The organism is Bacillus sp. NPDC077027 (assembly GCF_050269555.1).
Lineage (GTDB): Bacteria > Bacillota > Bacilli > Bacillales > Bacillaceae > Bacillus.
The window spans coordinates 426,370-484,040 of sequence record NZ_JBNNIO010000002.1 but is presented as its reverse complement, the minus strand read 5'-3'; the positions used below and the strand labels follow the sequence as shown (position 1 = coordinate 484,040).

At 38.2% G+C, this 57,671-nt stretch carries 47 protein-coding genes and 2 pseudogenes (2 of these 49 only partly in view); 39 read left to right on the top strand and 10 right to left on the bottom strand.

Annotated elements, in window-relative coordinates; genetic code table 11:
- Positions 1–764, top strand: partial view of a glycosyltransferase gene (locus tag ACQKEZ_RS08000; RefSeq protein WP_427300517.1) — the 3' portion only. It extends 631 nt beyond the left edge of the window; 764 of the gene's 1,395 nt are visible here — the last part of the coding sequence; its start codon lies beyond the left edge, outside the window; it ends in the stop codon at positions 762–764.
- 32 nt (positions 765–796) lie between these two features.
- On the opposite strand, the gene ACQKEZ_RS07995 is transcribed toward ACQKEZ_RS08000, so the two are convergent.
- The 5 genes from ACQKEZ_RS07995 to kduI all read right to left on the bottom strand — a co-directional run bounded on the left by ACQKEZ_RS07995 (position 797) and on the right by kduI (position 6,257).
- A complete protein-coding gene (locus ACQKEZ_RS07995; protein WP_427299775.1) occupies positions 797–1,936 on the bottom strand; it encodes a Ger(x)C family spore germination protein in 1,140 nt (379 codons plus the stop codon).
- A complete protein-coding gene (locus ACQKEZ_RS07990; protein WP_427299774.1) occupies positions 1,933–3,033 on the bottom strand; it encodes a GerAB/ArcD/ProY family transporter in 1,101 nt (366 codons plus the stop codon). The genes ACQKEZ_RS07995 and ACQKEZ_RS07990 overlap by 4 nt, the downstream gene beginning before the upstream one ends.
- A 3-nt stretch (positions 3,034–3,036) precedes the next feature.
- A complete protein-coding gene (locus ACQKEZ_RS07985) occupies positions 3,037–4,503 on the bottom strand; it encodes a spore germination protein (RefSeq protein ID WP_427299773.1) in 1,467 nt (488 codons plus the stop codon).
- A gap of 147 nt (positions 4,504–4,650) precedes the next feature.
- Entirely contained in the window at positions 4,651–5,424 is a 774-nt protein-coding gene (kduD, locus tag ACQKEZ_RS07980; protein WP_427299772.1) for a 2-dehydro-3-deoxy-D-gluconate 5-dehydrogenase KduD, read from the bottom strand.
- A gap of 5 nt (positions 5,425–5,429) precedes the next feature.
- Positions 5,430–6,257 carry a 5-dehydro-4-deoxy-D-glucuronate isomerase gene (gene kduI / locus ACQKEZ_RS07975; protein WP_427299771.1) on the bottom strand — a complete coding sequence of 276 codons (828 nt, stop codon included), beginning with the start codon at positions 6,255–6,257 and terminating at the stop codon, positions 5,430–5,432.
- Positions 6,258–6,515: 258 nt separating this feature from the next.
- Between kduI and ACQKEZ_RS07970 the strand changes: the two genes are divergently transcribed.
- The 13 genes and pseudogenes from ACQKEZ_RS07970 to ACQKEZ_RS07910 all read left to right on the top strand — a co-directional run bounded on the left by ACQKEZ_RS07970 (position 6,516) and on the right by ACQKEZ_RS07910 (position 21,308).
- A complete protein-coding gene (locus ACQKEZ_RS07970; protein WP_427299770.1) occupies positions 6,516–7,532 on the top strand; it encodes a LacI family DNA-binding transcriptional regulator in 1,017 nt (338 codons plus the stop codon).
- 145 nt (positions 7,533–7,677) lie between these two features.
- Complete coding sequence (locus ACQKEZ_RS07965) at positions 7,678–8,694, top strand: sugar kinase (RefSeq protein ID WP_427299769.1); 1,017 nt, start codon at positions 7,678–7,680, stop codon at positions 8,692–8,694.
- Positions 8,666–9,262, top strand: coding sequence for a bifunctional 4-hydroxy-2-oxoglutarate aldolase/2-dehydro-3-deoxy-phosphogluconate aldolase (locus ACQKEZ_RS07960; protein WP_427299768.1), 597 nt, complete (start codon positions 8,666–8,668; stop codon positions 9,260–9,262). Before ACQKEZ_RS07965 ends, ACQKEZ_RS07960 begins: the two co-directional genes overlap by 29 nt.
- A gap of 39 nt (positions 9,263–9,301) precedes the next feature.
- A pseudogene (locus tag ACQKEZ_RS07955) lies at positions 9,302–9,735 on the top strand (2-keto-3-deoxygluconate permease); the annotation flags it as partial.
- 121 nt (positions 9,736–9,856) lie between these two features.
- Complete coding sequence (locus tag ACQKEZ_RS07950) at positions 9,857–10,312, top strand: GNAT family N-acetyltransferase (protein ID WP_427299767.1); 456 nt, start codon at positions 9,857–9,859, stop codon at positions 10,310–10,312.
- A gap of 66 nt (positions 10,313–10,378) precedes the next feature.
- Positions 10,379–11,380, top strand: a complete 1,002-nt coding sequence (locus ACQKEZ_RS07945) for a sugar-binding protein (protein WP_427300516.1) — start codon at positions 10,379–10,381, stop codon at positions 11,378–11,380.
- Entirely contained in the window at positions 11,377–12,837 is a 1,461-nt protein-coding gene (locus ACQKEZ_RS07940) for a histidine kinase (protein ID WP_427299766.1), read from the top strand. Before ACQKEZ_RS07945 ends, ACQKEZ_RS07940 begins: the two co-directional genes overlap by 4 nt.
- Positions 12,815–14,233: a response regulator transcription factor gene (locus tag ACQKEZ_RS07935; protein ID WP_427299765.1), complete on the top strand. Its 1,419-nt coding sequence runs from the start codon at positions 12,815–12,817 to the stop codon at positions 14,231–14,233. Before ACQKEZ_RS07940 ends, ACQKEZ_RS07935 begins: the two co-directional genes overlap by 23 nt.
- A gap of 101 nt (positions 14,234–14,334) precedes the next feature.
- Positions 14,335–15,600, top strand: coding sequence for an ABC transporter substrate-binding protein (locus ACQKEZ_RS07930; RefSeq protein ID WP_427300514.1), 1,266 nt, complete (start codon positions 14,335–14,337; stop codon positions 15,598–15,600).
- Between the two features lie 64 nt (positions 15,601–15,664).
- Positions 15,665–16,633: a carbohydrate ABC transporter permease gene (locus tag ACQKEZ_RS07925; protein WP_427299764.1), complete on the top strand. Its 969-nt coding sequence runs from the start codon at positions 15,665–15,667 to the stop codon at positions 16,631–16,633.
- The gene (locus ACQKEZ_RS07920) at positions 16,630–17,451 is read left to right on the top strand and encodes a carbohydrate ABC transporter permease (RefSeq protein ID WP_427299763.1); all 822 of its coding nucleotides are present in this window, start codon (positions 16,630–16,632) and stop codon (positions 17,449–17,451) included. The genes ACQKEZ_RS07925 and ACQKEZ_RS07920 overlap by 4 nt, the downstream gene beginning before the upstream one ends.
- A gap of 148 nt (positions 17,452–17,599) precedes the next feature.
- Positions 17,600–18,550, top strand: coding sequence for a mannose-6-phosphate isomerase, class I (gene manA, locus ACQKEZ_RS07915; protein WP_427299762.1), 951 nt, complete (start codon positions 17,600–17,602; stop codon positions 18,548–18,550).
- 130 nt (positions 18,551–18,680) lie between these two features.
- Complete coding sequence (locus ACQKEZ_RS07910) at positions 18,681–21,308, top strand: N-acetylglucosaminidase (protein WP_427299761.1); 2,628 nt, start codon at positions 18,681–18,683, stop codon at positions 21,306–21,308.
- Positions 21,309–21,325: 17 nt separating this feature from the next.
- Here ACQKEZ_RS07910 and ACQKEZ_RS07905 read toward each other — a convergent pair whose 3' ends face one another.
- Positions 21,326–22,510, bottom strand: a complete 1,185-nt coding sequence (locus tag ACQKEZ_RS07905; protein ID WP_427299760.1) for a CDP-glycerol glycerophosphotransferase family protein — start codon at positions 22,508–22,510, stop codon at positions 21,326–21,328.
- A gap of 14 nt (positions 22,511–22,524) precedes the next feature.
- Positions 22,525–23,295: a WecB/TagA/CpsF family glycosyltransferase gene (locus ACQKEZ_RS07900; protein WP_427299759.1), complete on the bottom strand. Its 771-nt coding sequence runs from the start codon at positions 23,293–23,295 to the stop codon at positions 22,525–22,527.
- A gap of 384 nt (positions 23,296–23,679) precedes the next feature.
- Between ACQKEZ_RS07900 and tagD the strand changes: the two genes are divergently transcribed.
- From tagD to ACQKEZ_RS07860, 8 genes and pseudogenes are all read left to right on the top strand, one after another.
- The gene (gene tagD, locus ACQKEZ_RS07895) at positions 23,680–24,069 is read left to right on the top strand and encodes a glycerol-3-phosphate cytidylyltransferase (RefSeq protein ID WP_427299758.1); all 390 of its coding nucleotides are present in this window, start codon (positions 23,680–23,682) and stop codon (positions 24,067–24,069) included.
- Between the two features lie 111 nt (positions 24,070–24,180).
- Complete coding sequence (locus tag ACQKEZ_RS07890; protein WP_427299757.1) at positions 24,181–26,184, top strand: glycosyltransferase; 2,004 nt, start codon at positions 24,181–24,183, stop codon at positions 26,182–26,184.
- A gap of 80 nt (positions 26,185–26,264) precedes the next feature.
- Positions 26,265–27,440 (top strand): annotated as a pseudogene (locus tag ACQKEZ_RS07885) (CDP-glycerol glycerophosphotransferase family protein); the annotation flags it as partial.
- A gap of 409 nt (positions 27,441–27,849) precedes the next feature.
- Positions 27,850–29,055, top strand: a complete 1,206-nt coding sequence (locus ACQKEZ_RS07880) for a glycosyltransferase family 4 protein (RefSeq protein ID WP_427299756.1) — start codon at positions 27,850–27,852, stop codon at positions 29,053–29,055.
- A gap of 2 nt (positions 29,056–29,057) precedes the next feature.
- Positions 29,058–30,338 carry a glycosyltransferase gene (locus ACQKEZ_RS07875; protein WP_427299755.1) on the top strand — a complete coding sequence of 427 codons (1,281 nt, stop codon included), beginning with the start codon at positions 29,058–29,060 and terminating at the stop codon, positions 30,336–30,338.
- 38 nt (positions 30,339–30,376) lie between these two features.
- Positions 30,377–31,654, top strand: a complete 1,278-nt coding sequence (locus tag ACQKEZ_RS07870; RefSeq protein WP_427299754.1) for a nucleotide sugar dehydrogenase — start codon at positions 30,377–30,379, stop codon at positions 31,652–31,654.
- Between the two features lie 54 nt (positions 31,655–31,708).
- A complete protein-coding gene (locus tag ACQKEZ_RS07865) occupies positions 31,709–32,440 on the top strand; it encodes a hypothetical protein (RefSeq protein ID WP_427299753.1) in 732 nt (243 codons plus the stop codon).
- Between the two features lie 5 nt (positions 32,441–32,445).
- The gene (locus tag ACQKEZ_RS07860) at positions 32,446–35,136 is read left to right on the top strand and encodes a glycosyltransferase (protein ID WP_427299752.1); all 2,691 of its coding nucleotides are present in this window, start codon (positions 32,446–32,448) and stop codon (positions 35,134–35,136) included.
- 25 nt (positions 35,137–35,161) lie between these two features.
- Here ACQKEZ_RS07860 and ACQKEZ_RS07855 read toward each other — a convergent pair whose 3' ends face one another.
- Positions 35,162–35,998 (bottom strand): glycosyl transferase family 2, encoded by an 837-nt coding sequence (locus ACQKEZ_RS07855; RefSeq protein WP_427299751.1) that lies wholly within the window; start codon positions 35,996–35,998, stop codon positions 35,162–35,164.
- Between the two features lie 296 nt (positions 35,999–36,294).
- Between ACQKEZ_RS07855 and ACQKEZ_RS07850 the strand changes: the two genes are divergently transcribed.
- A complete protein-coding gene (locus ACQKEZ_RS07850; RefSeq protein WP_427299750.1) occupies positions 36,295–37,134 on the top strand; it encodes an ABC transporter permease in 840 nt (279 codons plus the stop codon).
- 19 nt (positions 37,135–37,153) lie between these two features.
- Positions 37,154–38,755 (top strand): teichoic acids export ABC transporter ATP-binding subunit TagH, encoded by a 1,602-nt coding sequence (gene tagH / locus ACQKEZ_RS07845; protein WP_427299749.1) that lies wholly within the window; start codon positions 37,154–37,156, stop codon positions 38,753–38,755.
- A 27-nt stretch (positions 38,756–38,782) separates the two neighbouring features.
- On the opposite strand, the gene galU is transcribed toward tagH, so the two are convergent.
- The gene (gene galU / locus ACQKEZ_RS07840; RefSeq protein WP_427299748.1) at positions 38,783–39,664 is read right to left on the bottom strand and encodes a UTP--glucose-1-phosphate uridylyltransferase GalU; all 882 of its coding nucleotides are present in this window, start codon (positions 39,662–39,664) and stop codon (positions 38,783–38,785) included.
- A gap of 267 nt (positions 39,665–39,931) precedes the next feature.
- On the opposite strand from galU, the gene wecB reads away from it, so the two are divergent.
- Entirely contained in the window at positions 39,932–41,068 is a 1,137-nt protein-coding gene (wecB, locus tag ACQKEZ_RS07835; protein ID WP_427299747.1) for a non-hydrolyzing UDP-N-acetylglucosamine 2-epimerase, read from the top strand.
- Between the two features lie 45 nt (positions 41,069–41,113).
- Here wecB and ACQKEZ_RS07830 read toward each other — a convergent pair whose 3' ends face one another.
- Complete coding sequence (locus tag ACQKEZ_RS07830; RefSeq protein WP_427299746.1) at positions 41,114–42,031, bottom strand: LytR family transcriptional regulator; 918 nt, start codon at positions 42,029–42,031, stop codon at positions 41,114–41,116.
- Positions 42,032–42,213: 182 nt separating this feature from the next.
- On the opposite strand from ACQKEZ_RS07830, the gene ACQKEZ_RS07825 reads away from it, so the two are divergent.
- The 14 genes from ACQKEZ_RS07825 to ACQKEZ_RS07760 form a co-directional block, all read left to right on the top strand.
- A complete protein-coding gene (locus ACQKEZ_RS07825; protein WP_427299745.1) occupies positions 42,214–42,537 on the top strand; it encodes a LytA in 324 nt (107 codons plus the stop codon).
- 24 nt (positions 42,538–42,561) lie between these two features.
- On the top strand, positions 42,562–44,670 hold the full coding sequence (locus tag ACQKEZ_RS07820; protein WP_427299744.1) for a SpoIID/LytB domain-containing protein: 2,109 nt from the start codon (positions 42,562–42,564) through the stop codon (positions 44,668–44,670).
- A 27-nt stretch (positions 44,671–44,697) separates the two neighbouring features.
- The gene (locus ACQKEZ_RS07815) at positions 44,698–46,188 is read left to right on the top strand and encodes an N-acetylmuramoyl-L-alanine amidase (RefSeq protein ID WP_427299743.1); all 1,491 of its coding nucleotides are present in this window, start codon (positions 44,698–44,700) and stop codon (positions 46,186–46,188) included.
- Positions 46,189–46,362: 174 nt separating this feature from the next.
- A complete protein-coding gene (locus ACQKEZ_RS07810) occupies positions 46,363–46,941 on the top strand; it encodes a hypothetical protein (protein ID WP_427299742.1) in 579 nt (192 codons plus the stop codon).
- Positions 46,942–47,129: 188 nt separating this feature from the next.
- Positions 47,130–47,789 carry a sugar transferase gene (locus tag ACQKEZ_RS07805; protein ID WP_427299741.1) on the top strand — a complete coding sequence of 220 codons (660 nt, stop codon included), beginning with the start codon at positions 47,130–47,132 and terminating at the stop codon, positions 47,787–47,789.
- 17 nt (positions 47,790–47,806) lie between these two features.
- A complete protein-coding gene (gene tuaB, locus ACQKEZ_RS07800; protein ID WP_427299740.1) occupies positions 47,807–49,258 on the top strand; it encodes a teichuronic acid biosynthesis protein TuaB in 1,452 nt (483 codons plus the stop codon).
- On the top strand, positions 49,255–50,424 hold the full coding sequence (tuaC, locus tag ACQKEZ_RS07795) for a teichuronic acid biosynthesis protein TuaC (RefSeq protein ID WP_427299739.1): 1,170 nt from the start codon (positions 49,255–49,257) through the stop codon (positions 50,422–50,424). The genes tuaB and tuaC overlap by 4 nt, the downstream gene beginning before the upstream one ends.
- Before the next feature lie 91 nt (positions 50,425–50,515).
- Complete coding sequence (tuaD, locus tag ACQKEZ_RS07790; RefSeq protein ID WP_427299738.1) at positions 50,516–51,850, top strand: UDP-glucose 6-dehydrogenase TuaD; 1,335 nt, start codon at positions 50,516–50,518, stop codon at positions 51,848–51,850.
- A gap of 16 nt (positions 51,851–51,866) precedes the next feature.
- On the top strand, positions 51,867–52,796 hold the full coding sequence (locus ACQKEZ_RS07785) for an NAD-dependent epimerase/dehydratase family protein (protein WP_427299737.1): 930 nt from the start codon (positions 51,867–51,869) through the stop codon (positions 52,794–52,796).
- Positions 52,797–52,833: 37 nt separating this feature from the next.
- Positions 52,834–54,291 carry a teichuronic acid biosynthesis protein TuaE gene (gene tuaE / locus ACQKEZ_RS07780; protein ID WP_427299736.1) on the top strand — a complete coding sequence of 486 codons (1,458 nt, stop codon included), beginning with the start codon at positions 52,834–52,836 and terminating at the stop codon, positions 54,289–54,291.
- 72 nt (positions 54,292–54,363) lie between these two features.
- On the top strand, positions 54,364–55,041 hold the full coding sequence (locus tag ACQKEZ_RS07775; RefSeq protein WP_427299735.1) for a teichuronic acid biosynthesis protein TuaF: 678 nt from the start codon (positions 54,364–54,366) through the stop codon (positions 55,039–55,041).
- 27 nt (positions 55,042–55,068) lie between these two features.
- Complete coding sequence (gene tuaG, locus ACQKEZ_RS07770; RefSeq protein WP_427299734.1) at positions 55,069–55,824, top strand: teichuronic acid biosynthesis protein TuaG; 756 nt, start codon at positions 55,069–55,071, stop codon at positions 55,822–55,824.
- A 17-nt stretch (positions 55,825–55,841) separates the two neighbouring features.
- A complete protein-coding gene (gene tuaH, locus ACQKEZ_RS07765) occupies positions 55,842–57,038 on the top strand; it encodes a teichuronic acid biosynthesis protein TuaH (RefSeq protein ID WP_427300512.1) in 1,197 nt (398 codons plus the stop codon).
- 134 nt (positions 57,039–57,172) lie between these two features.
- Positions 57,173–57,671 carry the 5' end (the start) of a glycosyltransferase family 4 protein gene (locus ACQKEZ_RS07760; protein ID WP_427299733.1) on the top strand. 569 nt of this gene lie beyond the right edge of the window, so the window shows 499 of its 1,068 coding nt (coding positions 1–499); it begins with the start codon at positions 57,173–57,175; its stop codon lies beyond the right edge, outside the window.

The following is a 57,671-nucleotide window of genomic DNA, read 5'->3' as shown; positions in this document are numbered from 1 at the left end:
ATCATGGGCATGCCACATTCCGCGCAAATCAAGAGACGAACATTTCAACGTTATTCGCCGAAAACCGTGTCCGTTTTCTTGAAAAATGGGGAATCGATTTAAACCTAGTTGCGAACCCTCAGCATCATATTCTAGGATTAGTTCCACACGAGGCGAAGCGAATATTAGATGTAGGCTGCGGGGCTGGTGCGACAGGACTAGAATTGATGCATAGGCAGGGAGCCGCAGTATATGGTGTGGAAGTTGATTCACTCAAAGCAAAGATGGCAAGAGCTTATTATCAAGACGTCATTGAAGGAGATGGAGAGCAAAACACATGGGAGGATAAGGAGGCATTTTTTGATGCCATTTTATTTTCTGATGTACTCGAACATATGAAAGATCCGTGGCAAGCAGTATCTAGGTGGCAAAAATGCTTAAAGCCAGGTGGCTGGATTGTTTGTTGCTTACCCAACGTGACACATGCTGAAGCACTCTTGCCTCTTGTGATGGGAGAGTTTCCTTATCGTGATGCAGGTATTCTAGATCGCACACACTTGCGTTTTTTCACACCGAAGTCACTGCCTGAATTATTTCCAAAAGAATTATTTGAGATGATCAGGCAAGACAATATCGTCGTGAGCGTAGATAAAAAGGTTCAATTATTCTTTGATGAGATCACTCGACTTGGTGAGTCCCTCGGTTTTTCAATCCGCCATATGTCTGATCAGATCAATATTTATCAAATGCTACTGGTCGTTCGCAAAAAGGGTGATTCCTCTTGACGGAAATCACCCTTTTCTATTAGCTGTTTTGCTCACCATTTATAGTTTTTTGTTGCACCTTCCGCCCCGAAATTGAGAATATCAATGTCAATATCATAATCAATGTCAGCTTGTTTGAAGATTTCGTCCCATTGATTACGATGTTTCTCCCAAAAATCAGGATACTTGATGCGTACTTGTCTATTGAAAAAGATCGGATCAACACCTACTTCATTCTGAAGATGATGGAGCGCCTTTTTTATTTTGTTTTCAATGGTTCGTTCAAAAATTTGTTCAAATCGTTGAAGATATCTTTCATCAAACGAATTTTCTGGAGGGTATTGGTCCTCCGATAGTTTCCCCTTTGATCGAACAATGACTTGAAAGGAGATTCGTCCATTTTTTAAAAAGGGCTCCACCTTCGTTTTTGCTTTTTTGACTTCATACGTAATAGGAAATCCCTTATAGGTTGCAGGAACAACCCCACCTGAAATACGATTCATGGCCCAATTCAGTGATTGCACATCGTTAGCAGAAATAAACCCCATCAGTTTGCGGGTTTTTCCGTTCACAATCCCTGCACCATCGTATACTAATTCTTGATTGATCACATCGACACTTTGCACAAGAAAACTGGTGTTCATTTGAAAATAATCAGATGCTCTTCCGATCCGAAGAGGTGTCAGGATTTTGCCATTAAAATTTCGGTTTTTCGAGGTTTCGAATATATGTTCAACTGGTACTTTTTGCTGTGAATTTAGCTTTTGATGAATGACTTTGTCGGCATCATCACGAGAAACGAGCATATAACTGCTTCTTCTTACTTCATCATCTCGTATAAAGTGGTTCAGAGTCCCTTGAATGTCGTTGTGCTCAGCCTGTTTTCTGCCAAATAAAAAAATTTTGAGATGATCACTATAAACGGGTGAGTCTTTTAATGCGACATTACTCACTGCCTCTAGGACGTTTCGTCCTTTAGAGACGACATTCACATATCCAGGAGAACCGACTTCTTGGGAACCACCCATTTTTGGCACGAGATTTTGATAGGTGAGCTTGACCTGCTGATCGTCAGTTTCGTCAATGCCTACCCCGCGAACAAATGAAACTTTTTCAATATCTTTAATATCCCAACAGCCAGCTTCTAAAAAAAGAAGCAAACAGGATATGCCTAATAAAAAAAAACGTTTCATGCAGGACGACCTCCCCATCTTTTGCGAATCATAAGCAACAAGGCTGTTACAAAAGGCACACTTAGGACGAAAAAGAGTGCATATCCAAGTAAGGTTGAATAGTAAAACACTTCATTTATATTTCGTGGAAAAAGGGACAGTGCCGATGTGATGAAAAACAAAACCCAAAGAAGTCCATTTAATTTTTTGGGCTTAAAGACGGTTTCACAGCCTTTGATGGCGAATTGAAAGAATCCAAGCATACAAATGAACTGCTGACATGTCCATATGATGAGTAAGAAAATATCAAAGCGTTCAATAAACACACCTTCAAGTTCTAATGCTTGAATGAGAGAAACCGTTGGCCAGGTGAGTGATTTGGTTTCACCAACAGTCATCGAACCGATGACAACGAACAACGTGAGGGCATATATAAGAGTTGTGATGGCAACGCCGATGGCTGCAGCAAATTTTGCTTTTGATCTTTTTTCTTTATACATGAGTGGGACGACAAACAAAATGACCTCAAACCCTGTGAATTGAATAAACGTTTTCGAAAACAGATTATTAAAATCTCTCAAACCATGCGCCATGATAGGTCGTAAAAAATCAAAGTCAAAAATACGAAAGCTAAAAATCATCAACCCGATATAGATGATCATTGTTAATGGGTAAATGTAAGTCACCAGTTTGACAACTGGAATCATCCCACTTTTTAAATGATAGATGGCAACGAGTAAAAATATCATGACAATGACTGTCATCGGGGTGGCTTGAAGAAGAAAAAATTGAACGACTTCCCCTAGCACACGTGCTTCAAAACCAACGATAGCAAGAAGGTAACCAATGAATAACAGGTTTAATAGCGTTCCAAAGAATGAACCGCCACCCTTCACATTGGAATCATAAATGGTATCAGGCGCATTTTTTTCTGCAAACCATCCTAAGAAAAAGGCGATTCCAGAAAAGATCACGCCTTGTATGAGCACGATGATCCAGCCATCAGGAGATCCTGAACTGGCAGAACTGCGTGGAATAGTTAAGATTCCTGCGCCTATCATTGTAGAGCTACATAAAATCGTGACCTGTAACAATGATAGCTTGTCAGCTCTGTACATCGCTTACTCCCCTTGTCTTTTCAAATTTTTCGTTCGACTGGTTTTTGGTCTTAATTTGAATAGACCCACAGGTAGTCGGATGTACGTATCTTTTAAATCTGAATACGGTGATGACAGGATGGGTGTAAAATATTCAAATCCAAACGTTTTTAACTGCATCAGGTGACACAGCACAAATAAATAGCTCATGATCAAGCCATATAAACCGAAGAATGCTGAACTAAAAATCGTCATAAACCGAAGAATGCGGAGTGGAAAACTGAAATCATAGGAAGGCGCAGTAAAATCAGCAAGTGCTGTTAATGAAACGATAATGACCATGAGGGCGCTGACGATATTTGCTTGCACTGCTGCTTGTCCGATAATCACTCCACCAATTAAACCAATCGTTTGACCGATTGCACGAGGTAACCGAAGACCTGCCTCCCGTAGAAGTTCAATTGTAAACGACATGAGAATCGCCTCTAATACTGGCGGAAAAGGAACATTCTGTCTGCTTCCTGCAATGGCAAGTGCCATCCGTGTCGGCAAAAGCCCTGGATGATAAGAAACTAATGAAATATACAGCCCCGGTAGAAAAATGGTTAAAAGAACAGCCACATAACGAAGAAAGCGTAGAAGTGATGCACTTGTCCAGCGTTGATAGTAATCCTCAGGTGACTGCATGAGAGCCGTAAAAGTCATAGGAAGAATAAGAGCAAAGGGAGTACCATCTAGCATAATGGATACTTTTCCTTCAAGAATAGCCGCAATGACTCGATCTGGACGTTCTGTATTTTGAATTTGAGGAAAAATGGATATATGATTATCCTCGATTAGCTGTTCAATATAACCCGATTCTGGGAGGTCATCTAAGTTAATTTTGTTCATGCGTGAGGTGACATCAGCAACTAGCTTGGGGTCGACAATGTCCCGCACATAAATCAGTGCCGCAGATTTTTTATTTCTAGTACCGACGGTGATTTTCTGGATGACAAGATTTGGATCATTTGCTCGTTCACGAATGAGCGCTGTATTTTTTTCGAGATTTTCAATAAATCCGATGCGAGGACCTCGTACAAGAACCTCTGACTGAGGCTCTTCAACTTCGCGATATTGAAATAGATTGGTCTGTAAGGCAAGCACTTGCCTTGCCCCGTCAATCAATAAAAGGGACTTGCCGTTATACAGCTGTTCGATGACCAAATTCATATCTTCAAGCACATCACTCTTAATGCCAAAGAACTGCTTAGAGAGAGAGGAAAGAGTCGTCTCATGAACTTCTTCAAGGTTTAGTTCCTTTTGCATCGGTGTAATGATTTGCTTCGATAGCATTTCAAAGTCTGTTAAGCCTTCAACATACACGAGACATGCAGGGATTGATTTTTGACCGATTAAGTAAGTATGGAAAACAATATCGTCACTTTTTCCGACAAAGCTACGGATTCTTGCGATGGCTGTATCTAAATCTTGATCGATTCGATTTTTCATAAAACCTCACCCTCATGTGTTTGTTTTGCTTAGCGTGACACACGAAGGGAAGATTTATGCAGGTATAAAAAAAGAGAATCCCTCTATGGAATTCTCCTGAAATATTTCGATTGTCATGCCTTGGTTTGTGCCAGGGACCAAAAGCAGTTATCTTGCTAGCCAGCCACCATCAACTGCTAGAATATGACCATTCATATAATCAGATGCTGGTGAACTAAGGAAAACCGCTGCGCCTGCAAGATCATCAGGTTTACCCCAGCGACCAGCAGGAATTCTTTTTAAAATGTCTTCATTTCGATTCACATCATCTCGAATAGCCTGTGTGTTATTTGTTGCAATATAGCCTGGAGCAATGGCGTTGATTTGAACATTTTGATTTGCCCATTCATTCGCAAATGCTTTTGTTAATCCAGCTACCGCATGCTTACTTGCCGTATATGCAGGTACAAACACACCTCCTTGAAAAGAGAGAAGGGAGGCGATATTCACGATTTTCCCTTGACCTTTCTCAAGCATTTGCTGACCGATTTTCTGTGTCAGAAAAAACAAGCTATTCGTATTAACATTCATGACCGCGTGCCAATTTTCTGCTGAATACTCAGCGGCTTTTTCTCTTCTAATGGTTCCGGCATTATTAATCAAAATATCAATTGAATGCTCCTTTAAAAGAGAATTAATGGCTACATCTGCCGTTTGAGGATTTGAAAAATCAACTTGGTATGAACGAAACGATCGACCTGACGCTTCAACGAGCGCTTTTGTATCCTCAAGAGGGGTGCGATGATACGTACCAATAATATCCGCACCTGATTGAGCAAGTGCGACGGCAATTCCTTGCCCAATCCCTGTGCCTGGGCCGGTGACAAGTGCCGTTTTGCCTTCGAGTGAAAAGAGAGACTCTACATAAGATGTCGTTGTCATTGTCGTTACCTCAATTCATCCATTGGAACAAAATCCATGTCTTTAAACGTGTAATTTTCGCCTGCCATCGCCCAAATGAACGAGTAGTTGGCTGTCCCAGAACCAGAATGAATCGACCAAGCTGGTGAAATGACCGCTTCTTCATTTCCGACAACAAGATGTCTTGTTTCAGAAGGCTCTCCCATGAAGTGGAAGACTTTTGCCTCATCTGCAACATCCAAATAGAGATAAACTTCCATTCGTCGGTCATGAATATGGGCTGGCATCGTATTCCAAGTATTATTTGTTTCAAGCTGGGTAATCCCCATCATTAACTGACAACTTTGAATGCCATCTGCATGTATCACCTGATAAAGATTACGTACATTCGATGCGGCGGCTTCACCTAAATGATTTGGTGTTAGATCTGCAATTGCGGCTTTTTGAGTGGGGTACTGCTTGTGGGCAGTAGCAGAAACTAGATAGAATTTCGCCTGTTTACCTTCTATACTGGTAAACTGTACATCCTTATGACCTAGTCCGATATATAAGAAGTCTTTGTGCTCTAGAACATATTCCTCACCATCCACAGTGACAGCTCCTGATTCACCGACGTTGACAATGCCGATTTCTCGTCTTTCAAGGAAGTAATCTGTCTTTAAGAAATCACCTGCATCCAGTTTGATTTTTCCTGCACTTGGCGTAGCTCCACCAATAACGACACGGTCTTCATGAGAATAAAATAATTTTAATTCCCCTTTAACGAATAAGGACGAGATGTGGAAATGATTGCGAAGTTCCTCTGTCGTAAAGCGTTTGACCTGCTCAGGATGTACAGAATAGCGATTTTCCATTTGAATAATGCCTCCCTTTCAATTTGAAGCTTGAATGAAGTTTTATTTGGTATCGGTTTCAAAGAGAATTCTAGAGGAAAATCCAACCAACGTCAACCGTTATTTTGAAATCGCTTTCTTTTTTGTGGTTAATAGCATGAATGGATGAAAAAAAACAAAAAATCTTCTATCAATTCTCGAAATATGATATGCTCTTTTTAAGTAAATTTGAAATCGGTTTCGAATAAAGACCACACTTATGTATATAGGAGTTCTTGGATGAATGAAAAAAAGCAAACGAAAGTAACGATCAACGAAGTCGCAGCACATGCAGGTGTCTCTAAGTCTACTGTATCCCGTTATATTAATGGGAGAACGAATGAAATCTCATCAGAAAAGGTTAAGAAAATTAAAAAGGCAATAGATGAGTTGCACTATAGGCCAAGTCAGCTTGCTCAAGGACTGAAGGTAAGAAAAAGTAAAGTCATAGGTTTTATCGTTGCGGACATTACCAACCCGTTCTCTGTAGCCACGCTTAGAGGAGTTGAGGAGGTCTGTGATCAGTATGGCTATAGCATTATGGTATGCAACACAGATAACAGTCCTGAAAAAGAACGTGAAATGCTGTTGAAATTGAATGCGCATTACATTGAAGGATTAATTATGAATACGACTGGTCACAACAATGATATTTTGCAGGATTTTATGAGCCGAGGGATATCAATTGTGCTTGTTGATCGTAAATTACCGGAGTTAAAGGTTGATACTGTCACAACAAATAACCGTGAAGTAACAAGTAGACTGCTTCATGTCATGTATGAAAAGGGCTATTCCAAAATTGCCTTCTTTACTGAACCAGTGGCAGGGATTAGTCCCCGTGAAGAAAGAAAAGAAGCATACGAAGCCATTGCTATAAGTAAAAATATCAATAACAAACCTATCGTCATTGAGGTAGACATTAAACAAAAACAACAATTAAAAGGAGAGATTGAGCAATTTTTGCAGTCTGGTACTGCGAAAAAAGCCATTCTTGCTGGAAATGGATTGTTGATGCTAAAGCTCATTAGTGAAATGGTTGATTTAGGAATTTCCATCCCGCATGATGTTGGAATTGCTGGTTTTGACGACACAGAGTGGTATAAACTCATTGGTCCCGGCATTACAACTGTAGCTCAGCCATCACATGAGATGGGAAGAGCGGCAATGCAAAAGGTCATGCTTCGTCTCGAAGGGGATGAGAGTGCCCCTCAAACCATCCAACTGGATGCAGAGATTGTAGAGAGAAGGTCTTTGTAAATAAAGAAGTGTCTGTAAATGACATGACACTTCTTAACCCAATAATCATTGACTGACACGAAGGGAAGAGTTAGAAAAAGCATGTTGAATTGACTCTCTTTTTAGATATTTTTGAAACCGGTACCGAAAAGGAGGAAAGATGTAAATGAAATCTTTGGATGCTGTGACATTTGGTGAATCAATGGCGATGTTTTATGCAAATGAGATCGGTGAGTTGCATGAAGTCAGCACTTTTATGAAAGCGTTAGCAGGTGCTGAAAGTAATGTAGCAGTCGGTTTGGCGAGGTTAGGGTTTGATGTTGGATGGATGAGTAAGGTCGGTGACGATTCGTTTGGTACGTTTATTTTACAAGAACTGCAAAAGGAAGGAGTGAATACTAGTGCCGTCCTACGTGACAATAACGGAGCAAAGACAGGCATCTTGCTAAAATCAAAGGTAGCAAAAGGTGATCCTGATGTGACATATTATCGAAAAGGATCTGCGGCAAGTACACTAAATCCAAGTGATTTCCCAAAGGAATACTTTTTAAAAGCCGGTCACCTTCATATGACAGGTATACCGCCAGCGGTTTCAAATGAAATGAGAGCGTTTTCTTTACATGCAATTCAAATCATGAAAGAAGCTGGTAAAACAATCTCATTTGATCCAAATCTGAGACTTCAGCTTTGGGAAGAGGAAGAAGACATGATCCATACATTAAATCAGCTTGCCTTTCAGTCCGACTGGTTTTTACCAGGATTGACAGAGGGAGAGCGTTTAACAGGTTTAAAAGAACCTGAAGCCATTGCTGATATTTATTTAGAAAAAGGGGTCAAAATGGTTGTCATTAAGCTAGGAGCTGAGGGAGCTTACTACAAGACCCCCACACAGCAAGGCAAAGTCGGAGGCTTCGATGTGCGTCAGGTAATCGACACAGTCGGTGCTGGTGATGGCTTTGCGGTTGGGGTGATTAGTGGCATGCTCGATGGATTGTCATATGAAGAAGCTGTCACAAGAGGTAATGCAATTGGCGCATTAGCTGTTATGTCTCCAGGGGATATGGATGGTCTTCCAACAAGGGATGGACTTCAATCCTTTTTAAAGCAAGCTAAACGATTAAAATGGCGAGAGGATCTAAAGGAGGAATTAGCACATGGAAAAAGCAAAGAGTGCAACAACTAAAGAACAACTGTCAGTATGTAAGCTGATCGCGGTTGTAAGGGCAAAAAGTGAGCAAGAAGGAATTGACACGATTCATCGCCTGATTGCTAAAGGTGTGCGTGCCATTGAAGTGACGTATACGACACCGAACGCTGAACGGATTATAGCTGCCTTTCGTGATCAAAAACATCTCATTGTAGGGGCGGGTACAGTCACGACGATTCAAGAAGCACAATCAGCCATTCAGGCAGGCTCCGCATTTATTGTAAGTCCAGGTTATCTCCCAGCGATTAGTGAGCACTTATCTTTTCACGATACGCTGTATGTCCCAGGTGTTTTAACCCCTAGTGAAATTATGCAGGCAATGTCAGATGGTCATCGCTTGCTTAAGTTATTTCCAAGTGGCTCTTTCGGCTTGTCGTATATGAAAAACCTACGTGGTCCTTTTCCACAAGTCGAGTTCATTCCAACTGGTGGTATTCACCCAAATGATGTGCCGAAGTGGCTTGAAGCTGGGGCTGTCGCAGTGGGTGTTGGTAGTCAGCTTGAAAGCAGCACAGAGGAAGAGTTAAAGGCAGTTCTTTCCTAGGAAGTTTCTATTTTTCATGTAAAGTGATGGGAAAAGCATGATCCAGAACTTAGAGATCTTTTCGGAAACGTTGTGCCAGCGATTATTCCCTTTTTTGCCTTTTCATTAGGAAATAGACTCAGTTTTTCAATGCTGATTCAATCTGGCTTGCTAGGAATCTTCATGGGTGTCATGGTTGTGCTCATATCGGGAGCATCTCTATTTTTGCTAGATCGATTGATCGCAAGGGGAGATGGAGTCGCAGGGTAGCTGCCTCCTCTACAGCAGGTGCGGCAGTCGCAGTACCGTATGCATTAGCTGATGCCAACCCAGCGTTTTTACCAGTAGCAGAAACGGCAACTGCTATCATCGCAACGAGTGTTATGGTTACTGCTGTTTTCACACCACTTGCAACAATCTGGGTCGATAAATGGGTGAATCATAGAAAGCGACGGAAACCATCAAGCTCAAACATCTTCCTCCATAAATCATGACAAATATTTCTAAGTCAACCTGGCCTATGATGGGTCGGGTTTCTTTGGTAGATTTTCTTACGAATCGTACCCATCCTTCTGGTGGCTCAGCGTATACTAAATGGAAAAGGGGGCGCCAGGTTTGTATATCCAAGTAGATGATGTGACAGGTTCAAGCATCCAGCAACTGATCATGGAGCATTTAGCAGACATGGAAAAGCACTCACCACCTGAAAGTATACATGCACTACCGGTTGAAGAGCTTCGTGTGCCAGAGGTGACTGTTTGGAGTGTATGGGACGACAATGATTTACTCGGCTGTGGTGCGATAAAAGAGTTATCAGAGGAACATGGGGAAATTAAATCAATGAGAACGTCTTCTCAACATTTACGGAAGGGTGTTGCAAGACACGTGTTGACTCATCTTTTACAAGAAGCAAAAAAGCGAGGATACAAGCGTATGAGCTTAGAAACCGGTTCTATGTCATCCTTTGATCCTGCAAGGAGGCTATATGAAAGCTTTGACTTTCAGTACTGTCAGCCATTTGGAACATATAGAAAAGATCCAAACAGTCTTTTTATGACGAAGGAATTATAAAGGAAAAGGAGTATGCTTTTAACAGCAGCTCTTTTTTTTATGAATGCGAGGGGGAAGTGATGGATGATGAAATGGATCAAAGTCATTGGTATTGTTTTTTTCGTAGTTGTTTGTTCTGTGGCAACGTTTTTTCTTTTTATACTTGGTCAGGATTTATTCGAAATTGAAAGCGCTCCCGAAAATGCCGCATTAAAAGCATATGACTATCATTTCGTGCTTGTGCCAGAGGAGCTTGATAATGAATATTGGCGGTTGGTACAAAAGGGAGCAGTGGATGCTGCATCCAGCTATCATGTGTATCTTGAATATCTAGGACCAAGACAGGCGGATATAGATGATCATTTAAAAACCATTGATATGGCTATAGCGGGTCATGTGGATGGCATTATGACACAAGGACTGGATGAAAAACGTTACAAGCCTCTTTTCCAAAAAGCAAAAGACAAAGGAATTGATATCGTGACAGTTGATACAGATGTGGAAGGAAGCAAACGAGAGGTTTATGTGGGGACAGATAACTATTATGCTGGTTTTATAGCCGGTCAGGCATTGATTGCAGATACAAAGGGTGAGCAGTATGTTGGAATCGTGATGGGCCGACGTGATGCGGTTCATCAGCAGTTACGGGTAAACGGATTTCGTGATGCTATCATGGCAGAAAAACGAATTCACATCGTTGGAATTGAGGAATCATCTATTACAAAGTCAGGCGCCTCAGGTGCAGCCTATCAATTATTAAGTGAACATGCCAACTTAAATGCATTTTACGGAACAAGTGCATTAGATGGGATTGGGATTATTCAAGCTACACAGCAATACATGACATCGACCGATTCTTATATCATTGCATTTGACACGTTACCTGAAACTTTGCAAGCTCTTGGGCAAGGAAAGATTGATGCAGTTGTCGTGCAACACCCATATCAAATGGGGTATCAAGCGGTAGAAACGCTCGTACGTTTGCAAAAGGGAGAAAAAGAGGAAATGCTACAACACACTGGAACGAGTGTCATTCGGAAGGAAGATTTGCCGTTCATTGAAAAAAGCCAGCAGGAGATACAGCCATGAAAAAAATTAGAAGCAAATTGCTACTAGCGTTTCTTGTTCTCGTCTTACTTGGCAATACAGCCGCCTTTTTTATTTATTGGAGTAGCTCGAATATGACCTCTCAGTACAGTAAAAGTTTCCGTTCATTTTTATTATTAAATGACATTTCTACTGAGGCAAAAACAATGTATGAGAAGGTAAATGCCTACGCAATTGAAAAGGATGTGACATTTGAACAAGCTTATAAGCAATCGAAAGAGATGATGAAGTCTTATGATCAGGCGCTTTCGAACGACAGGGGTCTCCATGCTGATCAACCATTTATTGAAAAATATCAATATATGATGAAAACATTAATGACAGACAGTGATGCAACGATGGCACATGTCAAAGAAGGGAAAATCAAAGAATATGCCACAAGTGTCAAGGAAGTGAGAAATGTTTCTTCATATATACAAGAATTGACCATGTCTTTACTAGATGATGAATTATCCGAGTACCAGCTTCTTTATCAATCATTGCAAAAACGTCATCATACATATGCACTGTTTACTTTATGTCTTTTTACTGTATCAATTGGCATTGCGTTATTCATGGCGTATATGATCGCAGGTGGAATATCCAAACCGATCGTTCACCTATCAAAAAGTGCCAAAGAAGTGTCGGAAGGGAATTTTGACGGAACGGATTTAATCGTCTCGACGAAGGATGAAGTAGCAGTTCTAAATGTGGCTTTCCAACGGATGCGGAAGGATATGAAGACCATGATAGAAGAAATGCAACAAAAAGCTTCCTTGGATCAAAAGTTAAAAGAGATGAAACTGAAAACTTTGCAAAATCAGATCAATCCTCATTTTTTATTTAATACATTAAACATCGTATCACGTATGGCTTATCTTGAATCAGCCGAAGCGACCTCAAGACTGATTCAGTCTGTGTCGACCCTGATGCGTTATACGCTGAATACTCTAAGTCAATCGGTCACACTAGAGCAAGAAGTCAAAGTTGTCAAAGAGTATTTTCATATCCAAGAAACTCGTTTTGCAGATCGAATAGAATGCTTTACTGAAATTGATGAAGCATGCCTAGCCACCGAGATTCCAAGTTTAACCCTCCAGCCGATTGTGGAAAATGCTTTCATTCATGGCGTGGAACCAAAGGAGGAAGGTGGCTGGGTCAAGCTCTCCATTTACCCAGAAAATCAGCATGTTGTCATTGATATTACAGACAATGGTATGGGTATAGAAGAGAACGCCAAAAAGAGATTAATGACTGGCAAAGATGAAGACGATCACTACATATCAGGGAGTGGACATTCTACAGGGATCGGACTGCGAAATGTCATCTCGAGGCTTCATCTATTTTATGGAGAAAATGATGCAATTCAAATCAATTCTCAACCAAACAAAGGTACGACGATTAAACTCAAACTTCCACAGAAGGGGGGCATCACGAATGAAGGTGTTAATTGCAGATGATGAAAAAATTGAACGACTGGCGATGCGTAAGTTTATCACGGAGTGGCTACCAGAATGTAAGATTGCAGGGGAAGCTGAAAATGGCAAAAAAGCGGTTGATCTGGCTATAAATGATCAAGTGGATCTCGTCATAATGGATATTCAAATGCCAGGAATGAACGGGCTCACCGCGATACAGCACATCAAAAAGCAACGCCCGCAAACGAAATTCATTATGCTAACTGCCTACGATACGTTTGACTATGCAAGACAAGCCATGCGGGAAGGAGTCAAACAATATCTAGTCAAACCTGCTGAGAAAGAGGAAACGATTGCTGCAATCCGATCTGTCTTGACAGAAATGATCACTGAGCAAGAAAGATTACAAGAATCAAAGGCTTATAGGCAAAGGAAATGGCTAGAGGCACAGATGAATCAGGTAAAAGGTTACGATGAATGTGATGATGAATTCAACTTATTGTTTTCGGATTTTGAATCGGGAATGGCAATTGCAGTCGGGCAATTAGTAAGTGAGTCATTCATTCAATACATCAAACAAAAGGGAAATGTTCATTTGATTCCATTTCAGTCGAGTTCAAATGTTATGACTTGTTTTCTATACAGTAATCAATCAATAGGACAGTTAAAGGCAGAGATCCTTCAAACCATTCGTTCCTTTTATACTTGTCATGATAGCCCAGATGTCATTGGACTTGGTTCTCCTGTGTCAAGGCCAGCTTTTTTGGCGAAAAGTTTGGCGGAAGCTAAGCTCTCATATCGCAAGCGAAAGGAAAAAGGAGCAGTACAATACGGGTTTTACCATGCCCAAATAGAGAGAATGAATCTGGTGACATTATCAGAGCTTGCCGATCATATCATGCAAGCATTAGAGGAAGGAAAAAGGGAAGAAGCAATTGCTTACTATGATGACTTTCAGATGGAAGGTGCAACACTCTCTCATTTGAAAGAACTGCTTGTTTTACTTAAATCAAGAGTTCGTGTAGAGCTCAACATTTTTTCCATTCGCTCATTATACGAATGTCGGCAAAAGTGTTTATATATGTTAGACATTTATGAAGTAAGGTCGGAAGTGGCAAATAAAATTGAGCGTGCAAAACGTTATATACAAGCTCATTTTTGTGAAAACATGACTTTAGAGAAAACCGCCGCATATGTAAACTTGAGCCCTACTTACTTCACAAAACGTTTTAAAGATGAAACAGGATTGACTTTTATTGAATTTGTGACACACTGTCGGCTTGAAAAAATGAAGAAGTTGCTAAAGGAAACCTCCCTTAGTTTAAAAGAAATAACGTACCAAACCGGATACACAGATCCAAATTACGTCAGTAGGGTGTTCAAGAAAACAGTTGGTCTCTCACCGAAAGAATACCGAAAACAGGTCATAAGAAAATGAAGAATTTCATAAAAAAGTGAAGAAGTTAACGAGAAAAGATCATCCCGACTACCATTATACTAATTATGATAACGCTTACAATAAGAGGTGGGGGATCAATGATGAAATTCAAACTAGGATTCATTTTGCTAACGCTTTGTATGCTGATTGTTTCAGCATGTAGTTCATCTGCAAATTCAGATGCGAAAAAAGAAAGTGCCTCTGGCAAGCTTGAAATCTTTTCTTGGTGGACAGGTGCCGGTGAGGAAGATGGCCTGAAAGCACTGATTCAATTGTTTGAAGAAAAAAATAAAGAGATTCCAATTGAAAACGCAGCAGTTGCTGGTGGTGCTGGTACGAATGCGAAAGCGGTTCTGACAAGCCGCATGCAAGGAAATGATCCGCCTGCCACCTTTCAAGTCCATGGTGGGGCAGAATTGAATGAAAGCTGGGTTGCCGCTGGCAAGATGGAGCCGCTTGATGATCTATATGAAAAGGAAGGCTGGAAAGATCAATTTCCAGAATCACTGATTGATTTAGTGAGTAAAGATGGAAAAATCTATTCGGTGCCAGTGAACATTCATCGTGGCAATGTGCTTTGGTACAACAAAAAGATATTCGAGGACAATGGACTTGAACCGCCAACCAGCTTTGATGAATTTTTCAAAACGGCAGATGCTTTGAAGAAAAAAGGGATTACACCATTGGCTTTAGGGGATAAAGAGCCTTGGGCGGCCACACATTTATTTGAAAGCGTTCTCCTTGGCGTTCTTGGTGCAGATGATTATCAAAAGCTATGGACAGGTGAATTGAAGTTGGATGATGCCAAAGTGAAAAAAGCCGCTAACATCTTTGGGAAAATGCTAACCTATGTCAATGAGGATCATAGTTCTCGTAACTGGCAGGATGCCTCCCAGTTAGTGGCAAAAGGAGAAGCGGCCATGAACGTGATGGGGGACTGGGCGAAGGGTTATTTTGTCAATGACCTTGATCTCAAAGTAAACAAAGACTTCGGTTATGTGGCAACACCTGAAACAGAGGGAAGCTTTATGGTCATTACTGATACCTTTGGATTGCCAAAAGGAGTCAAAAATCCAGAAAACGTGAAGAAATTCCTATCCGTACTAGGTTCAGTTGAAGGGCAAGATGCATTCAACCCACTGAAGGGATCAATCCCCGCTCGGGTAGATGCTGATATGTCTAAATATGATGAGTATGGAAAGTCCGCGATGAAGGCATTTAAAAAGGCAAAGCTTGCACCATCATTGGCACATGGTTCAGCAGCCGAAGAGGGATTCGTGACGAAAGCGAACCAAGCAATTAACATCTTTGTCACGCAGAAGAATGAAGATCAATTTGTTACTTCTCTAAAGGATGCCTTCAAATAAAAAAGACGAAAGAGGCGGCTATACTTAGAGACCGTCTCTTTTTGGAAATAAGGAGTGTGGCAGTATGCGTATCGAAACAGCCAGACAAACAAAAACTGCTCAACCGCCAAAGCGAGTACGCAAAAAATGGGGGGCTGATCAATTTCTAGCCCTTTTGTTTTTAGCACCATCAGTTGTGCTGCTATTTATTTTTGTCTATGGCTTTATCGGTTGGACGGGGTATGTCTCATTATCGAATTGGACCTCACTTGTTCCGGATTTTTCATTCGCTGGTCTTCATCATTATTTCATGTTATTTCAGGATTTTCGCTTTCAGTCAGATATCCGAAATACCCTGTTTTTCACCCTCTTTTTTATTTGTGCAGTCATTGTCTCTGGTCTTTTTTTGGCCATTCTGCTTGATCAAAAAATAAAAGGTGAATCTGTTTTTCGGAATCTATTTTTCTTTCCAATGGCACTTTCCTTTGTTGTGACAGGGGTTGTGTGGCAATGGATTTTAAATCCGTCTACAGGTGTGAATCTGTTTTTAAACACACTTGGCATACAGCCGAAATGGTACACAGATACGAATATTTTAGCTGGGTTCACGTGGGGAAAAATAGAATTTGGCGTACCAGTAGCGATGCTTGCTGTTGTCATTGCAGCAGTATGGCAAATGACAGGTTTTTCTCTTGCTATGTATTTAGCAGGGCTCAGAGGAATCCCAGAAGAGATTCGAGAGGCGGCAAGAATGGATGGTGCAACAGAATGGCAAATCTACAGAAAAATTATCTTCCCGCTTTTAAAGCCCATTACAGCAAGTGTGATCATTATTATGGCGCATATCTCATTAAAAATCTTTGATTTGATTTATGCCATGACTGGGCCTGGGGCAAACTTTGTCACAGATGTCCCCGGCGTGTATATGTTTGAGACAACGTTTAGAGGAAACAATTATGCCGGCGGAGCAGCGGTTGCTATCATGATGCTACTATCTGTCGCCATCTTTATTGTTCCGTATTTACTGTCTAGCCGGAAGGGGGCTTCTTCATGACAGCAAAATGGGTTTTTCGGCCAACACTTTATCTTGTTTTAATCATGTGCAGTCTGTTCTTTCTTATGCCTGTATATGTCATGCTTGTCACAAGTCTGAAGCCACTTGATGAGGTGACATTGCAACAAATGTGGTCGCTGCCGACATCCTTGGATTTCTCAAGCTATCAGACTGCCTTTGAAAAGCTATCACCAAACTTAATGAATTCTTTGTACCTCGTCATCCCGGCAACCCTTTTGTCAGCTATTTTAGGTGCGATGAATGGTTATGTGTTATCAAAGTGGCGCTTCAAAGGATCAGAAATGGTATTTACTTTGATGCTTTTTGGCATGTTTATCCCATATCAAAGTATTTTAATTCCACTGATTCAATTTTTGAGAGATATCGGACTATACAATTCGATTCCTGGGCTTATCCTCGTTCATGTCGTTTATGGTCTCCCGATTACAACACTGATGTTTAGAAACTTTTATGTCAGTATTCCTGATGAAATGATTGAATCTGCTAAGATGGACGGTGCTGGGTTTATAGGAATTTTTAGGCATATGATTTTGCCTTTATCCATTACAGGGTTTGTGGTTGTGGCTATCTGGCAGTTCACAAACGTGTGGAATGAGTTTTTATTTGCTGTGACAATGACAACAGCTGAACATCAGCCTGTGATGGTTGCCTTGCAAAATTTATCTGGCAGTCAAATTGTGCAATGGAATGTGCAAATGGCTGGAGCTATCCTTGCAGCCCTACCAACATTGCTCGTCTATATATTACTCGGAAAATATTTTGTAAAAGGACTGCTTGCTGGCTCTATTAAAGGATAAAAAAGATCAATCTGATATCGTTTTCATGAGGTGCCCTGAAAGGATTGACTTCTTTTTAGATAGCGTCATAATAAAAGTGAGACTTGCTTTTTGAACATCATCATAGGCAAGATTTATCAAAGGGTAGCAAAGGGAGGAGTCATCCTGAATGAAGCAGTCACCAATTTTTTTACTGCCTGAATTGAAGGAGAGAATATGGGGAGGTACAGCCTTAAAGGATCAATTTGGCTATAATATTCCTTCTGATCAAACGGGAGAATGTTGGGCGATTTCAGCTCATCCGAATGGACCGAGCGTTGTCAAAGATGGTCCATATAAAGGGAAAACCTTGATCGAACTATGGGACGAGCATAGAGACTTGTTTGGAGACATAGAAGGCGATAGGTTCCCGCTTTTAACAAAAATCTTAGATGCAAACCAAGACTTATCTGTTCAAGTACATCCAGATGATGATTATGCAAACAGACATGAAAACGGTGAGCTTGGAAAAACAGAATGCTGGTACATCATTGACTGCAAGGAAGATGCAGAAATGATTTATGGACATAATGCGAGAACGAGAACTGAACTTGTGACCATGATGAACAGCGGAGATTGGGAAAACCTTTTACGCCGAGTCAAGATCAAACCTGGTGATTTTTATTATGTTCCAAGTGGTACGATTCATGCATTGTGCGAGGGCACGCTCGTCCTTGAAACGCAGCAGAGCTCTGATACGACGTATCGTGTGTACGATTATGAGCGGAAGGATCAGGACGGCAATGAGCGTGAGCTTCATTTTGCCCAGGCTATTGATGTCACAACTGTTCCTCATGTAGATGGCTATACAGATGAATCAACAGAAACACGCCAAGGGATCACCATCAAAACTTTTGTCGAAGCTGAGTACTTCTCAGTATACAAATGGGAAATTGACGGTAGGGTGGAACTATCTCAAGATCATCCATTTCTACTTTGCAGTGTCATTACAGGACAAGGTACGCTCGTACATGAAGGCGAAACGTATAAGCTAACTAAAGGTGCGAACTTTATCCTGCCGGCTGATACAAACAGCTTTTCTATAGAGGGAACCTGTGATTTGGTTGTCTCGCACATATAAGATCGTTTGAGAGAGTTTCAATATCGGAACTCTCTCTTTTTCTAGCACTCCATCACTTGAAAAAGACTTTCTTTTGTCGATACATAGATTAGTAGTGAATTTAGTAAAAGTGAGAGAGGGACAAGGAATAGTGAAAAAGACAATCATGATGATGTTACTCGCTGCAGCTTTCGGTATGACATTACATTCAGGCGAAACAGCACAAGCAGCCTCCTATGTCGATCAATCCATCTATACCATTGGCACAGCAAAAGTATTTTTGACAGAAGCAGAAGCGAAAAAAGCCGTAGAGACATTAAAAAAAGATAAACAGTGGACAGCTTTATATCAAACATCTGGGAATACATCCACCTATCAATTAACTGCGTCCGGTTTCGAAACAGAAGTAGCAGCAACTACAAGTGCTACTAATCTGAAAAAAGAAGTAGGGATAAGTGGAACCGTATCACCCGTTGGAAAACTACTTCCTTTGCAAAAAGTAGTGTCCAGCCTGATAGATGATGAAAGTAAGGCAAAAACACGATCTGTAGAGCTGGCCAAAGCATCTGGCTTAAATAGCTCTTATACAGCAGTAAATCAAAACCGTATGTCCTATCAAGTAATCTCTGGAACCATTGGCTCAGAAACCAAGGCGAAGTCGATTCAAGCAGAATTGCAAAAGCAAGTAGGGATTAAGAGTACATATCAAAAGCAAGGACAAGCAAGTGCAATCTATCAACTCATTACTGGCAATATTGTTGGACAAAGTAAAGCAAATGCAATCCTGCAAGGATTTCAAAAAGAATCAGGTTTAAAAGCAACGCTTCAAATGGTAGTGGCAGGAAAGCCATATTATCAAGTAGAAACTGTAGCATTAACAGATCAGGCGAAAGCCAAAACGTTATCCACACAATTACAAAATGAAGCAAAAATAAGTGGACAGGTGCAGAAGGTTGGAGTGGCACAAGCGTTCTATAGTATGGAATCTGGCTATTTTAAAAGCAGTAAAGAAGCAAAGTCAGCAATCACGCAAATTAAAAAACAAACAGGTGCAACGGCTGTGTCTCAACGTGTTGGTAAAACCAACAATTATATTGTGAAATTAGCTAACCTGAACCAATCTGTCTATAATAAAACAACGGCATTTTTTAAGAAAAAGAAATGGCGATATACAGCCAAAAAAACGTCTTCTAAACAATCATTTAAGGTCGTAACCCAAGTGCTTGCTGGCGATGACCAGGCGAAAAAAGCCATTGCTTTCTTTAAAAAGAAGAATGTCAAAGCTACGTCTAAAAAAACGGGCAAGACAGCAGACAGTACGTATAAACTGACAGCAGAAAAAGCGACAGATCAAGCAAAAGTAAACAAAGGCGCTGCATATTTAAAGCGACAAAAGATCACAAGTACGATCAAAACGACGCAAGGACAAACGAGTCAATCATACAGTCTGACTACTTCTCCTGTATATGTTCAACAAACTGTTAAGCAGGCACAAGAGATCATCAAGAAAAATGGCGTAGCAAGCAACTTGAAAACAGCAACTGAAACCTTTAAACAATACCGTTTAACAACAGGAGAAACGGTCAATCAAACGAAAATCAATCAAGCATTAAACTACCTGTCAAAACAGAAAATCACTGCATCCGCACAGAAAACGGGTGCGACAGCCTATGCTAAATATCAAATCAAAACAGGTGCGATCAATACAGTAGCACTTCGAGATCAAGGGATTGCCTTTTTCAAAAAAAGCAATAAAGCAGCTACTTATACAACAACAACGAAACCAACATACAAAATTGTTATCACCCAGCAGTTTACAGGACAAACGAACGCCAATGCCGCTATCTCATTTGTGAAAAGTAAATATGGCTGGACAGCAACTACAACAAAAATCAAAAATGGCCCGATGGTTATGCAGACGAATTACAATCTCACCACGACAGAAATGGTGAACAAACAAATGAAGGTGTCACCACAGACAGATGGGGTGGCTTATGTATACGCTACGTATATTAACCAATCAACATCCACAGTGAACACAGACGGTTTGAACGTTCGCTCGACACCCAACTCAAGTAATGCAAACAATATCGTCGGTCAGTTGAATAAAGGAGCAAAAGTCACACAAGTTGGCAAAGAAGGAAACTGGATTAAGATTAACCTTGGTTGGAGAAATGCGAGTTCAGCAGAGGTATTAAAATATGTAGACCCAGCCAATATTGCTGAGGGCACTCAATCTTATTTTCAATTTCTCAAACTCTCTGAAGCTGCGAATCTAAATCCGACTGAAGTCAATTCGAAGATTTTAGCAGGTAAAGGGATTCTTGCCGGAAAAGGACAAGCCTTTATTACAGCGGCAAAAACGTATCAAATCAACGAAATCTATCTTATTTCTCATGCGTTACTCGAAACTGGTAACGGAAATTCGATTTTAGCGAATGGTACGATGTTTAATGGAAAGAAAGTTTATAACATGTATGGCATTGGTGCATACGACAGCAATCCGAATTATCTCGGTGCAAAGTATGCGTATGAACAGCAATGGTTCACGCCAGAAGCAGCCATTATTGGCGGGGCAAAATTCATTGGCAACAGTTATATCAATAACGCGACATACAAACAAGATACCATTTATAAAATGCGCTGGTCTGCAACAGCCACTCATCAATATGCAACAGATATTGGCTGGGCTTACAAGCAGGTGACCCGCATGTATAGTTTGTATAACTTACTTGGTAACTATACGCTGTATTATGATATCCCGGTTTATAATAAATAAAAAAACGTCTGTGCTTCCTAATGAGAAGCCGGACGTTTTTTTTGTATCAGATGATGTTGAATGAATTCAAATAGTTGCTTCGCAGAATGACCTTGTGAATAATGGTTCCATTCCTCAGCGAAAGCTTGAATGCTAGCGATATTCTGTTGATCAAGTGATGACAACTCATCAATTAACATATCTTGTGTCAAACAAGCCTTACCAGGAATGATCTTTTCATAACCGTCCACTAATCCACGCTTTTGGCGATATGTCTCTAAATCATACGTGAAGAAGAGAACTGGTCGATGAAGCAATGCATATTCAAAAACAATGGAAGAATAATCCGTAATGAGCACATCGCATGTGCGGAGTAGATCATGGAGTGGTTCATGTGATACATCAAAAATCCACTCTTGATCTGCTTCTGTCTGCACTAAATGTTTAACTGCTGGATGCAATTTCACAAGAAGAATGTATTCACCATTTAACTGTGTGCGCAACTGCTCACGTTCAAATGGAACCACAACACCACTTCTATCAAAATCCCGATAAGTCGGGGCATACAATAGGATCTTTTTATCTTGAGGAATATGTGATGGAAGCGAGTACTGAGGCTTAGTGTGAAAATAAGCATCAGTCAACGGTATGCCAGTCGAAAGCAACTGTTTGTCTTCTATGCCAAACGACCGTTTGAAGATCTCTCCCATTCGGTCCGAGCCAATCACGACATAATCGAATGAGGCATACACCCGTTTAAATCGCTCGATGTCTCGTTTACTTCGATGGGCATTAGAAGCATCCTCAAGACCGAATTTTTTTAAAGCGCCATTGGCATGCCAAACTTGGATACACGTCGTTGATTTACGGTCTCGTAACACGCTTGTCATCAGAAAATAATTATCTGTTACGACCACCTTGCTTTTAAACAGTGTATAGATCGTTTGGATGAGATGAAAGGGATTTTTTTCATTGAAATAACGAAATGTCATATGAGGCTCGTCCTGTTTCAAAGCGGATGCATGCTTTGTATAAAGAACGGTCAGCTTCATTGGTATCGTCTCTTGCTGCTGCTTATACGCCTCGATGAGTGCCGAGGCGTTTTCTTCAAAAGAGACGAGCAATGTCACATGATTTTGTTCGGATTTGACACGTTGTAGGATAAAACCAAGAAGAGAGACGAATGCGGCATAGCACAATGTAACAATTGAACGTAAATTCATAGCGAATTAATCTCTCATAGCTGCTTTGTCTGATCCTTCGCACGTTCAGGGTAGTAGCTCTTTTTCCCTTTGTTTTCTTTCAAGACCGCAAGTGCATATTTCGGAATGTTTAGCATTCGTTTCCATCTCCATGGGTTCATGACAAGTCTGTAAAGCCATTCCGTATTCGTTTTAATCATCCAACGAGGTGCACGTTTCACTGTCCCACTGAACACATCAAAGCTTCCACCTAAACCAATACATACAGCCTGCGGGAACAAATGACGATATTCATAAATGAAATTCTCTTGGTTCGGGTATCCTAAAGCCACAAACACCATATCCGCTTTTGAACGTGCAATTTGCTTTGCTACAAAACGCTTATCCGCTTCATAACCATCACAGCTCCCCACCAACTCAATATGAGGATATTCCGTATCAATTCGTTGCTTAACCGCTTCAAGTACATCCTTTTTCGCACCATATAAAAAGATTTTCTTAGATTGTTTGTTTGCTAGATCCAGCATCGACATAAATACATCAAAGCCGGCAATTCGTGATTTTAATGGTCGTTGAATGATTCTTGACATCAATACAACCCCAACTCCGTCAGGTAAAACAAAATCTGCAGATGTAATGACCTTATGGTATGTCGGGTTTTTTATCGCAGCATAACCAATCTCAGGGTTTACCGTTGCGATCATGGCTCCACGGCGTTGAGAAATATAATGAGTATTTATATGTGAGATGAAAGTATCTAAGTCTCCATTCACATAAGGAAGTTGGTGAATCATTTCTGTTTGCATACCAGTTTAACCTCCTTCTTCTTTAGATATCTATTATTAAAAGTTCTTTATAATGGCCTCGAAGACTATTACTCATTTTATCACACTTGATTCACGAAACATTAACAATAACTTTACAAACCTTTAAATTTAGTGACATTTTTTAAATCGTTATGAATGTAAATTGTTTAAAAAGCTGATGTGAAAGGATTTTTACTGTTTGATTATATATATGGAAACAGTTGGTCTTTACATCTGCTTAACGTTTTATAGGCATTGTGCTATAATTGAATTCCGAAGAGGCGCTGGAGAATACTGTCGATTATAGAAGAGTTTTATTGAATATAAAGACTGTACAATATGGTACAGACGGATACGGAATGAAAGAAAGGAGTATTATTTGATATGAAGAAGGTCATAACTTATGGTACGTTTGATTTATTACACTGGGGGCACATTAAGCTGCTAGAACGCGCGAAGCAGCTAGGTGACTATTTGGTTGTTGCCATTTCTACGGATGAGTTTAATCTTCAAAAATCGAAAAAGGCTTATCATAGCTACGAGCATAGAAAGCTTATCTTAGAAACAATCCGTTATGTCGATGAAGTGATCCCTGAAAACAACTGGGATCAAAAAGTAAACGACGTAAAAGAGCATGACATTGATGTATTTGTCATGGGAGATGACTGGGAAGGTAAATTTGACTTCCTCAAAGAACACTGTGAAGTCGTTTATCTGAAGAGAACGGAAGGCATCTCAACAACGCAGATTAAAGAGGAAATTGCAGGTCTTTAAAATAAGTAATGAAAAGTACTTCTTATCTTTTGATAGGAAGTGCTTTTTTCGTATAATATACTTATGAGAATAAATTCAGTTAAATGGATTTGACGGTAAGGGGAGTTTTTTTTGTTTCAAAAATGGATGAGTAAAAAAGACAACATTCAATTGAATCAACCGAATCAAAATGAAATACCCGAAATAGATGCTTTTCCTGATATGGACTACTATTTTATCACTGATGGTATTTCAGAAGTGTATAGTGGTTTCGCAAAATCAGTGTTATTGCGCATGGAACGATTTGGAGAACAAAGGGTTCCTACAACGGTTCTAACGTGTAACTTTGATGCTAATTATTATGAAAAAGTGAAAATTATCGCAGGAAATCACAACAATAATCCTAAACAATCAAAAATCATCAATATGTATGAGGACTATATCATCCCCAATAGTGGCAGTAAGAGAACGTACTCAGAGTTTATATTAGGTGAATCAGTCATTGATATGAATCAAACTGTGCTTCCGAAATTAAACAAAACCATTCAAATGTACACATATGATCAGCATTCAAATGTCATTCAATATGTAGATCTATATAATGAAGAACAACAACTGATGAAAAGAGAAGAATATGATCGAAATGGCTCCCTGCGCAAAGTGCAAAGCTTCATTCCTCATACAGGAAATGTGTATTTAGAGGAATTCATCAAAAATCAAAACGAAGTGTTTCTCGAAAAGATTTATTCAGCAGATGCAAAGAAAAATGTAGTGTTAAATATCAATTGGTACACTCAAACGAGCATTCAAAGCTTTCCCAATAAAACCGACTTGCGAAAGAAATGGCTTACAAGTATTCAGCATCAAAACGACCGTCCAAAGCTGTTTCTTGTGGATAGCAGGGAACAGGATAGACATGTGTTTAAAATGGAAAAAAGAAACTCTTCTTATTATGCAGCCTTTATTCATGGGTGCCATTACAATGAAAATAAAAATAAATTGAAACCCACATATCAAGAATTATTTAAGCAAGTAAGAAAACAAAACCTCGATGCAGTCTTTTTCACTACTAAGGAGCAAAAAGAAGATGTCGAGCAATTACTTGGGGAACAGCCTTATTTTTATTTATCGCCACCTATCTTCCAAAGAGAAATAAGTGTCAAACGTGAGAATGTGGATCATCAGAAGGCAATGACTCTATCTAGTTTGGTCGAAGGAAATATAAAAAATGCGATAAAAGCATTTCGTCTTGTCGTGGACGAGCTTCCACAAGTACACTTAGATATTTATGGATCAGGTGAGGAAGAAGCTCAAATCAAAGCTGAAATCAAAGCGCATAGTTTAGAAAATCATGTGTTCCTTAAAGGAAGTATCGTTGATCTTCATCAGGCATATCAAACATCACGTATGCTTATCTCGACTTCTTCTGAAGAAGGGATTCAGCTACCAGTAATCGAATGCATTTATAATGGATGCCCGATTGTTGCTTATGATGTTGATTACAGTATAAGATCATTCATTAAACATGATTTTAACGGGTACGCTATTGAACAGAATGATATTCAATCTTTAGCACAACATATCATTGCGCTATTTCAAAGTGATAAAGAATATGAAAGGCTCTCGGCGAATAGTTTGAACATAGAAGAGAGATTCTCACCTTCGATTTATGATCAAAATTGGAGTACAGCATTAAATCACATGATCGACAGTCGATTGAAAAGGGATCAACTGAGGGCCATCATGGAAAAAAACATCTTTTTCTTATATGATTTGCAGTCTGAGCACCATGTCCTTCATCTCGAATTAAAAACAAAAGAAGAAATAAAAAATGTAGACAATGTTCAAATCGATTTTGCAGGATATGATCGAATGAACGGCAGTGAAATTATTTCACAGACCATTGATGAATCCAACAAGGTAAGCTTTCCAATGGGTCATTTTCAAACAAAGAAAAACCTTGAAGTAAATCAAACAAAATATGTCGATTTTTATATTCGATTTCGAGACGGTGAGGGGCAAGAAATGATTCAGCGACTTGAAGTAAAAGAGGATATATTGACGAATAAGCCATCTAAACTAGACGGGCTATCGTATGAAACGAAGAATGGCTATTACTCTTGGTCAATTAAGTAGGAAATCAAACACACAGCTTAAAAGATAGAATAGTATTCAAAAATATGTGTGAAATAATAGCTAAGGGCAAGTGAAAAATAGTGAAGAAGATATTTAAACTACTCGTAATAATAACGTTTAACATAATATTTAGGCTTGCAAGCATGATGTCAGTAAAAAAGAAAACAGTGATGTTTGAAAGCTTTAATGGCAAACAATATAGCTGTAACCCACGTGCCATTTATGAGTACATGAGAGATCATCATCCAGAATACACTTTGATCTGGAGTGTAAAAAAAGGTCACGAGGCACCTTTTCAAGAAAAGGGTATTGATTATATCAATCGTTTGTCATTTAAATGGATTTTTTCAATGGCAAGAGCAGAGTATTGGGTGGTAAATAGCCGCTTGCCTCTTTGGGTTCCAAAGCCAGCTCATACAACATACTTACAAACATGGCATGGAACCCCGTTGAAACGTCTTGCGATGGATATGGATGAAGTACACATACCAGGCACAAACACGCAAAAGTACAAAGAGGATTTCATGAAGGAAGCATCCAATTGGGACTATTTAATCTCTCCGAATGCATATTCAACTGAAATCTTTACACGTGCGTTCCAATTTCAAAAAACGATGATTGAGTCAGGCTACCCGAGAAACGATTTTCTTCATAATGACAACAATGAAGAGACCGTGCGAGCGCTAAAACAAAAAATGAAACTTCCGCTTGATAAAAAACTCATTTTATATGCGCCAACGTGGAGAGACGATCAGTTTTATAAAATAGGGCAATATAAATTTGACCTAAACCTTGACCTACATGAATTAAAAGCTTCAATTGGTGACGAATATATCATTATTTTGCGTATGCACTATCTTGTAGCTGAAAACTTTGATCTCGGTCCATATGAAGGCTTTGTATACGATTTTTCAAACTACGAGGATATCCGTGACCTATACATGATTTCTGATCTTCTCATCACAGACTATTCCTCCGTCTTTTTCGATTATGCAAACTTGAAACGCCCGATCCTATTTTATGTTCCAGACATTGAAACGTATCGTGACAAATTAAGAGGCTTCTACTTTGACTTTGAAAGAGAAGCACCTGGTCCACTTGTCAAAGAAACGGTCAGCGTGATTGAGTGGGTAAGGGAAACAGAACAAGCCAATTTCACTCTCCCTGAATCTTTTGCGCCATTTTACGATCAATTTTGTTATTTAGAGATCGGTGAATCGTCGAAGCAGGTTGTGAAGACCATATTCTGCAATTAATTTAATACTAAGAAGAAGGCATGATCAAGCCGACATACACTTTCCGTGTGTGTTCGCGCTGATTCATGCCTTTTTCATTTCAAATCAAGAGAAAACGAAAGTGATGGAAGCGCCCATTAAACACTCTATTTATTTAAGATAAGAATGTTTAGAGTTTGTTTATCAGCTTGAATAATAACCATTATTATAGGTCTTTTTATTCAAAAAAAGAAAATAACCCAAATATTTAAAAGAATTTTTTAGTCGAATTTTGTTGAAGGATAGCAGGATTACAGGCTTTGGTCATGAAAAAGAAGTTGTTTTTATCAAGATTAAAAATTATAATTGTTCTTGTATAGTGGAAAAACTGTTAAAACATGATCTAGTTACCAAAAACAAAGGTTGGCAACTGAAAGTGTAGGGGATATGTTTGCCTAAAAAAATTTTATTGATTACGCAGAATTTTTACCCAGAGATAGGGAGTGCAGGTAATAGACTTAAAAACATATATTTGCTGCTTCGAAGAAAAGGGTATGATATTAAGGTTTTAACAACTCATCCAACTTACCCGCAAAGAAATTTCTATAATAGTCGTGATTTTTGGGATGAAGAAGAATTAAATAGAGAAAAAGAGCGAATTACAAGAGTGGAAGTCAAAAACAAAAAATATGCATTTAGTTTCTTAAATAGGCTAATTTATTATTTGGAAATAATGGTTAAAATGATCATATTTATTTTTAAAGATAAAAATAAATATGATCTGATTTATGTTACGACACCTCCAATATTTGTGGCGTTTGCTGGTATCATAGCTAAATATAGGTATAAGACAAAAATGATTTTGGATCTCAGAGATTTATGGCCGGATTCTTTGAAAGGAGTAGGGGTGTTTAAAAACCCAGTTATTATATGGATGTTTAAATTTGCTGAGAAATATATATATACAAAGTCTGATCATATTGTCATTAATAGCGAGGGTTTCCAAGAGCACTTATTAAATCAAAAACAGAAGACAACTTTCATCCCAAACTCAACAAGGAAAGATGAATTACCACAGAATATCAATAGAACTACAAATGACTTTACAGTTGTATTTGCAGGTAACTTAGGTCTCGCTCAAGATGTAGCCACACTAAGAAATATTGCTATCCAATTAAAAGAATACAACATTAAAATGCTCATTTTAGGCTATGGAGTGAATAAACGCAGTCTAGAAGAATTCGTGAATAAGAGAGAACTCAGCCATGTTGAGTTTATTAAACCTGTATCAAGAAAGCAGTGCCTTAACATTATGTCTAAGTGTGATGTTGGGATCGCGACTTTAAATAACTCGCTGATATTTGAAACGGTTCTTCCAGGACGAATTATTGATTACTTAAGTTGCCGATTGCCTGTTGTAGCTTCAGTGTCTGGTTACTCAAAAGAGCTAATTGAACGAGAAGGTGTAGGTTTAGTGGCTCAGACAAAATCTAGCAAAGAGATGGTTTCTCTTATCCTCCAATTATATAATGACCCCACTTTGGTTCAAAAAAAGAAAAAAAACTGTGGGGAATTTATTGAGAGGAATTTTTTATGGGAGAACAATATACTTATTTTGGATCATTTAATAAAAAATACGATAGCTAAAGGTTCATAACTATGAAAAAAAATATATGTATGTTTGTGTGGAATCACTTTACAAATGACGCTAGGGTTATGAGGGAATGTACAGCTTTATCTGAAAAAGGATATGACGTTGATTTAATTTGTATACACGACCCCTCTAAGGCTGATTTGAAAATGCATGAGGTAATCAATGAGCATTTTCATGTCTATCGAGTAAAAAGGTATCCGAAATGGCTCGAAATAGCACAATCACTTTTAAAACTGTTATTAAATAAAAAGTACTTGTTATTAATTGCGTTTGTGGCGTGGGCTATTTGTACGTTTTATTTACCATTCGTTATGATGATCATTACACTACTAAGCTTCGTTATATTGAAGACGAAAATTAAAACGGTGATTGTTAGAGGAAGTATCATAGGTAGAATGATTTTAAAAGGTTATAACAAAAAATATGATTTTTACCATTCGAATGACTTAAATACATTGCCACAAGGATTCATATGTTCAAAAATCAGATTAAAGAAGAAGAAGTTAGTTTATGACTCTCATGAAGTTCAGACAAGTCGTACAGGCTATGATAGTGCAATATATGGAAAGATGGAATCCTATCTTCTGAAATTTGTCGATCAAATGATTGTCGAAAATCATACAAGAGCGAAGTACAATGAAGATCTTTATGGGTTTTATCCAAAGGTGGTACATAACTATCCATTTGTCCAAATTAATAAAGAAGAGAAGATCAATTTGCATGAACTTTTAGCAATTCCAAGAAATGAAAAGATATTGCTATATCAAGGGGGCATTCAAACAGGACGAGGCCTAGAAAACTTAGTTAAAGCTGCCCCGCAATTCATTGATGGAACTCTTGTATTTATTGGAGATGGACGAATCAAGACAGACCTTGTGAAATTAACTGAAGATATGGGACTAACTGATAAGGTGAAGTTTCTACCGAAAGTCCCGTTGGCTGAGCTTCCTAAGTATACGAGAAATGCCTATATGGGATTTCAAGTATTAAATAACGTTTGTTTTAATCATTATTCAGCTTCATCGAATAAATTATTTGAATATATTATGGCAGAGGTTCCTGTTGTTTCATGTGATTTCCCAGAAATAAAAAAAGTGGTATGTGGAGAAGAAGTTGGCATTACTGTCGATTCTCACGACCCTAATTCGATTGCAGATGGTGTAAACAAACTGCTTTTAAACCCAGAATTAAGAAGCCAATTTAGCCAAAATTGTCGACAGGCAAGAAATAAATATAACTGGGACAAGGAAAAAGAAGCACTTCTTGAAATTTACCAAGCACTTTGAAGTATTTACAGTATTGATACTAAAGGAGAGAAAATAAGATGAAACTTTGTACAATTGGATTAGGATATATTGGATTACCGACATCGATTATGTTTGCGAAATATGGCGTAGAAGTGATTGGTGTAGACGTGAAACAAGAAGTAGTCGATTCTCTTAACAGCGGAAGCATTCATATTGAAGAGCCTGGTTTACAAGAAGCTCTAACTGAGGTTGTTCAAACAAAAAAATTCAAAGCATCATTATCCCCTGAAAAAGCAGATACGTTTATTATTGCGGTACCAACACCGAACAAAGATGATGATTATAAATCGTGCGATTTGACATACGTTGTTAGCGCAGTGAAAAATATCCTTCCATATTTGGAAAAAGGCAATGTTGTCATTATTGAATCTACGATTGGCCCAAGAAGTATGGATGATGTTGTAAAACCATTACTTGAAGAGGCTGGGTATTTAATAGGACAAGATCTATTCCTTGTTCATTGCCCAGAACGTGTTCTTCCAGGACAAATTTTACATGAGCTTATCTACAATAATCGTATTGTTGGTGGATTGACTGATGCATGTACAGAAGCGGGAGCTAATGTATACCGTACGTTTGTAAAAGGTGAAATCATTAAAACCAATGCAAAAACAGCAGAAATGTCTAAACTGATGGAAAATACATTTAGAGATGTAAACATTGCTTTAGCAAATGAATTAACTAAAGTATGTAATGAATTAGACATTAATACGTTAGAAGTTATTGAAATGGCCAATAAACATCCTCGTGTAAACTTGCATACACCTGGTCCTGGAGTAGGGGGGCATTGTTTAGCAGTTGATCCTTACTTCATTGTTGCTAGAGCTCCTGAAACGGCTAAGCTAATTAATCTATCAAGATCTATCAATACATCAATGCCTTATTACGTTATTGAAAATGTTGAGAGATTAATGGAAAATGTAAATGGGAAAACAATTACAATCTTTGGACTTACTTATAAAGGAAATGTTGATGATATTCGTGAAAGTCCGGCAATGGAAATTTATGAATTGTTAAAGAATCAAGGTAAATTTGAGGTAAGGGCCTATGACCCGCATGTAGAGAAGGATTTTGTTGTTAAAGATATGGAAGTTGCCGTTGCTCACTCTGATTTAATTCTTATTTTAACTGATCATCAAGAATTTAAAGCAATAGACTTTACAAGATTGCAAGGCATGGAAAATAAACAAATTTTTGATACGAAAAATATTCTTAAGAGTCGATCTGAGGAATTTATGTATGTGAATTTTGGTAATTTGTATACAGCTACTAAGACAGAAAAAGCTCTAGTATAATAAAAGTAATAATCTAGAGTATGTTTTCTTCGTTTTTATAAGAGAGGGGTAACAATGGATATTAACTCAAAGATTTGTAACCCGATGATTGGCGATAATGAGCACCCGATTGATTGGATGTTGACAGTTGCCAAGGGAACAAATATCTATCTGAAGTTTTGGATAGAAGATAAAAAAAAAGATTACCTTACGTTTATTGGTAAAAATATAATAGAAAATCCAAATGTATTGAACGGAAATATTCAAGTAGATACTGTATTACTAGGAAATGCAACTGAGTTTATGTTAGATGCAGACAGATTGGCTAAAGAAACAATCCCTTTCTTAAAAAATGATGGCATCTTGTTATTTTGGATTGATCATGAACAGACATATCTTCAGTTAAAATCTATAACAACATTGCTACTTTTTTTGTATAAAAAAGGTTTTACAGTTGATATCACGGAAAGTTCGTTATGGACAGGCTTTAAAGCTAAATTAGCAAAAGTCGATGATAATGATTTTATAGACGTCCTTTTAAATGTATGGGATAAGACAAGGGTTAGGAATAAGGAACAAGACCAATATCAAACGATGACTTCTCATCTTTTAAAAGAACTAGTGGCTGCCAAAAAAGAAAAACTCTTATGGATTAGCAGTGAAGGTAAATTACTCGAACAAGCTAAAAAAACTGAACAAGAATTAAATCTTATGAAGAGACGTTATCAAGCTCTTTCCTCATCAAAATTAGGAAGGCTAACCTTAGCTTATTGGAGATTTAGGTCTCAGAGAAGAAAGGGAAGGTGAATTTGATGGGGAGATTTCAGAAACAAATATTATTTAATCAAAAGAAAAAAACTTTTGCGAAAAAAGAACTCGCATACTATCGTGCAATGCTGAAAAATTTTGAAGATCAAAAAGATATATCAAAACTTGATGAACTTTTACAAGCAAAACCGAATTTTGTTGTCACACAACCTTCTAACAGCGTTACTAAAGAAGACATCATGACAGTAGAGGAAAAAAGAAGTTATCTTAAATATCTAAAAGAAAATCATAAAAAAGGTTTTTATGAATCTATTCAACCGCAGATTGAACTTTTGCCAGAAAGCAATGGCACAAGATATTATCAAAAACATAAAGTGCGTATTGGAATTATTGCAGATGAATTTTTATATAAAAGTATGGAAGATGCTGCGGAATTCGTCTATATTCACCCTGGAAATTATAAGGACGAGGCAACAAAAATTGATATTTTCTTACTGGCTACTGCTTGGAAGGGATTAGATGGCCAATGGAAAGGCCTTGGAAACCCTAAAATTAAAAAAGTAAGAAATGAAATAACCGATATCATCAAATTATACAAGAGTAAAGATATTCCAATTTTGTTTTATTCTAAAGAGGATCCAGTCAACTATCAACAATATATCGACCTTGCAAAGCAGGCTGACCACATTTTTACTACCTGTGAGGAAGTAGTAGATGATTATAAACAGGATTGTCCAAATGCGAAAACATACAATGTGCTTGAATTTGGTGTGAACCCACTTTACCATAACCCAATCGGTACAAGAATAAATAGAAGAGATGACGTATTGTTTGCAGGTTCATGGTACCATAAATATCCATATAGACAAGAAGACACTAGAGAGTTGTTCGAAGGTGTAATTAATGCAGGGAAAGATCTTACAATTATTGATAGAAACTTTAAGTTGAAGTTAACGAGACATTTTTACCCTAAAGAATATGTCCCTTATGTTGTAGAGTCAACAGACCATGAAACACTTCAAAAAATTCACAAACTATACGATTTTACATTAAATTTAAATTCTGTAAAGTATAGTAAAACGATGTATGCAAACCGAGTGTACGAGCTTCAAGCTACAGGAACTATTGTCATCTCTAACTACAGTATCGGAATTAATAGTAAGTTCCCTAATATCTTCTTGGCAAATACAAAAGAAGAATTGACAACTTATTTAAACACATTATCTAAAGAAGAAATTTACCGTATACAGATGGAAGGCGTACGGACTGTTTTAAGATCAGAAACTGCCTTTGACCGTATACAACAAATGATTGAGACGATAGGTATTCACCAGAATTCAAACCAATCTAGAAATGTACTGGTTGTTGCTGATAAATTAAATGATCGTGTTATCGAGATGTTTAATAAGCAATCTTATCCTCATAAAGCGCTGATTTCAGAATCTGAAATTTCAGAAGAGATTTATGCAAAGTATGATATTATTGCTTGCTTCAATGATCAATATAAATATGGCCAATATTATTTGGAAGACATGATTAATGCTTTTAAGTATACAGATAGCGACTATATTACAAAGGATGCGTATGAAAGAAATGGTGAATTCACCGATGGAATTGAACACAACTTTGTAGAAAAATTAGAAGATCGCTTCAGAACAGTCTTTTGGAGTGAGTCATTTAAATGGGAGGATATTTTAGTTAGTTCAAATGCCGCCCTAAAAAATGGATATAGTGTTGATCCTCTGGAGCTTTCGTTGACTACAAATGAATCAGCAAACGTTGAGTGTGCGGAAGAGTACGATTTATCTGTAATCATTCCTGTTTATAACAATGGGAAACACCTTCTATATAAGTGCTTCCAAAGTTTACAACGAAGCTCGATTTTTAAACGGATGGAAATTATTTTAGTAGACGATGGTTCAACGGATACGGTCACGCCTTACATTGTTCAGTCGCTCGAAGAGAGATTTGATAATGTGAAAGCATTTTTGTATCCAGAGGGGGGGAGTGGTAGCGCATCTAGACCCCGTAACCGAGGGTTAAAGCTTGCTACTGCTAAATGGATTACTTATTTAGATCCTGATAATGAGGCAATTACAGATGGGTATAGAGAGCTGTTAGATAGTTCTAGAGATGAAGATCATGATATGTTCATTGGTAATATGCTGCGACTTTCAGATAAAAAAGTGATGTTTTCTTATTATTCAACGATGATGAGTTTTAATCAGGGAAGAGATACAAGAGAAGCACCTCATGAAGGCTTTTTAAGAGATGTTTCATTTAAAGCAATGAGCATTCAAGCACTTATTGTGAAAAGAGAATTAATCATTGATCATGATATTCAAATGATTGAAGGTGCACTTGGCCAAGATACACTCTTTTTCCAACAACTTCTTATTTATTCTAAATCATTTAAAGTTTTAGATACACCTATCCATATCTACTATGCAATGGTTGAGAACTCATCAGTTAATCGTGTAAATATAAGCTTCTTTGAAAAGTATCTTCTATTGGAAAAAGCTAGAATAGCTTGGTTAGAAAAAGAAGATATATTGGATGCTTATAAAGAAACAAAGTTAGAAGTATATGTTCAAAACTGGTATTTGAAGAAACTTCAGAGTGTTAGGTTAGAAGAAAAAGAAGACGCTGGTCGTATTCTAAAAGAGATTTTAAACCTATATAAGCCTATGAAGTTTCAGAGTGAAAAAATCAAACAGTTTCTTGTAAATTCATAAAATAAGTCAAACGCCTTGTGATCATTCATAAGGCGTTTGAACGGTTTGTAAGAATGGTATTTAAATATTCGAGTGTCGTTTCTTTTGAAAGTGGATTATGTCCTAATTCTTGATCCTGATAGAAATGGTAACGGATCACGTTTGTCCCATTTACTTTGCCACTTAATTCATTTATTTGATGAATAAAAGGAGTTAGGTGGTTGAGAACATCGTGCTGGCAACTAAGATTTTGATAATAAATGATATTTGGAACATAATCAATTGACTTATAATAGTCAATAATAGAAAGTCGAGTGGCATATTTCGTTCGAATTTCTTCTTTAGATAGACCATTGTAGCTTAGTTCAAGTAGTTTATTTACATGGGACATATAATAATTCATCACATTCGTTTGTGGATTATTCACAATAGCAGTAGAAGATTTAAAATAAGCGCTTAAGTATAATGAGATAAAGCCACCACAAGAGGAACCATAAAAATATATATTTTTTTCTTCTATATTGAGCAGGGAAGAAAGTTTTTTTAAAATTTTCGCAATACTTTCAATGTAAAAATGATTTTCTACCCCTTGTCCCCAACCGATATTGAGTGGGCCTAAATACAAAGTGGGATCATTTATATAGATAGTGGAACAGTTGATCTCTTCCGCCCAAGAATGTCTGTGGAAAACAGGTGGTTTTATCTTATCTCGATTAACAGCACCAGATGACATGACTGTCAATTGATCACTTTTGTCCAATAAATTCAAGTAGAATTCAAAAGATACGCCACGTTCCTCTATGTTTAATATGTATGGTTCGTTTAGGATAAGAACATCTCTAGAAATAAGGTCTAATGTTGTATTTATTTTTTGAATAACCATTGTATCCCCCTTCATTTTATAGTTTAACATTATTTTTAATTGTATATTTTGTCAAGTTGTTTTTGATGTTTCGATTTTATGAGTAAAAAGTTTGTTATTTTAAGCGCTGGTTACATGGATGATTGCATATTTTACAAGGGCTGTGACGGTATATATTTTCTCTTAGACATAGATCAAAGGTGCTGATTTCTCCATTTTGTTTTAAGATGAAAAAAAGTACGATTTCTGTTACAATTATGAGCGGTGCTTTTGGAATTGAACGATCTAGCCAATACTTAATTTTAAGGAAGATTAGAATGAATGCATTGTATAAGATTATCAAAGAGCAGTTTAGTTCAACTTCACTGATTTTTAGGCTTGCTGTTTATGAAACAAAATCGAAATATCAGCTGAATTATTTGGGTGTGCTTTGGCAATTTTTAAATCCATTGATTCAAATTATGGCCTATTGGTTTGTATTTGGCTTAGGCCTTAGAGGTGCTGGGAGAACAGCGGAAATGGCTGATGGATCACATGTGAGTATCCCTTTTCTTATTTGGATGTTAGCGGGTCTCATTCCTTGGTTCTTTATTAGCCAGACCATAACCGAAGGTGCAAATAGTGTGTTTAAACGAATTAATTTAGTGTCTAAAATGAACTTTCCAATAAGTGCTTTACCTTCAATCGTTATAACATCTAACTTGTTTAGTTATATATTGATGATGGGCATCTATGTGATCATGTTAATAGCTAACGGGATATATCCTGATATTCATTGGCTTCAATATTTTTACTATTTTATTTGTATGATTACGTTTATGTTTGCTTTTAGTCTCATGAACTCAACGATTAGTGTAATTGTACGAGATTATCAATTTTTACTTCAATCTGTGACAAGATTGCTCATGTTTTTATTGCCAATATTATGGGATATTGGGGACAAGTTCACTGGTAAATACGAATGGGTTGCTACAATTTTAAAGCTAAACCCGTTATATTATATTATCGATGGATTCAGAAAAAGTTTTATTAGAGGAGATTGGTTTTTCCAAGATGTTAAATATACGCTCTATTTTTGGTTTATCACTCTCTTACTGCTGACAATTGGTTCACTGCTCCATATGAAATTCAGGGATAAATTTGTCGATTTTCTTTAAAAAGTAAGGAGATTATACGATGAAACTAAAGGTTTCGTTTCGCAACGTATCCAAGCAGTATTTTCTATACAAGAAACAATCAGATAAAATTAAAGGGTTGTTTTTCTCAAATAAAAATAATAAAGGTTTCTTTGCCGTTCGTGATGTTTCGTTCGATGTATATGAAGGAGAGACTATTGGATTTGTAGGAATTAATGGTTCTGGAAAGTCCACAATGTCTAATTTACTAGCCAAAGTCATTCCGCCAACAAGTGGTGAAGTTGAAATGGACGGACAGCCATCGTTAATTGCAATTGCTGCAGGGTTAAACAATCACTTAAGTGGAAAAGATAACATCCATTTAAAATGCTTGATGATGGGATTGACCAATCATGAAATTGATAATCTTTATGACAAGATTGTTGATTTTGCAGACATTGGTGATTTCATTGATCAGCCGGTTAAGAGTTATTCTAGTGGTATGAAGTCACGACTCGGTTTTGCAATATCCGCTCATATTGATCCTGATATTTTAATCATTGATGAGGCGCTTTCGGTGGGAGATCAAACCTTTTATCAAAAATGCGTTGATCGCATTACAGAGTTCAAAGAACAAGGAAAAACGATCTTTTTTGTAAGTCATTCAATTAGCCAAGTGCAAAAAATCTGTGATCGTGTTGCCTGGATGCATTATGGCGAATTGAGAATGTTCGATGAAACTAAAAAAGTAGTGAAGGAATATAAAGAGTTTGTTGAGTGGTTTAATAAGCTTTCTAAAGAAGAGAAACAGAAATATCAATATGAGCATAAAGAAGGAAGAAAAGGTGTGCATAAGGAGGAAAAGGTTACTCGCTTTTCAGAGAAAAAGGGGAAACTTACTTTTTTATCGCCTGTATTTCAAATTGCAACCCTATGTATTCTAACGCTTTTATTAGCTGCTTCTATGTTTTCAGACAAGCCGCTTCGCACTTTAGCAACTTTCGGTGCCATTCAGTTAAATAAATCAACAACAGAGGTAAGCGATCAACACCAAAAGACAACTATGTCTGATTTGAAAAATGTCAATCATCCAGCAATTGTCTCAGCTAATGATGTGGTTCTTTACAAAGATCAAGCGATGAAACAGAAAGTAAAAGACACACTGTCATTTGGGGACAGAGTGAAAATCATTGCTGAGAATAAACAAGTAGCCAACATTCAATCAAGTGATAAGACGTACTTCGTAAAATCATCTTCTTTGAAAAATGAAGAAGAGATGAAACAGCTATCTATTCAGGCAACACAATTTAGCTCATATGTATCTGCAGCTTCAGCTTCGTCATACGAGTATTTGCTTTCTTTCCTTGGGAAAGAGGAGACAGTGCTTCAACAAAGAATGTCGACGCTAGAGCAGATTAAGAACGATACAGGGGAAACGATTCAACGTCTGACAACAGAAAAAACCGATTATGTCATTCAGAATGACCAGGCAGATCGTCTTGTGTTTCGAGAAGTGATGTCAATCACGCCTTCTACTTTAGGTCTGACAGAAGAAGACGTTTTGATGAATGAAAATCAATCTAAATTTGCCTTAAAGGGTGAAAATCACTTTTTTGTGATAGATAATGACCAACATACATTAACGATTTCTACTGTACAATAAAAGCTGCCGGATACCGGCAGCTTCTTTTTAATTTGCTTCTTCTTTTTCAAGTAATTGTTTCATAAATGGGATGAGCTTCTTTCTGATCTCTTCGTCTTGAAGTGCGAACTCAAGTGTTGTTTCAATAAATCCTTGTTTTTCACCAACGTCGTAGCGTTTGCCTTCAAAATCATATGCGAACACGCGTTGAATGTCATTTAGTTTTTGAATGGCATCTGTCAATTGAATTTCTCCACCTGCACCAATTTCTTGTTGATCTAGGTACATAAAAATTTCTGGGGTGAAAATGTATCTACCTAAAATTGCTAAGTTCGATGGTGCAGTTCCTTGAGGTGGCTTTTCAACAAAGTTCTTTACCTGGTATCGTCGCCCTTCTTGTGTCAAAGGATCAATAATACCATAGCGATGTGTATCGCTGTCAGCAACCTTCTGAACACCAATAATAGAGGAAAGAGTTTTCTCATATTCATCCATTAGTTGGCGTAGACCTGGTTTTTCAGCTTGGACAATATCATCTCCAAGCAGTACAGCGAATGGTTCATCACCGATAAAGTTACGTGCACACCATACAGCATGTCCAAGTCCTTTAGGCTCTTTCTGACGTATATAATGAATATCTGCAATGTTTGAGGACTTTCTGACCTTTTCTAAAAGCTCACTTTTTCCCTTTTCCTCGAGGTTGCGTTCCAACTCAGGAGCATAATCAAAATGGTCTTCAATCGCTCGCTTCCCTTTTCCGGTCACGATGATAATATCTTCAATTCCTGATTCCACCGCTTCTTCAATAATGTATTGAATGGTTGGCTTATCAACAATTGGAAGCATTTCTTTAGGCATTGCTTTAGTGGCAGGCAAGAATCGCGTTCCAAGACCCGCAGCTGGTATAATCGCTTTGCGTACTTTTTTCAATGAACTTTGCACCTTCCTTACATATGAAAACGATTTGATCTACAAAAGTATTTTCATGCTCGTCTTTATAAAGTGTAACTTACAAATGATAGAAATGACAAATGATTTCACTAAGAGTACTTTAATTCAACACCATTTTAAACGTGAATTGTAAAGGGAGGAATGAAAGAAAGTTAATTTAATGTAAATTTCTTTTATATATGATTAATTTTACCCGGTGAATTGTGTATAATTGAAGTCATTATACTAGGAAAGAGGCATAAACAATTGAAAAAAATCAATGTGATGACTATATTCGGTACTAGACCAGAAGCAATTAAAATGGCACCACTTGTTCTTGAATTGCAAAAGCATCCACAAATTAATTCTATTGTGACAGTGACAGCCCAACATAGGCAAATGCTTGATCAAGTGCTTGATGCTTTCTCCATTAAGCCAGACCATGATTTGAATATAATGAAACAGCGCCAAACATTATCTGAGATCACATCAAATGCACTGTTAAAATTAGATGAATTATTCCAACAAGAAAAACCAGATATCGTTCTTGTTCATGGTGATACAACAACAACTTTTGCTGGAAGCCTTGCAGCTTTTTATCATCAGATTGCTGTTGGACATGTCGAAGCAGGACTTAGAACACATAATAAATATTCACCTTTCCCAGAAGAACTGAATCGTCAAATGACTGGAACGATTGCTGATGTTCACTTTGCACCAACAAGTGAGGCGAAGCAAAATCTCTTAACTGAAAATAAGAAAGAAGAGACCATTTTCGTTACAGGTAATACAGCAATTGATGCGTTGCAAACAACAGTGACAGACGATTATCAGCACCCAATTTTAGAGAAGATTGGCACTGATAAAATGATTTTGTTAACAGCACACCGTCGTGAAAATCTTGGACAGCCTATGAAGAATATGTTCAAAGCGATTCGCCGCATTGTAGAAGAGTTTAAGGATGTACAAGTTGTTTATCCAGTACACTTAAATCCTGCTGTGCGAGAAGCTGCACAATCAGAATTTGGTGAACTGGATCGTGTTCATTTAATCGAACCACTTGAGGTTGTTGATTTCCATAACTTTGCGGCAGCATCACACTTTATCTTAACGGATTCAGGTGGCGTCCAAGAGGAAGCACCATCTCTTGGTAAACCAGTACTTGTTTTAAGAGATACGACTGAACGTCCAGAAGGTGTGAAGGCAGGAACTTTGAAACTTGCAGGAACGGATGAAGAGACAATTTATCAACTGGCAAAACAGCTTTTAGAAGATCAAGCAGAATATGAGAGAATGTCTCAGGCTTCTAACCCTTATGGAGACGGAGAAGCTTCAAGACGAATTGTGGAAGAGTTACTCTATCGTTTCGACTTAAATAAAAAGCAACCAACTCCATTTGCATAGGATAAAAAAAGAAGACTACATCGTGCTGTAGTCTTCTTTCAACTTTTATTCCAAGCTCTCCTGCAATTCTTTCTTCACATCTGCAAGACTATTTTCGTCAAGCTGGTAGTAATAGATATTGTTAATTCTTGTGCCAGTTCCTTTTAGTTCATGCTGTTTTACATTTTGTCTAGCATCTCGATAATCATTCATGACTGCCCACATATCATCAAAGGACATGTTCGTTTTCATGTTGTTTTCTACCACTTTGAACATATCGCCAAACTTCGTGATGGAAGAAATATTGGCCCCTTTTGCGATAATGCCTTCAATGACCTGACGTTGTCTTTGTTGACGGCCGAAGTCTCCTTTAGGATCTTGCTTTCTCATCCTTGTGTAAGCAAGTGCTTCGTCACCATTTAAATTAATTTGCCCTGTACCGAAAGCGTGTCCATCATAACTAAAGGCAAATGTACTACTCACTGTAATGCCTCCGAGTGTATCGACTATGTCCTTAAAGCTTTCCATGTTCACTTTTACAAAATAATCGACAGGTACATCAAGCAGTTCTTCTACTGTATCTGCTGCCATCTGTGTTCCGCCAAAAGCATAGGAATGGTTAATTTTGTCCATCGTTCCTTTGCCAACAATTTTGGTATACGTATCACGCGGAATACTTACCATTTCTGTCGTTTTTGTTTTCGGATTAATCGTCATGTATATTAACGTGTCAGCACGTCCTTTGTCATTTTTTCTTTCATCTACACCCATGACTAGAACAGAAATCGGATCTTTCTTACTTAAATCGACATCTTTATCACGCTTATCTGACTTTTTTAGATTTTCCTGAATGCCTGCAACAGTAGATGCCGCTGTGTTCCATAAGTGAATTGCATATCCGCCAGTCACTAAAACAAATAGTCCAATAATAGATAAAACAATCAAAAGAACCTTCTTTTTCTTCTTATTGCGTTCAGCTCTCATAATGTCCCTCACCTTTTCTATGATTCTTTCATGATTATAGATTTACTAAACTTGATAGACAAGTTATTTTTTTACTCCGAACCTAGATATAGACGGGAAACTAAAAAAAAGGTTTCAAAAAACCTTAAATTTACCTTAAAATATTTACTTATAAGACGATACAAAGACATGAGGTGAAAAATATGAAGAAAATTGTCGTATTCCCGTTCTTAATATTGCTTCTTGGTGTGATGCTAGCAGCATGTGGAACGGTCGAACAGTCATCTGAGGAAAACAAAACAAGCAGTTCAACCCCTCAGATTCTAAAGGAAACAGCCCAATTTATCGGAATGGCGGATTCTCATACAATTGAAGTGAAAAAAGTAAATACCACATTAAGCTATGAATTTACGGATAACTTCAAAGAAATACTAAATGAGTTTCAACCAGGTGATAAAGTCAACATTACTTATTTTATTAATGACAGTGGACAAAAGGAAATTCAGGAGATCGAAAAACAAAAGTAAACAAGATTGGTGGGATGAAAGAAATTGAAGAAAACGAGCTTTACTCTCGTAATCCTAATGACGTTAACTCTTATTCTAGCGCCTGTTCAATCTTATGCCGCTAGCTCTACCATTTCAGTGAAGTTGTCCAATTATCTTGGAAATAAGAAAAGTGTCGATATATCAACGACTGGCGAATATAAAGTGACAGGCTCAAATGCTGCTGTGACAAAAAGATATGATGGGAATAACCGATACGAAGTAGCAAATAGTATCGCCTCAGCGGGATGGAAAAATCCTTCAACGGTTGTCGTTGTAAATAAAGATGCGTTTGATCATGCGATGTCAGTATCGCCTTTAGCTTACAAATTAGGTGCACCCATCCTTTATACCAATGTTGAGAAGCTGACAAAGGCCACTGAGAATCAATTAAAAAAAATGAAGCCAAATAATATCCTCGTTATTGGAAACACAAAGAGCGTGTCAACGGCTACAGAAAAATCGCTTAAAAAATACGGGAAAATAAGAAGAATAAGTGGTAGTAATAAGTTTGAAATTTCTCAAAAAATTGCAAAAGAAATGGGTAACTACAAACAAGCAATTGTCGCCGGAGGAGCATCATTTATGAATGGGACGGCCATTGCAGCTTATGCATCAAGAAATGGTTATCCTATTTTGCTAACAAAAAAAGACACGCTTCCAACATATAAAATACCGAGCAAAGTCATTATAATTGGCAGTACTAAAAGTATCAGTCAAAAAGTTGAGAATCAGCTCAAAAAAACATCACAAGTAACTCGTATTAGTGGAGCAACTCGTTACGAACTCTCTGTGAACATTATTAAAAAACTTAATATGAAGATTGATAAAATTTACGTGGCAAAAGGCTCAAGCTTTAAATATGCCATACCAATCTCGCAATTAGCTGCAAAGGAAAACAGTGCAATGGTGTATGTAAAAAAAGATTCAATTACAGCGTCATTAAAATCACTACTGAAAGAAAGAGGCACACATACATACCATATTGCAGGCAGTGCAAGTGTTCTTTCTGATACTTTGAAAAATACACTTTCAAAACAAGTATATCTACAAAAGAATAAAAGCTATCAATTGAATGTTTCTAACGGAAAAATTTCATTAAAAGGTATTAAAGCTTACGGTGCATTAAGAGTTGTTCCTGAGAAATATTCAACTAAAAATGTCCTACAGATTGCAGGGAAACCCTATTTAGGAAAAGTAAAATTCGCAGTAGAATCAGATTATATAAGACCGACACTTGAAAACATCCCATTTGAAGATTATTTAAAAGGGGTTGTTCCAAATGAAATGCCTGGAAGTTGGCATGTTGAAGCTTTAAAAGCACAGGCTGTGGCTGCCAGAACGTATTCTGTTAATAGTATTGGCAAAGTCGTACCTGATACAACAGCATTTCAAGTGTATGGTGGCTATAGCTGGTATGCAAATTCAACAAAAGCCGTTGATGCAACAAAAGGCAAAGTGTTGAAATACAATAATCAGTTGATTTCAGCTACCTATTATTCTAGTAATGGCGGTTACACAGAGGCTAGTGAGGAAGTTTGGACAAATGCATTACCATATTTAGTAGCGAAAGCTGATACTAAGGATCCAATCAATACTTGGACGCTAAAGCTTTCCAAAACACAATTGAGTAAATCATTAAGTACAAGTACTCCAGCCTCTTGGTGGAGCTCAACAAATGAAACAAATGCAAGTGATTTGGCAGGGCTCAAATCATGGGTCTTAAAAAATAAAGAAACTTCTGCATCAGCAATTAAAATCGCATCTATCTCTAGTTTGTCCGTAACTGGAAAAACAAAGGGACAGAGAGCAAAAACAGTTTCAATGAAACTGACGTATCATGTGAAAAATAAAACGGGTACGAATTCAATGAATAAAAGTGCGACTCTCAGCTTCAAGATGACTGATTTTAGATCAATGATGGGGGCATCAAAAGTGAAGAGCACATACGCTTCTGTCAAAAACAATACGAATGATTTCACGATTTCTGGAAAAGGATACGGTCATGGAATTGGAATGAGCCAATATGGAGCGAAAGCAAGAGCGGAGTCAGGTAGTTCTTATTCTTCTATTCTTTCATTCTATTATCCAGGAACAAAGCTTACAAACTACTAAAGGAAGTTCTAAAGGAGGATAAGTATTGTGCGTTCAATGATGAAAACTGCCATCCTCAGTTTAATCGCTATTTTCTTGTTTGTCCCTGCTGCATCAGCAGACAATTCTGTTTCAAGAATTGATGGAGGCAATCGCTATTCTTTGTCGGTGAATGTGGCCAAAAAAGGGTGGGGGACTGCAAATACAGTTGTAATTGTGGGGAAAAAAGCTTACGCTGATGCAACCGCTGCTATACCGTTAGCATATCAAAAAAAGGCCCCTGTTCTTTTCACAAATAGTAAAAATCTATCTGCTGATACAAAAAAAGGGCTGACATCATTAAAGGCAAAGAACGTGATTGTTCTAGGTAGCACAACAAGTGTGTCGAATAATGTCGTCAATCAAGTTAAAAAGATGGGTATCTCAACAAAACGTATTTCTGGAAAGAATCGTTATGAGCTTTCTACAAATATCGCTAAACAAATGAAAAAACCAACAGGTGTTGTCGTTGTTGAGGGGCATTCTTATGCACACGGAATTGCAATTGCGCCGTATGCTGCACAGAAGGGATTCCCGATTTTATATACAGACAAAAAAGGTTTGCGCTCTGAAATTGCTTCTTTTGCAAAATCTAGCAATATCAAACAAAGCATCGTTATCGGCGGTGAAACTTATGTAACCAAGGGTGCATACAACCAATTAAAAACACCAACCCGTATTAAGGGAGCTAATCGTTATGATATAGCTGCAAAGATTGTAAAAAAGTATAACATGAGCACAAGCAAGACGTATGTTGCCAGAGGATTTGGCTATGCTTCAGCTCCAGTAGCAGCGGGTATTGCAGCTAAAGAAAACAAAGCACTTCTTCTAACAAACGAAAAAACATTGCCTGTCCACACTCGTTCGATCATTGGTAGTAAGAAAATCTCTAAATTTACTGTTGTCGGAAATTCAACAACAGTGACTTCTACAGTAGCATCACAGTTAAAGAATCCGGTAGTTGGTAAAACCATTTTTATTGATCCGGGTCATGGCGCGCATGATTCTGGTGCGGTTGGATATGGTCTCTATGAGAAAAACCTTAACCTTGATGTGGCAAAGCGCCTCAATACAAAGCTTAAAAACGGAGGCGCCCTAACAACGATGTCACGAACAACAGATACTTTTGATAGTCTCCAAACACGTGTGACAAAAGGTGCGAATGCAAAAGCAGATATCTTTATTAGTGTCCATGCGAATGCAAACGACAACAGTAGTGCAAATGGAACAGAAACTTACTATGATAAAACATCTGCATCTGCAAATAGTCTGAAACTTGCGCAGAATATTCAACCGAAAATGGTGAGTGCGCTTGGGACAAGAGATCGTGGTGTGAAAGCAGCAGGCTTCTATGTCATTAAGTATTCTAAAATGCCAAGTGTTCTTTTAGAAACTGGATTTGTCACAAGCCCTATTGACGCCAATATACTGAAATCTGCTACTTATAAAGATAAGTTAGCTACTGGTATTGCAAGTGGTGTTTCTGGCTATTTTAAATAAGCAAGAATAAAAAGAGGAGCAACGGAAGGCTCCTCTTTTTATTGTAAGGTTGTCAAGTTAAAAAAACATTTCAATTCAGGACTTTTTTGTTATAATTGAAATATAGAGGCAGATTTCCTTAACATCATGTCTGCTGCTAGCAATAGCGAATGGATAAATCATGAAGAGGTGACAATGTTGAAAAAATTCATTACTTTGCCGTTTCTTGTATTACTTTTAGGTGTACTCCTTGCGGCATGTGGGACAACGAACCAATCAAATGACAATACAGACAGTAAGAAAGAGACAACAGAATCATCATCTGACAACAGTAAGGAAACTGCTTCAGACGATACAAAGGATCAGGATGCTACTAAAGAATCGACTGATGATCAGAGTAAAGAAACATCAGGAACAACTGAAGAGAAAAAAGCTGATTCAAATGAAAATACGTCGAAAGACAATGATTCTAGTAAACAAACGACAAAAGAAGACGATTCTGTAGTGAAAGACGACAGTAGCTCTAATGAATCTAAAGCAACGAAAAAATCTACTTCTGACAAAACGAATGAGTTTACGAAAGAAGGAACGTATGTTGGTCTAGCTGACGGTCATACAATTGCTGTCAACATAGATGGCAAAGAAGTATCGATTCAATTTGGCAATGCTTTTTCAAAAAAGGTGAATAATTTAAAAGAAGAATCAAAGATAAAAGTCACATATACTAAAGATGCAAACGGTACATTAAGACTAAAATCAATTGAATCAAAATAATGAAGAGATCCGCTATCTGCGGGTCTTTTTTTTATGTATAGGGGCATAATTTACATATAGGTCATAGCTTAACAATCTTTTACAAGACTTAACGACGCATTTACATTTACTTAACGTTGCTCTGATAAACTGACTTTCATAGGACATCTCTTTACACAACAACTATTTGAATGGTGAGGTGCAGGTCAGTGAGTGCAGAGAAAGCGATGAATCTTTACAGAGACTTTGAAGTGAGACGAAACCACTCTTTTGCATTAACGGAACATATTGTACGTTATTTATTTGCAAAGCGTTTGATAGATTTTGTACTTTCTTTCATTGGAGCGATTCTGAGTACACCGATTATTCTGCTGTTTGCCATTCTCATTAAACTGGAGACGCCTGGACCAGCATTCTATATACAGGAAAGGGTAGGGAAAGATGGCATCTACTTTCGATTATGGAAGCTTCGTTCTATGAGGATAGATGCTGAAAATGGTGGGGCAAAATGGGCTCAAAAGAATGATCCTCGTGTGACGAGAATTGGTTCATTCATCCGTAAAACCAGAATTGATGAGCTCCCCCAGTTTATCAATGTGTTAAAGGGAGATATGAGTATTGTTGGTCCGAGACCCGAACGCCCGATGTTTACAGCGGAATTTAACCGAAGTATACCAGGATTTACGAAAAGGCTAACGGTCAAACCGGGCTTAACAGGCCTTGCTCAAGTAAATGGAGGGTATGAAATGAGCCCAAGTGAAAAATTAGAATATGACTTACATTATATTCAAAGCTTGACATTTTCTCTCGACACAAAGATTATGGTAAAAACGTTAAAAGTTATCGTAACTGGAGACGGAGCCAGATAGCAAAGTAGGGAAGAGAAATGGCAAGTATGACAAAAAGTATTTTAAACGGAGCAAAATGGACAAGTTTGTCCGCCTTGATCATTACCGTCATTCAAATTGGACAATTTGCTTTTTTAGGTAATGTCATGTCGCTCAAAGAATTTGGTCTCGTTGGGATGCTAACGACAGTCACCATTTTCACACAAATTTTACTTGATCTAGGTTTAGGTGCAGCGATTATCCAAAAGGAGATGGTAACAGATAGACAATTATCTACTTTATATTGGATCAACCTTCTAACAGGAATCGTTTTATTTGGACTTCTGATCGTAGCAAGTCCATTCATTGCGGCTTTTTATCATCGCCCAGAGTTAGAAAACTTGCTAAAGCTCTTATCTATCATGTTTCTCATTGCACCAATTGGACAGCAATATCAATATATGCTTCAAAAAGATTTGGCGTTTAAAAAACTAAGTGTCATTGAAACCATTGCAAATGTCTTATCACTCATTGTGCTGTTACTACTTGCTTACCTAATGAATCCAATCATCGCCTATGTCTTATCACAAGTGGTATTGCAATCGACAAAAGGCATTTTATATGCAACGGCCTATTGGAAAAAATGGCGACCGAATTGCGTGTTTGTACTAGGGGAAGTGAAGGAATTCTTCTCATTTGGTGCATTTCAGTTAGCATCAAGGCTTGTCAATCGTGCAGGCTCCAATATTGATATGATTTTGATTGGTCGATTTCTCGGCGTAGAAGCACTTGGGGTTTATAGCTTGGCATATCAAATTGTCACAATTCCAGTACTCAAGTTGAATCCAATCGTCACAAGGGTAGCATTTCCCGTGTTTTCGAAAAACCAGCTAGATCATTCGGTATTAAGAGAAGGTTTTTTAAGTATGACGACCATGCTAGCGCTCGTCAGTTTTCCGTTATTATTCGGCCTATCGGCAGTTTCAGATAGCTTTATAGAAGTAGTGTTTGGAGACAAATGGCTTGTAGCTGTTCCGGTCTTAAATATTTTATGTATAGTCGGGCTGCTTCGAGTCCTCATGAATCCGAACGGATCCATTTTACTTGCGAAAGGCAGAGCGGACTTAGCATTTTATTGGGATACAGGGATGCTACTTGTGTACGGAAGTGCATTGTATGCAGGTGTTCTAACAGAAAACTTAATTACGGTTGCCTGGATATATGCGGCAGTTAGCCTTCTGAATTTTATCATTGGAAGATGGCTAATGGCTTATGTCATTCAGCTTTCATTCAAATTGTATGCCAAGACACTCATAAGGCCTAGTATGATGAGTGTCATCATGGCAGGGTTTGCATTTTTACTTCATCAAGGAATGAAATTAACACATGCAGATGTAACGATACAGTTAGGAGTCACTGTCCTTTTAAGCGCTATTCTGTATGGAATGTTGATGATGAAAATGTATCCGAATGTGACAAGCAAAATGGTGGGAAGAGGTCGTTCGTCATGAAGGTTGTTTGGATGACAAGTGTATACCCTAGCGAAAGAAATCCTGGAGAAGGGGTGTTTCACGAGACACAGGTGCAAGAGCTGATAAAACTAGGATTAGAGGTAACAGTTATTTGCCCTACTCCAATCAATCCGCCACTTCTTCGTTTTTTAAAAGCTTCTTATCGAAAGAAAAAGTCGATTCCGGAAGTAGAGTCGCGGCGTGGGGTGACGGTTTACAGACCGGCATACAGAGCATTGCCACGGCAGCTAATATGGGCTCAGCCTAGTAAACGAATGGCTACAGCAGTCCTTCGTGTATTGAATCAATACAATCTATCACCAGATTTAATTCATGCCCATTTTGCAATGCCTTCAGGAGGTGCCGCTGCGATTGTATCAGATGTCACACACATACCGTTTTTATTAACCTTGCATGGAAGTGATGTGAACGTTTATCCGCACTATAGCAAAGGAGCAATGACTGCGTTTCAGACAGCTGTGAAAAAGGCATCGGTTGTTCTAGCAGTAAGTGAGGAACTCGTCAGAAAAACGAAAGAAATGGCACAAGTTGACTGCGAATTTATACCACTTGGTATTCCGCTAGACACTTTCTCTAGTGGAAATGAGGGAAAAGCTCACAAGAGAAAACAACTTGGTCTTCCTTCACATGACAAGCTCGTTGTGTTTGTCGGTCGACTTGTGAAAGAAAAAGGTGTTCTTGAACTCGCAAGTGCAGTCCGTCAATTAGATGGTGTAAAAGCTGTATTTATAGGAAAAGGTCCACTTGAAAAAGAGCTGTCTGATCATAACGATGATTCAATATTGATCATCGGGCAAGTACCAAATGAACAGGTGAAGAACTACTTATTAGCAGCAGATCTGTTTGTCCTCCCTTCCTATGGAGAAGGCATGCCAACAGTTGTCATTGAAGCACTTGCTTTAAAGGTTCCGGTAATTGCAACTAAAGTTGGCGGGCTGCCTTCATTATTTTCACAGTATCATGACTGGCTCATTGAGCCACGATCATCGGTGCAGCTAAAAGAATCAATATCATCCTATCTACATGAAGATAGATGGAATGAGAGTCTAGCTGATGACCTTTATGAAGTCATACAATCACAGTTTTCCTCAACACATAATGCAAAACGTTTAGTAGATCAATACAAAAATGTGCTGAATAAATAGCTATTCGTTTAAATCATACAAAATGCGTAAAAGCTAAGTGATAGAACAATCATTGGAACGATCAATATGCTTTCCTATGAAAGGATGAATAATGTTGAAAAAAATTGCTGTTATTGGAACAGGATATGTCGGGCTAGTATCAGGTACATGTTTTGCTGAGATTGGAAATCGCGTCGTATGCTGTGACATTAATGAATCAAAAATCAACAGCTTAAAAAGTGGTATCGTTCCGATTTTTGAACCTGGATTAAAAGAACTGGTTGAAAAAAATACGCATGCAGCTAAATTAAGATTCACAACCGATATTCCTGCTGCAATTAGAGAATCAGAGATTATTTATATAGCAGTAGGTACACCGATGACAGAACAAGGTGAAGCTGATTTGACCTACGTAAAATCTGTGGCACAAACCATTGGTGAACATCTCAATGGATATAAAATCATTGTCAACAAAAGCACTGTTCCTGTTGGTACAGGTCGCCTTGTAAAAGCAATTATTGAAAAAGAATCTATTAGCAAATATCCCTTTGATGTTGTCTCAAATCCAGAATTTCTACGTGAAGGCACAGCGATTTACGATACAATGAATATGGAACGAGCTGTAATAGGAGCGACAAGTAATAGAGCAGCTACTGTCATTAAACAACTTCACCATCCTTTTCATACGACGATCGTTGAAACAAATCTTGAAAGTGCAGAAATGATTAAGTACGCGGCAAATGCAATGCTAGCGACTAAAATTTCCTTCATCAATGACATTGCGAATATTTGTGAACGAGTTGGGGCAGATGTTGAAAAAGTGTCTGAGGGTGTTGGACTAGATAGTCGAATTGGACACAAATTTTTGAAGGCAGGTATTGGATTTGGAGGTTCCTGCTTCCCAAAAGATACGAAAGCATTATTAAAAATAGCAGAAACAGCTGGTTACCGTTTTAAGCTCATTGAGGCGGTTATTGAAACGAATAGCAATCAAAGAGCACATCTTGTGAAAAAATTGCTGGATGTTCTTGGCGAAGTAAAAGGAAGAACCATTTCGGTACTGGGATTAGCATTTAAGCCTAATACAAATGATTTGCGTTCATCTCCAGCACTCGATATTATTCCGATGCTACATGAGCTTGGCGCACATGTAAAAGCGTATGATCCTATTGCTTATCAAGAAGCAGCGGAAGCACTTGGTCATCAAGCGATATTTAGTGACAATCTCTATGATACGGTAAAGGATACGGATGCTTGTTTAATCTTAACGGAATGGGAAGAAGTACAGAAAATGGACATCGGACAAATTAAAAAACTTCTTCGTCGACCAGTGATGATCGACGGTCGTAACATCTTTGAACCGGAAAAAATGAGAGAGAATGGCTTCATTTATCATTCGATAGGTCGCCCACATGTTCGAGAGGCTGAATCGTTATTAGAAGCTTAATTTAGGAGGGACTTGGATGAAGAAAGTATTGGTTACTGGGGGCAGCGGGTTTATCGGCTCACATACAATAGAGGAATTAATAGAAAAAGGATATGAGCCGGTAGTTCTCGATAATTTTTCAACAGGATCTAGAAGGAATATTTCACACTTGGATGTCCAGTGCATTGAAGCAGATGTCGCAAAGCCTGAAACAATTGAATTAATTAAACAAATAGCACCGGACTATATGATCCATCTTGCCGCACAAGTGAGTGTAGCTGTTTCTGTAAAAGATTTCTTGCATGACGAAGAAGTCAATATTAAAGGCTCGCTACATGTGCTCAAAGCTGCATCAGAAATAGGGGTGGAAAGGCTCGTGTTCGCTTCGTCTGCTGCGGTATACGGTGATCCTGTATATCTACCTATAGATCCAGCTCACCCTGTTAAACCTGGCTCTCCCTATGGTCTATCTAAACTGACAGTGGAACGCTATTTAGAGATTGCGAAATCACTATACGACTTGAACTACTGCATTTTGCGGTACAGCAATGTCTATGGACCGCGACAAGATGCACTTGGAGAAGGTGGTGTGGTCTCTATATTCTCTGATATGTTTGCAAAAAATGAAGCGCCATTTATCTTTGGGGACGGGGAACAAACGAGGGACTTCATATATGTTGGTGACCTAGCAGTAGCAAATGTTCGGGCATTGACAGCTAAATCAAACGTTTGTTTAAACGTCTCAAGCGGTGAGTCTATTACAGTGAATGAGCTGTTCTACACAATGAAGGACGTCACCAAATCGAATCTTGAACCGATTTACAAACCAGCACGTGCGGGAGACATTCTGCATAGTACATTGGCAAATGAGGAAACAAAACAAATCTTAGCATGGGAGCCTGGTATATCATTGAAAGAAGGTTTAGCTCGTACCATCTCCTACTATGAGAAGGAAGTAAAGGCTTAACCCTTCAAATCGGTTGGCTGGCTAAGGAGGGAACGGTATGAGTGTGAAACGAACAGCATGGCAGATCATATTATGGTTCATCCTGATTGCGTTGGGCATGTTGCTTGTTCAAATGATGGCAGTACAACCGATTGGGATGAAAAAAATAGTGGCAATCCCAGCCCTTTTAATGATCATTATCGGGATGATTGCTTTTATCGGAATGTACATGAATGGCGAACAATTATTCATGGTTGCACTTTATATTTTGATTGCATTGACCTTTTTGAATAATGCCTTCTTTTCAGTAAATGTCGGTTTTTTTAGTCTCTTTCTTTATCGGATCATGCTCATTGTAGTGTTTGTTTTATTTGTTTGGCGAATGAGGGAGCAAGGGACGTACATACCAAAATGGCAAAATATTCGGCTAAAAGGCATTCTGGGTTTTTTTGCTGCTTGGTTTTTATATGGGCTCATTTCTCTTCTGTGGGCACATTCGGTCACAGATGGTGTGAAATATATGTCATTGCTCGCGATGGGGATTGGATTTGTCTTTCTAGCGGTTATGTATATTCAGCGAATGGATCAAGTCATTACCTTTTATAGCATTTGGCTTGTGATGACGGTATTTCTAATGGCCATAGGGTTTTATAATCATTTCACTTTACACCACTTACCTAATACTTCGTTGTATCTCGGACCCGAATACAAACAACATTATCCAACAGCCGTTTTTTTTAACCAAAATGATTTTGCTACTTTCTTATCCATTAGCTTTTTCTTATACCTTGCTTGTATGCGTCAAATGAAAAATGGTTATGTCAAAGCGTTTGGTTTCATAGGTGCACTGTTAGCGTTTTGCTTAATATTATTAACAGAATCTCGTGCAAGTCTACTTGGCGTATTGGCTGGAATTGCTATATATATATGGCTCATACTGCCGCGATTACTGAAAAAGTGGTCTATTTTTACAGCGTGTGCTTTAAGCATTGTGATTGTCGCGATTTTTTCTAGTAAAATCTATTCCGTTTTTCACGAATTGTTTTTTGCATCACAAGTGGCGCATTCGTTTAGTGAACCAATACCATCCAATATTGCCAGAGCGAATTTAATCAAAAATGCACTGCATTTCTTCTCAGATTCAAATGGCTTTGGTGTAGGTGCAGGGAATGTTTCTTATTATTTAGCGCACTTTTCGATCTTTGATACAGATCAAGTCGTAGAAGTTCATAATTGGCTACTTGAAATCATGACAAACTTTGGTTTTACGGTCATGCTTGGCTATATCTCTATTTATGCATATCTCATGTTTTCACTTTACAAACATTATCAAAAAACGGAAACAAGAAAAGTCAAAATGGTCATTGAAGGTTTATTTGCGGCAATGCTTAGCTTTCTTGTCTCCAGTATTAGCCCAAGTTCTATCTCAAACCTGTATTTCCACTGGGTGTTCCTAGGACTTGTCATGGCAGCAGTGAATATATTAAAAAATACGCGGAGAATGAACCATTTGTAAAACGAGTGTGTGATGAGTACCAAGTGGATACACTAGAAAAAAGGTAAATAAGCGAAAGTTGGGAGAATGAACATGTCTGGTTTCGTTTTAAGAATAGCAAGGCGTATAAAAAAACATGCAGTGTGGATGATTATATTGACAGTTTTATTAGGGGCCTTTGGTTACTTTTTTGCGAAAAGTTCAGTTAAGCAGACAAGTTATACAGCATCTGTCACACTAACGCTTGGTGAATATGATGATGCCGTGTATAACAACATGACAGACGTGATCTCTCTATTGAAAAGTGATGCTTTTCTAAAAAGAGCACTTGGTGATTTGAAAGAAGAAGAGAGGCAGGATCTCAAGAACCGTCTCATTTTAACGAATCAATCAGACACCCAATTGCAAATTTCATTATCGGATGCGAAGAAGGAGACCTCGCTTTCAGTTGTAAAGCAGGTGTCGGACACATTTATGGATGAAGATCAGTCTTTATTTACAAAAAGACAACAGGTCATTGAAAAAAGAATAACAGCACTTGAGAATGAGGCTGTCAGTAATGATTCGAAAGTAGATAAAGAACGATTTCTATATGAATTGGAGTCAACGAAGCTCAGCATGAATCAGGCGGAAATCGTGGACCCTGCTCAAGTACTGGATGAAGGCAATAAAGGCATGTCTGCGAAAAAAAGAGCATTACTTGGCATTGTCATTGGTTTAAGTATCTCATTATTGTTTGCTGCTTTACCTGAAATGTTCAAAGAATCTTAAAGATAAAGGACTGGAGATGAGTCTAAGATGAACGAACAACCGTTAGTATCAATCATTACACCTGCGTATAATGCGGAACGTTATGTAACGGATACAGTTCATTCCGTACTTGCACAAACATACACGAATTGGGAGCTTCTCATTGCCGACGACTGTTCTACTGATGGAACGAGAGCCCTTCTGAACAAACTGAGCAAAGCGGACGACAGAATCAAAGTCATTTATTTAGAAGAGAATGGAGGGGCAGCAATTGCCCGTAATACAGCAATCAAACAGGCGAAAGGCCGTTTTATTGCCTTTTTAGATAGTGATGATAAATGGAAACCGACAAAGCTAGAAAAACAAATCAAGTTCATGCTGTCTAATGGTCATGCCTTCTCATTTACTGCCTATGACATCATTGCAGAAAACGGAACACCTCTACAAAAAACAGTCGATGCCCCCATTCAATTAAATTATAGTGAAGCACTGAAGAACACCATTATTGGCTGTCTGACCGTGATGCTTGACCGAAAGCAAATTGGTGAAATTCAAATGCCGAATATCAGAACAAGACAGGACCTAGCGACCTGGCTGTCAATTTTAAAAAGGGGATTTACCGCATATGGAATGAGTGAACCTCTTAGTGAATATCGAGTTGTTGGAAACTCGATTTCAAGTAATAAATGGAAGGCAGCCCAAAAAACTTGGTTCGTGTATAGGGAAATTGAACAGCTCCATTTCATAAAAGCTTCATGGTGCTTTGTCCACTATGCAACAAATGCCGTCAAGAAACGCTTATAACAGAAGGGAAAAAGGTGATGAAGGTGAAATCAGATTCGATCATACATGTCATCGTAGCCACAGGAGAATGGGGGCAGGACGGTCTGCGATATAGGAGACATCGGCTGGCAGAATTTTTAGCCTCTGATCGAGAAACGAAGGAAGTCATTTGGGTGTGCCCATCCTCAACTCATCATACAGAACCCTTTCAGCCATTAACGGAGCGAATGAAGCAGTTTACCATTCCTGATGTCATGAAAAGTAAATTTTTTCGATTTGGCAGATATCAAGATATGTTTTATATCAACAAACTTTCATCCCTTCTAGCGCATTTAAGAACTGAATTAAAGAAAGGAATATCTGTCTGTCTATGGTATACCTTCCCCGGTTTTCCTCTGCTATCTTCGCTTTTTGAATGGAAACATATTGTGTATGATTGCAGTGATCTTTGGGGAGAGCCGATCAGTGGAAAGAACAACCTTCTCTCCTATGCAAGACAACGTATTATTTTAAAGGCTGAAAATCGAATTATTAAATATGCACATAGCATTACGTGTTCTTCACAGTACTTGCATGATCAAATCAAAAAGCGTCTTATGGGAGAACCGAAAGATGTGTTCACTGTAGAGAATGGTGTAGAATACGACGTTTTTGCCAAAAGCGATCCACCCACGCGTGATGATGTGTTAAAAGGAAGAAAAGGAACGGTTTTAGGTTTTATCGGTGGAATCAAACCAAAGCTGGACTTCGAGCTTATTCAAAAAGCTGCACTCATACAGCCAGAATGGACATTCTTATTTGTCGGACCTGATGGAACAAATGGGGATCCGTCTTTTCAGCATGCATTAAAGTTACCAAATGTGATATGGACAGGCGCTGTTGATGCGCTTGAAGTACCTTCATATATGAAATTGATCGACGTCGGCATTATGCCGTATAAACAATCACCCTATAACAAGGCTGTATTTCCATTGAAGCTTTTCGAATTTTTAGCAGCAGGTAAACCGGTCGTCGGATTAAATCTCCCGTCAACGGAAAAACTAAAAGAGAATGATGTGTATGAGTATTTAGAAGGCGAAGATCCTGCTGCATTCGTTGCTGCCTGTAAACAAGTGGTCAGCAAAAAAGGTGATGTGACGTATACAACCTTAAGACAAAACAGGGCGAAGAAAAAAGATTGGCATGCGCTGTTCACAAATATGGTGGAATTGACGAATATTAAGGAAAACGCATAATTCAATGAGGATTATGCGTTTTTATGTACTTCTTCCTCATGGAGGGAGCTTGTGATCACCCTGTATTCAATTGTATAATGGAAAGAGCGGCCAATATACAAAATACAGATTTCAATTTAGAAGGAGACTGACATATGGATTATGAACGCGCCTTATTAGCGTTTTTTGTCTCTCTGGCTACAGTTTTGATTGTGACACCATTGGTGAAAAAGTTAGCAATTAAGATTGGTGCAGTAGACCAGCCGAATAAACGAAAAGTTCACGATAAAGTCATGCCAAGAATGGGCGGGTTGGCAATTTTTATTGGAGTAACGGCTGGAGCTTTAGCAGGCGGGCTGTTTCTCCACAATAAAATCACGGCAATTTCAGTTGGTGCTGGATTAATTATAATCTTGGGTATAATTGATGATAAATATAATTTAAGTGCAAAAATAAAATTCCTAGTACAAGTGCTCGTTGCATGTTTAATTGTGAGCACTGGTTTAAAAATGGACTTTTTCTCTGTTCCTTTTTTAGCAGAAAGACTTGAATTAGGTTGGATGGCGTATCCACTGACAGTGCTATGGATTGTCGGTATTACAAATGCCATTAATTTAATTGATGGTTTAGATGGACTTGCTGCCGGAATTTCGG

Coding starts and splice junctions, on each gene's coding strand:
- ACQKEZ_RS07995 (WP_427299775.1), bottom strand. CDS start 1,936: ATGAAACGTTTTTTTTTATTAGGCATATCCTGTTTGCTTCTTTTTTTA.
- ACQKEZ_RS07990 (WP_427299774.1), bottom strand. CDS start 3,033: ATGTACAGAGCTGACAAGCTATCATTGTTACAGGTCACGATTTTATGT.
- ACQKEZ_RS07985 (WP_427299773.1), bottom strand. CDS start 4,503: ATGAAAAATCGAATCGATCAAGATTTAGATACAGCCATCGCAAGAATC.
- kduD (WP_427299772.1), bottom strand. CDS start 5,424: ATGACAACGACATCTTATGTAGAGTCTCTCTTTTCACTCGAAGGCAAA.
- kduI (WP_427299771.1), bottom strand. CDS start 6,257: ATGGAAAATCGCTATTCTGTACATCCTGAGCAGGTCAAACGCTTTACG.
- ACQKEZ_RS07970 (WP_427299770.1), top strand. CDS start 6,516: ATGAATGAAAAAAAGCAAACGAAAGTAACGATCAACGAAGTCGCAGCA.
- ACQKEZ_RS07965 (WP_427299769.1), top strand. CDS start 7,678: ATGAAATCTTTGGATGCTGTGACATTTGGTGAATCAATGGCGATGTTT.
- ACQKEZ_RS07960 (WP_427299768.1), top strand. CDS start 8,666: ATGGAAAAAGCAAAGAGTGCAACAACTAAAGAACAACTGTCAGTATGT.
- ACQKEZ_RS07945 (WP_427300516.1), top strand. CDS start 10,379: ATGAAATGGATCAAAGTCATTGGTATTGTTTTTTTCGTAGTTGTTTGT.
- ACQKEZ_RS07940 (WP_427299766.1), top strand. CDS start 11,377: ATGAAAAAAATTAGAAGCAAATTGCTACTAGCGTTTCTTGTTCTCGTC.
- ACQKEZ_RS07935 (WP_427299765.1), top strand. CDS start 12,815: ATGAAGGTGTTAATTGCAGATGATGAAAAAATTGAACGACTGGCGATG.
- ACQKEZ_RS07930 (WP_427300514.1), top strand. CDS start 14,335: ATGAAATTCAAACTAGGATTCATTTTGCTAACGCTTTGTATGCTGATT.
- ACQKEZ_RS07925 (WP_427299764.1), top strand. CDS start 15,665: ATGCGTATCGAAACAGCCAGACAAACAAAAACTGCTCAACCGCCAAAG.
- ACQKEZ_RS07920 (WP_427299763.1), top strand. CDS start 16,630: ATGACAGCAAAATGGGTTTTTCGGCCAACACTTTATCTTGTTTTAATC.
- manA (WP_427299762.1), top strand. CDS start 17,600: ATGAAGCAGTCACCAATTTTTTTACTGCCTGAATTGAAGGAGAGAATA.
- ACQKEZ_RS07905 (WP_427299760.1), bottom strand. CDS start 22,510: ATGAATTTACGTTCAATTGTTACATTGTGCTATGCCGCATTCGTCTCT.
- ACQKEZ_RS07900 (WP_427299759.1), bottom strand. CDS start 23,295: ATGCAAACAGAAATGATTCACCAACTTCCTTATGTGAATGGAGACTTA.
- tagD (WP_427299758.1), top strand. CDS start 23,680: ATGAAGAAGGTCATAACTTATGGTACGTTTGATTTATTACACTGGGGG.
- ACQKEZ_RS07875 (WP_427299755.1), top strand. CDS start 29,058: ATGAAAAAAAATATATGTATGTTTGTGTGGAATCACTTTACAAATGAC.
- ACQKEZ_RS07870 (WP_427299754.1), top strand. CDS start 30,377: ATGAAACTTTGTACAATTGGATTAGGATATATTGGATTACCGACATCG.
- ACQKEZ_RS07865 (WP_427299753.1), top strand. CDS start 31,709: ATGGATATTAACTCAAAGATTTGTAACCCGATGATTGGCGATAATGAG.
- ACQKEZ_RS07860 (WP_427299752.1), top strand. CDS start 32,446: ATGGGGAGATTTCAGAAACAAATATTATTTAATCAAAAGAAAAAAACT.
- ACQKEZ_RS07855 (WP_427299751.1), bottom strand. CDS start 35,998: ATGGTTATTCAAAAAATAAATACAACATTAGACCTTATTTCTAGAGAT.
- ACQKEZ_RS07850 (WP_427299750.1), top strand. CDS start 36,295: ATGAATGCATTGTATAAGATTATCAAAGAGCAGTTTAGTTCAACTTCA.
- tagH (WP_427299749.1), top strand. CDS start 37,154: ATGAAACTAAAGGTTTCGTTTCGCAACGTATCCAAGCAGTATTTTCTA.
- ACQKEZ_RS07830 (WP_427299746.1), bottom strand. CDS start 42,031: ATGAGAGCTGAACGCAATAAGAAGAAAAAGAAGGTTCTTTTGATTGTT.
- ACQKEZ_RS07825 (WP_427299745.1), top strand. CDS start 42,214: ATGAAGAAAATTGTCGTATTCCCGTTCTTAATATTGCTTCTTGGTGTG.
- ACQKEZ_RS07810 (WP_427299742.1), top strand. CDS start 46,363: ATGTTGAAAAAATTCATTACTTTGCCGTTTCTTGTATTACTTTTAGGT.
- tuaB (WP_427299740.1), top strand. CDS start 47,807: ATGGCAAGTATGACAAAAAGTATTTTAAACGGAGCAAAATGGACAAGT.
- tuaC (WP_427299739.1), top strand. CDS start 49,255: ATGAAGGTTGTTTGGATGACAAGTGTATACCCTAGCGAAAGAAATCCT.
- tuaD (WP_427299738.1), top strand. CDS start 50,516: ATGTTGAAAAAAATTGCTGTTATTGGAACAGGATATGTCGGGCTAGTA.
- ACQKEZ_RS07785 (WP_427299737.1), top strand. CDS start 51,867: ATGAAGAAAGTATTGGTTACTGGGGGCAGCGGGTTTATCGGCTCACAT.
- tuaE (WP_427299736.1), top strand. CDS start 52,834: ATGAGTGTGAAACGAACAGCATGGCAGATCATATTATGGTTCATCCTG.
- ACQKEZ_RS07775 (WP_427299735.1), top strand. CDS start 54,364: ATGTCTGGTTTCGTTTTAAGAATAGCAAGGCGTATAAAAAAACATGCA.
- tuaG (WP_427299734.1), top strand. CDS start 55,069: ATGAACGAACAACCGTTAGTATCAATCATTACACCTGCGTATAATGCG.
- tuaH (WP_427300512.1), top strand. CDS start 55,842: ATGAAGGTGAAATCAGATTCGATCATACATGTCATCGTAGCCACAGGA.